The sequence below is a fragment of the Pseudomonas anatoliensis genome (assembly GCF_017976235.1).
Lineage (GTDB): Bacteria > Pseudomonadota > Gammaproteobacteria > Pseudomonadales > Pseudomonadaceae > Aquipseudomonas > Aquipseudomonas anatoliensis.
Window position 1 is genome coordinate 1 of sequence record NZ_JACVHC010000012.1, and the last position, 56,564, is coordinate 56,564.

The following is a 56,564-nucleotide window of genomic DNA, read 5'->3' on the forward strand; positions in this document are numbered from 1 at the left end:
GTGAAACGATGCATCGCCGATGGTAGTGTGGGGTTTCCCCATGTGAGAGTAGGTCATCGTCAAGATTAAATTCCGAAACCCCAATTGCGAAAGCAGTTGGGGTTTTGTTTTGTCCGCAGGAAAGTTTTTGTTTTGTGCCAGTGAACAAATTTGCACAGTTATTTTCGAAGCAGAACACTAGAATAGCCCCAACTTTTTCGGAGCCAGAGCCTTTATGTCAGATCCGGTTGACGCCTCAGGGCTGTCAGATTTACCGCTGGAAGACCTGGTGGCCTGTCACGAGTGCGACCTGCTGATGCGCAAGCCGAAACTTGCCCACGGCGAAAAAGCCCTGTGCCCGCGCTGCGGTTACGAGTTGTACGCCCACCGCCATAATGTGGTGCAGCGCAGCCTTGCCTTGGTCATCGCGGCACTCTTGCTCTACGTGCCAGCGAACTTTTTACCCATCATGCAGCTCAATCTACTCGGGCAGTCGTCGCACGACACTGTCTGGAGCGGCGTTGTGGGGTTGTTCAACACCGGCATGCAAGGTGTTTCGATCGTCGTATTCCTGTGCAGCATGGCCATTCCGTTAATCAAGTTGCTGTGTCAATTGGCGGTACTGCTGACGATCCGCTTGAACCTTGGGCGCAGCTACGGCCTGCTGCTCTACCGCATTTACCACCACCTCAAAGACTGGGGAATGCTCGAGGTCTACCTCATGGGCGTACTGGTGGCGATCGTTAAACTGGCGGACATGGCAGCCATCACCGTCGGCCTCGGGCTGGCGTGTTTCATCGGCTTGTTGTTGATTCAGGTCTGGCTGGAAGTGGTGATGTCGCCGCATCAGATCTGGCAGGCGTTATCTGGAGAGAATGCTCATGCGGGCGATTGATGCGGGCATTCTGACTTGTACCGAATGCCACGAGTTGAACAGGCAAGAAGCGGACACCGACGAGCAGACCTGCACGCGCTGCGGGGCTCTTGTTCACCCGCGCCGTCCGAACAGCCTGACCAGAACCTGGGCACTGCTGATCACCGCAGCGATTATCTATATTCCGGCCAACGTGCTGCCGATCATGACTGTCAGTTCTTTGGGGCAGGGTGATCCGAGCACCATCATGTCCGGGGTGATCCAGTTGGTGCAGCACGGCATGATCCCTATTGCTGCGGTCGTTTTCATTGCCAGTATTCTGGTGCCGACTTTCAAACTGGTGGGCATCGCGCTGTTGCTGTTTTCGGTACAGCGACGTCAGCCGTTGTCCGCGCGTCAGCGCATCTGGATGTACCGTTTCATCGAATTCATTGGCCGCTGGTCGATGCTTGATATTTTTGTGATCGCCATCCTGGTGGCGGTCGTCAACTTCGGCCGGCTTGCCAGTGTCGAAGCCAATCTTGGCGCCATCGCCTTCGCCACTGTGGTGATTCTGACGATGCTTGCCGCAGTAACTTTCGATCCCCGACTGATTTGGGATAACACGGAGTCGGATGACGACCATGACTGATTTGCCTGTAGCGAAAACCCGACCGGCCTCGAACTGGTCTGCCATTTGGGTACTGCCTTTGATCGCGCTGATCATCGGTGGCTGGCTCGGCTGGCGTGCTTACTCCGAAACCGGTATCGAGATCCAGATTCGTTTCGAGAGCGGCGAAGGCATCCAGGCCAACAAGACCGAGGTCATGTACAAAGGTATGTCGGTCGGCAAGGTCAAGACGCTCAAGCTCGACGATGAAGGCAACTCCAAAGGAGTGATCGCCACGGTCGAGATGAATAAAGACGTCGAGCCATACCTCAAGACCAGCACCCGCTTTTGGCTGATCAAGCCCAGTGTGACGCTGGCCGGTATTACAGGACTGGAAACACTGGTCTCCGGTAACTACGTCGCCATCAGTCCTGGCGAAGGCGAGCCTTTGCGCAAGTTCAAGGCGCTGGCTGAAGAGCCGCCGCTGTCTGATGCCAAGCCTGGTCTGCACCTGACCATCAAGGCTGATCGTCTCGGCTCGCTGAGCCGCGGCAGCCCGGTTTTTTACAAACAGATCAAGGTCGGTCAGGTCAAAAGCTATCTGCTTTCAGAAGACCAGAGTACCGTCGAGCTCAAAGTATTTATCGAGCCGACCTACGCCAAACTGGTGCGTAAACACACGCGTTTCTGGAACGCCAGCGGCATCAGCATCGACGCCAACCTGTCTGGGGTAAAAGTGCGCAGCGAATCGCTGGCGAGTATCGTCGCCGGCGGTATCGCCTTCGCCACGCCAGAGAATCGCAAGGACAGTCCTGCGACTGATCCAAGCCTGCCGTTCCGCCTCTATGAAGATTTCGACGCCGCCGCTGCCGGAATCCGCGTGAAGGTCAAACTCAGTGACTTCGAAGGTCTGCAGGCCGGTCGTACGCCGGTGATGTACAAAGGCATTCAGGTCGGCAATCTGAAAGCGCTGAAGGTCGATCCGGATCTCAACAGCGCCACTGCCGAACTCACCCTTGATCCATTGGCCGAAGACTATCTGGTCGATGGCACGCAATTCTGGGTGGTCAAACCGTCGATCTCTCTTGCCGGTATCACTGGGCTGGAAGCCCTGGTCAAAGGTAACTACATCGCCGTGCGACCGGGTGACAAAGGGGCTGCCCCGAAACGTGAATTCGAGGCCAGGCCAAAGGCGCCGCCTCTGGATCTGCGTTCGCCGGGCCTGCATCTGGTGTTGTTCACCGATGCCCTGGGTTCGATTGAAGTCGGCAGTCCGATTCTTTACAAACAGGTCAAGGTCGGTTCGGTACAGAGCTACCAGTTTTCCAGGACCAGAAAGCAAGTGGTCATCGGTGTTCACATCGAGAAGGAATACGAGAACCTGGTTAACGCCTCGACCCGTTTCTGGAATGTCAGCGGTATTACGCTGACCGGTGGCCTGACGGGCGGCATTCAGGTGAAGAGCGAATCACTGCAGACGCTGATGGCCGGTGGTATTGCTTTCGAAACGCCACAGGCCAAGGCGCCATTGCAGAAACGCATTCCGCGCTTCCGCCTGTTTGCCAGCCATGACGACGCCAATCAAAAGGGCGATGTCGTGACGATCAAGGTTGATCGCGCCGATGGTTTGCGCAGCGGTACGCCAGTTCGATTCAAGGGGCTGGATGTCGGCAAGATCGAAAGTGTCGATCTGACCGACGATCTGCAATCGGTCATCCTCACCGCACGCATCACCGAAGTACCGGAGAAAATTGCCCGGGTTGGCAGTCAGTTCTGGGTGGTCAAACCGGAGTTGGGGTTGATCAAGACTTCCAATCTGGAAACTCTCGTCACCGGGCAATATATCGAAGTGCAACCAGCGGCGAAGAACCTCGGCCCACAGAAGAACTTCGTCGCACTGGCCAATGCGCCGGAAGTCGCCAAGCAAGAGGCGGGTTTGAGCCTGGTGCTGAGCGCGGCGCGTCGTGGCTCGCTGAAACCGGGTGTGCCAGTGACCTACCGTGAAATTACCGTGGGCAAAGTCACCGGTTATGAACTGGGCCAGACCGCTGATCGCGTGTTGGTGCACATTCTGATCGAGCCGAAATATGCGCCGTTGGTGCGCAGTGGCAGCCGCTTCTGGAACACCAGTGGTGTGGGTTTCGATATCGGCTTGTTCAACGGCTTGACGGTACGCACGGAATCGCTCGAGACGGCGATTCAGGGCGGTATCGCGTTTGCCACGCCGGATGGCGAGCGCATGGGCAATCCCGCTCGGGCAGAGCAGACGTTCCCGCTGTTCGACAAGTTCGAGGATGAGTGGCTGACGTGGGCGCCGAAGATTTCAATCGGTAAGTAATTCTATGGCGTCTGTAAGGATGCCATCGCGAGCAGGCTCACTCCTACAGGGGAACGCATTCCAACTGTAGGAGTGAGCCTGCTCGCGATAGGGTCCTCCAACTCAGCACATATCCCAAGCCATAAAAAAGGGCCGCGATCCAATCAGATCGCGGCCCTTTTTATTGCCTTCAGTTAACGCCGATCAAACCGCATCCAGCTCCGGATCATCCGCTTCAACATTCACCGTGGCTTTGACCACATCATGGCGACGGATGTACTTCCAGTCCGCCTCGTCGATGTAGATCCCTGCCGGGCCGCTGCCGCCTTCCAGGTCGATGGCGACACTGGCGCAGACCTGCGGCTTCACGCTCGCCAGAATCGGTACGAAGCCCAGTTGCAGGCTGGTTTCCAGCAAGGCTGCCTGGTTCTTTTCGTCGATGTCCGCTGCCTCATCGAGGTAGTACGGCAGGCGTACGCGACCGGCCTGATCGCGGTCCATCAAGTGCAGCAACAAGTACATGTTGGTCAGCGCCTTGATGGTCATGGTGGTGCCGTTGGACGCCGCGCCGTCGATGTCGGTGTGGATAACCGGTTGGCCGTTGACCTTGGTGATCTCGAACGCCAGTTCGAACAAGTCCTTGAGGCCGAGCTGGTTGTGGTTTGCCGCCACCAACCGCGCCAGATATTCCTTGGCCTCTTCGTTCTTGTTGTCCTGCTCGGCGCTCTGGCTAAGGTCGAACACCGACAGGGTTTCGCCTTCTTCGTACTGACCGGCGCTGTGGATGATCTGATCGATGTGCTTGAGCGCTTCCTTGTTCGGCGCGAGGACGATACGGAAGCTCTGCAGGTTGGACACCTGACGCTTGTTGATCTCGCGGTTGAACAGCGCCAGTTGGTGCTCGAGGCTGTCGTAGTCGCTACGAATGTTGCGCAGGGTCCGGGCGATGTCGGTGACTGCCGCACGACGCGCCTTGCCGAGGGTCAGCGCCTCATCGGTACGGTGCGCGTAGGCGTTGATCAGCAGTGACAGGCGGCGCTCCATGTCGTCTTCGCTGTCGAACTTGGCCACGCCTTTGAGGCGCACTTGCGCGTACAGCGCTTCGATCTGGCCGTCGGCGCGCAGCAATCCTTGCCAGCTGTCTTGATAGTCGTTGAGCAGCGGCAGCAGGTTGTCCATCGAATCGTCGACCGGATCCATGAACGGCGTGCCGAACGGCAGGTCCGCCGGCAGCAACTGACGGCGGCGCAGGGCGTCGTCGAGGGTGCGTTGCTTGGCTTCCATGTCGGCGATCTGCCGGCCAACCAGTTGCAGCTTGGCCGACAGTTGCTGGACGCGTTCGGTGAACGCATCGCTGGAGCGTTTGAGTTCGTCTTGCGCGCCTTCCATCTGCGCCAGTTGCTCAAGCTTGTCGCCTTCTTCGGCGCTCAGGGTCTGGCTGCGGCGGAAGTCTTCCAGCGCCTTTTGCGCATCCAGCACCTGCTGATAAAGCGCTTCGGTCTGGGTCTTGCTCGCGGAGCGGTCGGCGGCTACAGCCTGTTGGGTTTTCAGTTGCTTGAGCTCTTTGTCCAGACGCTCTTTCTGATCACGCAGCGCGGCACGGTCGGCCAAGGCTTGCAGGGCCGGCGGCTCGATGTGCGAGAGGTCGATCGACAGGCCCGGCACCTCGAAGCGCTCGCCTTTGAATCCATCGAGAATCAGCTCAACCGATTTGACCCACTCGCCATTGTCGTCGAGGGTGATGCCGTGTTCGCCCAGCGGCAAGCTGAACAGCGCGCTGTTGAACAGACGCATCAAACGCTCGACGTCAGGCTGCGAGAATTCTTCACGCAGACGGGCGTAGCTGTTGTTGTCGGCGTGATCGAGTTGCTGTTTCACCGACTTCAGGCGTTTTTCCAGATCGCGCAGACGCTCTTCCAGATCTTCGGCGCTGAACTGACGCGATTGCGCCAAGGCTCCGGCCAACTCGTCGTGAGCGTCTTTGGCCGCGAGCAACTGTTGTTCCAGCACTTTGACGTCATCGACCAGCGCGAAACGATTCTTCAACACCGACAATTCGCCGAGCCAGCGCTGGATGCCGGAAATTTCCCGCTCCAGACGCATCAGCTCTTGCGTACCGCCACGCTGATTGTTTTGCAGTGCGTCTTGCTCGCCGCGGTAGTGATCGGCCTGAATCGTCAGCTCTTCCTTGCGCGCACCGGCGTAATCCGACCAGGTGCCGAGCAAGGAGTCGAGCAGCGGTGACAGGCGATGCAGTTTGCCGCGCAGCACGTCACGCTGTTTCACGCCGTTGGCCAAGGCTTCGACCAATGGACCAGCGGCGACCAGCGAGTTGTAGTCCTGTTCCATGCGGCGTACGTCGCGGAACGCTTCTTCGCACGCGGCGATGTAATCGACGCTACCCGAACGCAAGCTGTGCTCGAACGCATCGAGGAACAGTTGCTTGAGCTTGGCCGCGGTGATTTCGCGCATGTGCAGCAGGTTGATGAACAGTGCGCGGAACGTCTTCAGGCTCTGCTCGCTGGTGGAACGCAGCGGGATCAGGGTCAGGTCCAGCGGGATCGACGTGTGACCGCCCACCAGCAAGCGACGCAGTTCGTCAGGCTTGAGTTCGTAGGCTTTCAGGCCTTCTTTCTCAAGGTTGCTGAACAGCTCTTTCTGGCGCAGGCAAGTGTCGTTTTTCTGGTAATGGGCCAGGTCGAGTTTGCCGGCGTAGGCGAAAAACTGGTGACCGAAACCACCGCCCGGGCCGCGACCGACCACGCCGATGACGTGCGGGCCGTGGGGCAGGTTGACTTCGACAAGGATGTAACTGGTGTCGGTAGCGAAGTAGAAGCGCCGCGATTGTTCCAGACTGTACTTGCCGAAGCTCATGTCCGACATGCGCGCCAGAATCGGGAACTGCAAGGCGTTGATCGACGCCGATTTACCGAGGTTGTTCGCGCCATAAACCGACAGCGGTTCTTCCAGCGGGAACAGGCCGAGGCTGTAACCGGCGGTGTTCAAAAGGGCAAAGCGGCGGATGCCGTAGCGTTCCTGGCTCATGCGTCGGTCTCCTGTTCTTCGGCAATGGCGCGGGCCAGTGCGTCTTCTTCGCTCTCTTCTTCAAATTCCGAGAGATCGAGCGGATCGTCGGTTTCGAGGAATTTGGCTTCGGCGGCTTCGTCGATCAACACTGGCGCTGGCAGCGGCAGAACGCTGTGCACACTGGCGGCCAGGTCGCGGTCTTGCTGAACCGACAGGCACACATCGAGGAACCGGTGCATCGGCGGCAGGAAACGGTACACGCCGTTCTCTTCGCCAGCGAAGCCAAGCTGGGTCATGCGGCGCATGATCTTTTCTTCCAGCTCTTCAACGGTCTGTACTTCGGCCTGAATAAACAGATCGCGGTACTTCTCCAGCAACGACGGCAGCTCTTCGCGGCCGAGGCTGCCACCATCAAGCACAGCGATCGGGTCGCGGCCCTGATCGGCCAGATGCTCGACGAGGATGAAGGTAAACAGGGCCAGACGCTGGGCAGTCTTGTTCACCGCCGCAGCCGCCAGATCCGGCACGAAGTAGTAAAAACCACGGGTGTCGCAGACCAGTTCAAAGCCTAGGGCCTTGAACAGCGTGCGGTACTGATCCTGGAAGTTCGACAGTTGCGCGTACAGCTCCGGATCACGGCGGCTGACGTGGTAGCCCTTGAACAGTTCGCGGAAGATCGGCGCGAGTTGGGACAGTTCGGAGAGATCAAGATGCATTTGGGATGCTCGCAGAATCCTCGGCGGCGGGGTCGCGGGCCGAGAGCAGGGCGAAGGAGCGCAGGCTGACCTGGTGCTCGTGAGTGTGGTATTCGCGGCGTTCCAGACGCTCGCGCTTGAAGCGTTTTTCCCGCGACAGGCGCGAGAACCAGTAAAGCAATTCGTCGGTGGCGCCGTCCGGTTCCTGCTCCAGCAGCCAGACCATCAGGTCAGGCATCGGCAGGGCATCTTCGCAGCGCTCGAGCATTTCGCGCACGGTGCGCGGCGCACGTGGAGCTTCGCCACCTTTCTGGGTTTTGTGGGCCTTGGGGAAACGCGCCGGCTTCGGCTCGAAACGCGCCAATGCATACACATAGGCTTCGACCTGACTGGCGCTGCCGAGGAAGGTACTTTGCGGCCGGGTGAACAGCGGCATCGCGGCTTGCGGCACGGCATCGATCCCTTTGCGGCGGATCGCTGCCAGCGCCAATGCGGCGCCACGGGTCACGGCGTTATGGCGGCGCGCTTCTTCACGCAGCGGCAGCAGCAGTTCACGGGCATGACGCAGGGTCAGTTGGGCGCTGGTCTGCATTTCGAGGATGCGCGCGTGGGTGCGCAGCAGCATGTCGTCATCGACCAGATGGCCGAGGCGTTGCTGTTCGCTGAGCATCTTCAGCAGCACGGTTTCGACCTTGCGCACGCCTTGCTCGAAGGCGCCGTCGGCGTTGACCAGATCGATCATCGGCTCGACGTATTCGTCCCAGGTCGCCAGCACTTCGGCGTAACGCTGACGCAGCGGAATCTGCCGGTCGCTGGTCTTCGCGCGTTCAGCCACGGCCACCAGCGCCTGCTCGTCGTTGTCGAGCTTCTTCAACACGTCGCGTACGCGCATGTCGAGCAAGCGCAGTTGACGGGCCAGGTCGTGGCCATCGCGGATATCGAACGCGTCCTGAATGTAACCGGCCAGGCGCTCGAGATGCCGCAGATAGGCTTCGATTTCCAGGCACAGGCCCAAACGGTGCTCACGGCGCAGGTAGGCGAGGAAGTCGTGAATCTGCGCATTGAGCTCGAAACGGTTCGGGCTTTTCGCCACGGGCACCAGAATGTCGAGGCGAATCCACACGTCGAGCAGGCTGGTGATGTCCTGCGGCGTGCTGTCCAGTTGTTGGGCGGCCAGTTGCGTGCGCAGTTCGTTGAGGCTCAGTGTGCCTTGGTCGAAGTGCTCGCACAGTGGCTCCAGAAGTGCCCAGTGTTCAGCGAGGGCGCGCAAGACGCGCTTGGGTTCGATCATCGGAATGGCCGGCTGGTTGGCGATTAAAAGCCGCGATTGTACTGCATCACGAAGGATGCGATTCACTCTCGGGACGGGCTGTCGCTTTTTCTAAGGTAGAGCGTGGCTCAAGACTATCGATCAACAGCAAGCGATCTTGAGCGAAGGGCGGTAGAATCGGCGCACTTCAGTTATCCACAAGTGGCCGACCTTTGCTTATCGAGTCCCGCCGCCGCGCCTATTTGAACGCCATGCAGGTGGTCAATTGGCTACCGCGCACCGAATTGCCCTTCGCCGCCCCTTCGCGGCCCGAGCTGCTGGACATGCCCGAGCCCGAAATCGAGGCGCCGGTTGTGGCTGCGCCACAGGCCGAAACCCCGGTGCAGCCTGCCGTGCGCCCAGCCGAGCGGCAGAAGATCGAAGTGCCGCGACCTTCGTCGCCGAGTACTCGAGCCAGCACAAAACCGGTCGAGGAGGCGGACGACACGCCGGTGGTCGCCAAACCTGCGCCAGTGCCCCCCCCGCGTTTCGCCCTGCAACTGCTGCGCGCCGGGCGTTGCCTGCTGCTGGTGGAGTTACCTACAGGTGAATCCTTCCAGAGCCGCGATCCGGCGTATCTCTTGCTCAAGGACATGTTGCGTGCCGCCGGTCTGCCGGATGCGCCGCAGATCGTCGGTGAGCCGGTGCGCTGGCCGTGGTTGAACCGCGGCACGATGGATCAGGGCCCGGAAGCGGCGCGCGACTTCGTGCAAGGTTTTCTCTCGGTACAAATGGAAGCGGCGACCTGCGCCTGCCTGTGGCTGATCGGCCTGCCGGCGGTGCGTTTTGCCGGTGAGGCGGACGCCGAAGCGTTCAATCGTGAATTGCAGATCGAAGGACTGGGCGCTGCCTGGGCTGTTCCCGGTCTGGAATTGTTAATGGAAGAGCCACAGCGCAAAGCCGCTGTGTGGCAAGCCATGCGTCGGCTGATGGCGCGCTGGAAAGAATCGAATGAGTGACGCTGTAACGTTCCGCCCGATGACCGAGGCGGACCTGGACGCTGTGCTGAAGATTGAATTCGCCGCGTACAGTCACCCGTGGACCCGTGGGATTTTTCTCGACGGCCTGGGCAAATACCAGATCTGGTTGATGTTTGAAGGTCAGCAGCAGGTCGGTCACGGCGTGGTGCAAATCATTCTGGATGAGGCGCACCTGCTCAACATCACGGTCAAACCGGAGAATCAGGGGCGTGGGCTGGGGCTGACGTTGCTGGAGCATCTGATGTCGCGGGCGTATGCCGCCCAGGCGCGCGAGTGTTTTCTGGAGGTGCGTGACAGCAACCAGTCGGCGTTCCGTTTGTATGAGCGTTATGGCTTCAACGAGATTGGCCGGCGTCGGGATTATTATCCGGCGGTGGGTGGGCGTGAAGATGCGGTGGTCATGGCCTGCACCTTGGTTGACTGATTCCACTGATGTATAGCTGAGCCTCTGTAGGAGAGGCCGAAGGCTGCGATCTGTTGATCTTGCTTTGGATGTTGAACAACAAGATCAAAAGATCGCAGCCTTCGGCAGCTCCTACAGGGATTGCGTTAATGCAGGTAATCAGCAGGGATGGCGTTACTGCAGGTAATCATCGATTGCCATCCAACGGTTTGCGCCGTGCCAGCTCTGCTTCATCCAGGCCATTGCCGCCGCCGATGTCGTCTTCATCGACCACGCTCAAATCCCAGTCCGCCGGATTGTCTTCACCGGATTCGCTGGCATCTCTGGCGCCATCCTCACGAATCAGCGTTTCCGGGCTCATGTCATCGTCGGTCGGCTCATGGTCGGCAGTCGACGCGCCAGTGAGGCCCGCTTCACGCACGCGCTCCTCTGGCATCAGTTGCTCGCGCTCCTGTTCCGGCAGTTCATCGCCGATCTTCGCGCTGGGCTGTTCGTCGTCGAAGTCCAGCTCGTGCATCGAACCCATGCGATCTTCGTTATCATCGATGGGTTCCGGTTGCACCGCATCGTAAGGGCGTCGTGAATCAGTCATGGCAAATCCTCATAGTGTGGGCCTTACTAAGGTGGACTCACCGGGCACACGAGAATTCCAACAAAAACACTTGCGATCCTTTCGTGACCCCGACCGACGGTCGTCTGTCAAAGCAGCGCATCTTTCTTGAGGCCTTACAGCATGCATGACTTACAAGACCTGATTGATAACAACGAGCGTTGGGCTGACGCGATCACCAAGGAAGACCCGGATTTCTTCGCCAAGCTGGCGCGTCAGCAAACCCCTGAGTATCTGTGGATCGGCTGTTCCGACGCACGGGTGCCGGCCAACGAAATCGTCGGCATGTTGCCAGGCGATTTGTTCGTACACCGCAATGTCGCCAACGTGGTGCTGCACACCGACCTCAATTGCCTGTCGGTGATCCAGTACGCGGTCGATGTGCTCAAGGTCAAACACATTCTGGTCACTGGCCACTACGGCTGTGGCGGAGTGCGGGCGTCGATGCAGGATCGTCAGCTCGGTCTGATCGACGGTTGGCTGCGCTCGATCCGTGACCTCTATTACGACAAGCGTGACGAACTGGCCAAGCTGCCGACCGAAGAAGAGCGGGTCGATCGCATGTGCGAGCTCAACGTGATCCAGCAAGTGGCCAACGTCGGCCACACCAGCATTGTGCAAAACGCCTGGCATCGCGGGCAGAGCCTGTCGATCCACGGTTGCATCTACGGCATCAAGGATGGCCGCTGGAAAAGCCTGAACGCGACCATCAGCGGTTTCGAGCAACTGCCGCCGCAATATCGCTTGCGTCCTGTCGGGGCGCCGTAACCCCGAAAGTTGCCCGCGCGGATCAGCGTGAGCCTTGCCGTCGCCAGCGCTGTAAAAAGTGCTGGCCCTCGATGCTCGGTGGTTCGTTGTAACCGGTGATCCACCCGCGGCACCGTGCAGAACCGCAACCGCAGGCAAACTGATGCAGCAGTTTGTCCTCGGTGGCGGCGTAATCCATGGTCAGCCGCTCCCCCCTGTGGATATCTTTCAACGCCCACAGCCACAGTTCGCTCATGTCGAGAAACACGTTCGGGTCGCAGGCGTGTTCGAGCGCTCCGCAAAAGCGCGGATCGTAGACGTGAATACCGTTCAAAAGCTGCCGTGTCTGTCGACAGCGATAGGGCAATAACTGTCCAGACACCCTGCACATACGGCTGGTGCGCTGAAACTCCCGACGCGCTGCGACGCCTGTCGGGGTGCCGTGCTCATCGTGAAAGACTTCGAAGTCGGCGCTGGACGGAAACCCGAGGCGCACCGGCAGGCCGGCGAAGGGGTAGATGCCTTCGGTATCGCGTGGAACCGATCCAGCAATCGCATGGGTACTCATAACAGTCCTTGTCGCAAGGAGGGCACGACTTCCTTCAACTGACGTCCTGTCAGCACGGCGGAACCATTCTTTGGATCCAATCTAGTCGTAATAGGTATAGACGGTCTACTGTCAGATCTGACAGGCGAAATAGACGCTTTCCCGTGTCAGTCATGGCTGACACGGGAGATCTTCGGCACGGTTACAGGTGTGGGGCAGGGACGGCAGTGGCTGGCAAAGGCGCTTTGAGCTGTTGCAGTTGAGCCTTGACGGGTGGGGTGGCGCACTGGATGGCGGCTTGCTCCGGGGTCAGATCGCGAATCGAGGTGTAGAACAACTCGCAGGTTTTGACCTTTTGGGTGACTTGCCAGGTCTGCGTGCACTGACTGAGAGTGCTCTGCGCATCGCTGCCCGGTTTACTGCCCATATCGGCCTGCCAACAGGCGGCGCTCAAGTCCTGCCCCATTACCCTCAGGCCTGCCGCGTCAGCCTTGGCTTGCGCATCGTCGCCGGTATAGCTTTTGGCGTCGGCGGCGTACCAGATATAACTTGGATGGTTGGACCCTAACACCGGCACGTTCACGCCTGCGCTCGGGCTGATGGTCGCCAGGCCGAGGACGTTCACGGTCGGCCCGTATTGCTGCTTGATCCAGTTGCGTACCGGTGCACCGAAAGCCACCATCGGCAGTGTCGTGCCGCTGACGGTCTGGCTGAACTGCTTGACCAGCGTGGTCTGGTAGTCCTTGAAGTAGTCATACACACCTTCCAGATCACTGCCGGCGTTGGACGGCGCGGCGATCGGGGCGATGTCGATAATCGTCTGATAGGCCGGGGTCTGATCGGCGGGGATGCCATTGGCCGTCAGCAGCGTTGCCCAGCGGTCGGTGGTATTGGAGCGCAGATAATCCTGAGCCTGGGTCAGCGAGTAATCCGGCGGAAAGTGCAGCAATTCCACGCTTTTGCGATTTTCCAGGGCCATGCCCAACGGCAGGAACAGATACCAGCTATACGCCCATTTGCCATCGGCGTTGAGCTTGCTGGCGCCGGTGTAGGCCAGATCTCCCGCGTCCAGCAGCGCCGACAGCGGCTTGTCGTAGCCCTGCGGCACGCCGTTGATTTCGGCGTAGATCTGGTCGTTATCGGTTTTCACCAGAACCTTCGCATTGGCATAGCCGTCGCGTTGCACGCTCTGGGTCAGGTAATGCGCGACGGTCTGCTCCAGCGTCCAGTTGCGAAAGCAAATCACGCTGCAGTTGTTGGGGTAGGCGAACAGACGTGTGACACGCTCGGTGCTGCCCAGCTTCAGGTCGACATCGGCGTGGGCGGCGGCGCTCAGTGTCAGCGCGGCGAGGGTAAGTCCTGCGAGTTTGAACATGCTCAGATCCTTTTCAGCGTGGTTCCCCCGATTTTGGGGTGCTTCATATTGGATCAGCGCTGTTGTTCGGAGAAGTGTTAACTGGCAAATTCTACGGTGAACAAAGGCCAGGATCAGTTGTAGGTGCGGGCATTGGTCAATGCCTCCCATGGCGTTACCGGCTTCAAGTGATCGCTGCCATGTTTCCATGGCGGGCCCTCGCGTAGCACTTTCAGCTAGACTGCTGGCATATCGAATCTTGCGTTGGTGAAGAATGAAGCCTTCCACTGCACTTGAGCTGCAACGATCCGCCATCCGAGAAGTCGTTGGCCGATTCCGTGTGGCCAACCCCCGCGTATTTGGTTCGGCGGTATTGGGGACTGATATTGAAGGAAGTGATCTGGATCTGTTGGTCGACCCGCTGCCCGGCGCCACCTTGTTTGATCTCGGCGGGCTTCAGGTTGAACTGGAAGACTTGCTCGGCGTGACTGTTGATCTGCTCACGCCAGGAGACCTGCCACTGAAGTTTCGACAGCAGGTGCTTGATCAGGCACGTCCCGTATGACTGAGAATCGGCTCGGCGATTATCTTGAGCACATGCGCCTGGCCGCGAGTGATGCGCTGATCTTTGTCGAAGGCCTCAGCAAGGAAGAGTTCGTCGACGACAAGCGTACGTAACAAGCGGTCATCATGAGCTTGATCATCATTGGCGAGGCAGCTACCAAGGTGATGGATCGTTATCCTGAGTTCACCGCTCTGAATTCCCAGGTTCCATGGCGTGCGATGCGCGGAATGCGCAACCGGATTGCGCACGGGTACTTCGATATCAATCTGGACGTGGTGTGGGAAACCGTCATGGTTGCGTTGCCTGAACTCTTGAAAGTCCTCCCCACCATTCAAAACTGATTGCACCTGCCGCGAGGCAGGTGCAATTGCGTCAGGTTACGGCATCACCGGCGGCGTATACGCCAGTGTCGTCCCCAGCGCCCACAGCAACAGCAGCACCAGCGGTGTATGCACCAGCAATTGCACGAACGAGAAACCGATCAGGTCCCGCGCCTTCAAGCCGAGCACGCCCAATAGCGGCAGCATGTAGAACGGATTGATCAGGTTCGGTAGTGCCTCCGCCGCGTTGTAGATCTGCACCGCCCAGCCGAGGTGGTATTGCAGATCGTTGGCGACTTGCATCACATACGGCGCTTCGATGATCCACTTGCCGCCGCCGGACGGGATGAAGAAGCCGAGAATTGCCGAGTAAACGCCCATCAGCAGCGCATAGGTATCGTGCGAGGCGATGCTGACGAAGAACGTCGAGATGTGATGGGCCAGGGTTTGCGCATCAGCGCCTTTGACGGTGGTCATCAGCGCGGCGATCGAGCCGTACAGCGGAAACTGGATCAGCACGCCGGTGGTGGTCGGCACCGCGCGGGCGACGGCATCAAGGAAGCTGCGCGGGCGCCAGTGCAGCAGTGCGCCGAGCATGATGAACAGGAAGTTGTAGGTGTTGAGCCCGGAAATCGCGGTAATCGCCGGTTTCGTCGAGAATTCATGGAACAGCCATCCTGCCGCCAGCAGCACCAAAACGATGATCAGCAGCGGGCTGTGTTCCAGCCATTCGCCGGGGCGCGTGCGCGGTTGCAGCGGTGGCAGGTTGAAGGCCGGGTCAATCCCGCAGGCCTCGGCGCTGCGCGCAGAGTTCGGGCCGGGGGCGGTGGCGTAGGCAATGATGATCGAAACCACGATCAGCGCCAGCAACATCACGCCGGACTGCCAGAGGAATATGGTTTCGGTGAACGGGATAACGCCAGTGATCGACAGAATCGACGGCGGCAGGCTGCCGGGGTTGGCCTGCAACTGCGCCGCCGACGATGACAGACCCAGCGCCCACACCGCGCCAAGCCCCAGATACGCGGCGGCGCCAGCAGCACGGTAATCCATTTTCAGATCGGTGCGGCGGGCGAGGGCGCGGACCAGCAAACCGCCAAACACCAGCGACAGGCCCCAGTTCAGCAACGAGGCGACCATCGAGATCAACGCGACCCAGGCCACGGCAGAGCGGCCGTTTTTCGGGATGCGCGCCAATCGATCAATCAGTTTCACGGCGGGCGGGGAGCTGGCGACCACGTAGCCGCCGATCACCACAAAGGCCATTTGCATGGTGAACGGGATCAGGCTCCAGAACCCGTCGCCGAATGCCATGGCGGCGGCAGTGGGTTTGGCGCCCATGGCCAATGTGGCCAGTGCAACGATGATGACGGCTAACGCTGCGAATACCCACGAATCGGGAAACCAGCGTTCGGCAAAGCTTGAACAGCGCAGGGCGAAGCGCGCAGAGCGGCTATCTTCGATATCAACGGCCACGGGAATACCTCGGATTTTTTATGGTTATTTTTGGTCCAGGGGATGAATCGCACAGCCCCTGTAGGAGTGAGCCTGCTCGCGATGGCGTCTTTACATTCAACATGTGTATCGACTGAGACGACGCCATCGCGAGCAGGCTCACTCCTACAAGGTATCGGCTCGACTCGCCGACAGTGGAGTTCGCCCTGCAGGACGGGCATTTACAGTAAATCAACTGCCGTTTCTTTGTGAGCAGGTTTTGCAAAACCGGGACTATGGTCTAACGGGTTGTCCATTGGCGCATTTGCGTAGACCATGTGCGCCTTGGTTTTTTGCCTGCCAGAGTTCTTTGCCATGACTGCCCAAAACACGGCCAAACCGGTGCCGTTCAGCCGCTCCGACTACAAGACCCTCGGCCTTGCGGCCCTTGGCGGGGCGCTGGAAATCTACGATTTCATCATCTTCGTATTCTTCGCCCTGACCCTAAGCCAGTTGTTCTTCCCGCCGGAAATGCCCGAGTGGCTGCGACTGCTGCAAAGCTTCGGAATTTTCGTCACCGGTTATCTGGCGCGGCCGCTGGGCGGGATTCTGATGGCGCATTTCGCCGACCGGATGGGCCGCAAAAAAGTCTTCAGCCTGAGCATCCTGATGATGGCGCTGCCGTGCCTGCTGATCGGGATCATGCCGACTTACGCCCAGATCGGGTATTTTGCACCGCTGCTGTTGTTGGCGCTGCGCATCTTGCAAGGCGCGGCGGTTGGCGGTGAAGTGCCGAGTGCCTGGGTGTTCGTCGCCGAGCACGCTCCGACCGGGCATCGCGGTTATGCCTTGGGCTTCTTGCAGGCCGGTTTGACCTTCGGCTATCTGATCGGCGCGCTGACCGCGACGTTCCTGGCACAAGTCTTCACCCCGGCGGAAATTCTTGATTACGCCTGGCGCTATCCTTTCCTGCTGGGCGGCGTGTTCGGCGTGATCGGTGTCTACCTGCGCCGCTGGTTGAGCGAAACCCCGGTGTTCATGGCGATGCAAGCGCAGCGCGAAGCGCGGGTCGAACTGCCGCTGCGTACAGTGCTGCGTGAACATCGACTGGCGATGCTGCCAGCCATGTTGCTGACCTGCGTGCTGACGTCGGCGGTGGTGGTGTTCGTGGTCATCACCCCGACCATGATGCAGAAAACCTTCGGCATGACCGCCAGCCACACTTTTGCGCTCAGCGCCCTGGGCATCGTCTTCCTCAACATCGGTTGCGTGATCGCCGGGTTGCTGGTGGATCGCATCGGTGCCTGGCGCACGGTGATGCTGTATAGCGTGTTGCTGCCGCTTGGCATTGGCGTGCTTTACAGCTGCTTGATCATGGGCGGCAGTTGGCTTGGTCTGGCGTACGCCGTAGCCGGTCTTGCCTGCGGCGTTGTCGGTGCAGTGCCGTCGGTGATGGTCGGGTTGTTCCCGGCGCGTATTCGCGTGTCAGGCATTTCCTTCACCTACAACATTGCCTACGCCGCCTGGGCGAGTATCACGCCGTTGTTGCTGATCGGTCTGATGCCATGGAGCCCGTGGATCTGCGTAATCTTCTGCGCGGTGATGGGCACAGTGGGTGTGCTGAGTGCGGCGTATTTTGGCTCGCGGATGCCGCGTACGGGGCCATGTCAGGTTGCCGGAACTGCCTGACTCGCCGAGCCCGAACTATTTTTGACTGACGAGTCTCAATCGCTCTTCAGAAAAGCTCTCCAAAGCCGATGGTTAGGCTGTATCCCGCTTTCCACCCTGCCCATCGGTGCTCTCCCATGTTCAATAAACGCTTGAAGCAAGAGCTGGCTGCTCTTCGTGAAGAACTCTCCAGCCTTGTGCAAGTGAAGGAAAGCCTGGAAAGCGAGATGATGGTGTTGACCCTCGAGCCGGACGGACGGGTTCAGTCGGTCAACCAGAACTTCCTCAGCGAGATGTTTTACAAGAGCCAGGATCTGATTGGCCGGGCCATCGATGACATCGTCCCGGCCCATGTGAAATCCGACGAATTCCATCAGCGCTTCAAGAACGCCATGACTCGCGGCGAGCATTTCGCCGGTGCCGTGCGACTGCTGCGTGGCAACGGTGACGAGGCCTGGTTGCGCTCGATCGTGCAGCCGGTACGTTCTTCGGATGGGCGGATCAAGCACATCTCGATCTTCTCCAGCGACCTGACCCGCACGATCGAAGCCTCCCGCGAGCATGAAAACCTGATCGGTGCACTGGTGCGTTCCACCGCTGTGATCGAGTTCGATTTGAACGGTAACGTGCTGAACGCCAACGAGCGCTTTCTCAGCGGCATGGGTTACAGCCTGGCGCAGATAAAGGGCAAACATCACCGCATGTTCTGCACGCCCGAAGAGTACAACAGTGCCGAGTATCAGAATTTCTGGCGTCGCTTGAACAACGGCGAGTTTGTGGCTGACCGCTTCAAACGTGTCGACAGCCATGGTCGTACAGTCTGGCTGGAGGCGTCCTACAACCCGGTGGTCGATGCCAACAACAAACTGTACAAAGTGGTGAAGTTCGCCACGGTGATCACCGATCAGGTCAACCGCGAACAAGCTGTCGCCGATGCGGCCAGCATTGCCTACAGCACTTCGCAACAAACCGACAGCACTGCCCAGCGCGGCACGACCGTGGTGACCGAAGCGGTCAACGTGATGCGCGATTTGTCGCGGCACATGCAGGCCGCAGGTGAAGGCATAGAAGCGCTCAACGAGCAGTCGCTGGTGATTGGCACGATCGTCAAAACCATCAGCGGCATCGCTGAACAGACCAACCTGCTGGCGCTCAACGCCGCGATCGAAGCGGCCCGTGCCGGTGAGCAGGGCCGTGGTTTTGCCGTGGTCGCCGACGAAGTGCGGCAACTGGCGTCGCGCACCAGCCAGGCCACCGATGAAATTGTCTTGGTGGTAAGGCAAAACCAGGAAATGGCACGCAACGCCGTGGCACTGATGACCGACGGCAAGCTCCAGGCCGAACAAGGGCTGGCGTTGGCGGCGGAGGCGGGCACGGTGATCGTCGAGATTCAGGACGGCGCGCAGAAAGTCGTGAACGCGGTCGGCCAGTTCGCCAACCAACTGTCTAACTGATGCTCCCCGTAGGAGCTGCGGCACGCTGCGATCTTTTGATCTTTTGATTTCAAGTCTCAGAATCAGGATCAAAAGATCGCAGCGTGCCGCAGCTCCTACAGGGGTTTTCGTCAGCAGTTCTGGCGCTACAATCTGTTCCTTTTACCCGGAGCAGATCCCCATGAGCGATTCCCACCGCCGCCCGGTTGCCCTGAACAAAGCCTACCGTTTGCTCAATCACGGCCCGACCGTACTGGTCAGCGCCGCCCATGACGGACAGCGCAACATCATGGCCGCCGCGTGGGCGATGCCACTGGATTTCGAACCGCCGAAAGTCGCCGTCGTGCTGGATAAATCCACCTGGACGCGGCAATTGCTCGAGGCGTCCGGCACCTTCGTACTCAACGTTCCTTGCGTCAATCAGGCCGATGTCGTGCAAACCGTCGGTTCGACTTCAGGTCTGGAAATCACCCAAAACCAAGGGCAGGACAAGTTTCAGGCCTATGGCTTGCAGACCTTTAGCGGCGAGAAAGTTGAAGCGCCGCTGCTCGAAGGGTGCGTTGCCTGGCTCGAATGTCGATTGTTGCCCGAGCCGCGCAATCACGAACAGTACGATTTGTTCCTCGCCGAAGTCATCGCCGCCCACGCTGATGAACGTGTGTTCAGCGAAGGGCGCTGGCATTTCGAAGGGCATGATGGTTTGCGCACGCTGCACCACGTGGCGGGCGGGCATTTCCTGACGATTGGTGACGCGGTGGATGGCAAGACGCTAGCGATTTGAATTTCGTTGATGGCAAACGCCCAGCGCAAAGGCCTACCACCCGGTAGGCCTTTTCCGTTCGCTGCGTAATGCTCAGTCCCCCAACGCTTCCCCTTCACGCCGTGGATCCGCGCCACCTTCCAGCGATGCATTTCCCTGCGCATCCTTTACCCGCACGATGGCCTGGGTGCCACTGGTCATATCGATTTCGTTAACGTTGTGGCCCTTGTCTTTCAAAGCCTGAACCAGCGCCGGGCTGAACTGGCCTTGTTCCAGTTCGGTCGGGCCGTTGCGGCTGCCGAAGTTGGGGAGGCTGATGGCGCTTTGCGGGTCGAGGCTCCAGTCGAGCAGGCCGACGGTGGTTTTGGCCACGTATTCGATGATCTGCGAGCCGCCCGGCGAGCCGACGCTGGCGAGGAATTCGCCGCTGTTGCGGTCGAAGATCAGCGTGGGTGCCATGGATGAGCGCGGACGTTTGCCGGGTTCGACGCGGTTGGCGACTTTCTGGCCGTTCTCTTCAGGGATGAACGAGAAGTCAGTCATCTGGTTGTTCAGCAAAAAGCCCTGAACCATCAGGTGCGAGCCGAACGCGGCTTCGATGGTGGTGGTCATCGACACGGCGCCGCCGAGGTCATCCACCGCGACCACTTGCGAGGTGGAGATGCGCAGCGGTGAGCGATCCGGCGCGTAAGCCACTTGCACGCCCGGCGGTGTTCCCGGTTTGGCGCTGCCCATGCTGTGTTCGCCGATCAGGCTGGCGCGGCTGGCGAGATAGCCTGGGTCGACCAGGCCTTTGACCGGCACCGGCACGAAGTCAGTATCGGCGACGTATTGCGCGCGGTCGGCATAGGCCAGGCGTTCAGCCTCGGCGATCAGATGCACGGCTTGTGGATCGGGTTCGAGGCCGGCCGGTTTGTCAGTCTTGTGGGGTTTCAGCGGGGTCAGCGAAAGGCGCGGATCGCGGGTTTCCAGTGCCTGCAAGGTGCCGAGAATCTGCGCCACGGCGATCCCGCCCGACGACGGTGGCGGCATGCCGCAAACCTGCCAGCGTTTATAGTCAGTGCACAAAGGCGCGCGCTCTTTGGCTTTGTAACCTTGGAGATCATTCAACGACAGGCTGCCGGGATTGGCGTGGCCCTGCACCTTGGCGACGATCTCCTCGGCGATCGGGCCGGTGTACAGCGCGTCGGCACCTTCGCTGGCAATGCGTTTGAGTACCGCAGCCAGCGCCGGGTTTTGCAGGCGCGTGCCGACCGCTTTGACGCTACCGTCGTGGTTGAGGAAGTACGCCGCCATGTCCGGCGATTGGCGTATCACTGGATCGGACTCCAGCAACGAATACAGGCGCGGGGAAATCGCAAAGCCTTGCTCGGCCAGTTTGATTGCCGGTTCGAACAGCTTCGCCCACGGCAGACGGCCGTGCTGTTTATGCGCCATCTCAAGCGCACGCAACACGCCCGGCGTGCCGACCGACCGGCCGCCAATCTGCGCTTGCGGGAATGGCATCGGTTTACCGTCCGCTTGCAGGAACAGCTTCTCGGTGGCACCGGCCGGCGCGGTTTCGCGGCCGTCATAGGTGCGCACCTGTTTGCCATCCCACAACACAATCATCGCACCGCCACCGATGCCGGAAGACTGCGGCTCAACCAATGTCAGCACCGCTTGCATCGCAATCGCGGCATCAATCGCTGAGCCGCCTTGACGCAGGATCTCCCGACCCGCTTCAGCGGCGAGTGGATTGGCCGCAGCGGCCATGTGTTTGCTGGCGTGGCGGGTTTGCAGATCGGTGCGATAACCGGAGGCGGCTTCCGGTGCCAGTGGCAAAGTCGAGGAGGGCGGGGCGTTGCACGCGGCGAGGGTCAGGGCGCTGATGATCAGCGTCAGGGCAGGCAGGCGAAAGCGGCTCAAGGGCAAGGCTGAAAACACGCGGGCTCTCCGTCCGTGGGGGAAAAAGTCTGTGGGACTTTATCGGCCGCTCGGGCGCGACGCAAACCGGTGGGCATTTTTGTCTTTCTTTTCAGGGCGGATGTTCGCTAGGGTCAAGCTCAAATTTATGGAGCACCAACATCCCCCTGTAGGAGTGAGCCTGCTCGCGATAGCGTCATTACGGCCAACATCAGTGTTGACTGAACCACCGCTATCGCGAGCAGGCTCACTCCTACAGATAAAGGCAAAAAAATCACAAGAGGCCAATAATGCACAGCGAGTTTCCCACCGAGTCCTGTTACCGCCATCAGCGCGAACAGTTTCTTGCCGCCGCGACCGCTGCTGGCGCGACCCTGACCTCTTATGCGCATCCACGTAGCGGGCCGTTTGGCGAGCCATTGAGCACCGACGTTGCCGTGCTCGGCGATCCGCAGGCGAAGCGGCGTCTGGTGATATTGAGCGGTACGCACGGGGTGGAGGGTTATTACGGCTCTGACTGTCAGATCGACTGGCTGAAAACGTTCGTGCCGGGTTCGCTGCCCAAGGATGTTGCCGTGGTGATGGTTCACCTGATCAATCCCTGGGGCACGGCGTGGTTGCGGCGGGTCAACGAAGACAACATCGACCTCAATCGCAATCACCTGGATTTCACCGGGCCGCTACCGGATAACCGCGCATACGCCGCACTGCATGAAATCTACGCCTGCCGCGACCTGAACGGCCCCGAGCGACAACGTGCCGATGCCTTGCTGGCTGCGCAGATCGAAGAGCAGGGCTGGCCGGCAGTGATGTCGATCGTCGAGGGCGGCCAGCACAGTCATCCCGACGGCCTGTTTTACGGTGGCCGCGCGCCGAGCTGGTCGAATCGCACGTTGCATCAAATCATCGAAGCGCATCTGGCTGGCGCTGAAACGCTGATGTGCTTCGACCTGCACACCGGCGCCGGTGAGTACGGTCATCCGATGTTGCTGACCATCACCCAAGCGCCTTACCCGGCACTCGCGCAGGCACAGGCGATCTACGGCCCATGGCTCTACACCCTGCACACCGGCGCCGACACCTTGAGCGAAACAGGTGTTGCGGCGACGGCCACCGGTTACACCTCGCAGGCGCTGCTCAATGCATTGCCGGGGGTGCAATTGATGCCATTCGTTATTGAGTGCGGGACGTATCCGGGGGCGGATGTGCATCGGCATCTGCGCGATGATCATTGGCTGCATCTGCATGGTGATCCACTGGATGCGACGGGGAGGGTGATCAAGTTGAATTTGCTGGAGCAGTTTTATCCGGCTGATCCGGATTGGCGGGCGATGGTGGGGTTGCGGACTCGGCAGATTTGGGGGAGGGGGTTGGCAGCGTTGACTGCACAGACGTCGGAGTAGGTCGGCTAGAGTCTGAGCCAGGCCCCCATGTAGGGGCCTTACTGTTTAAAGCCTGAAAGTCCGTTGGCCGCGCGCCACTTTTTTACTGTTTCCGTGATGCCTTCTGCAGAGTCATCGGCGTCCTCTTGCGGATAGAAAATCAAATCGGATCCTTCAGGATGTTCACAAATAGAGTTGAAGTGAAATACGAGTCTGCTTTCGTCTTCCTCGCTCTCATCATTTCCTATGATGCGCTCAAGCAGGTCAATAAACTCTTGTTCTGTGTAATCCGAAAAGCTTTGTTTAGTAGCCATTTCAATCTTCCCTGTGAATCTCTATGTGCCGTTTCGGAGTCACTACAGCCAAGTTATCCACGTCATAAACTGCACCACCATTCTGGATGTGCTCGATGTGATGTATCTCATACTTGGCTTTTTCTCCGTGATGCTCTGACTTCGGAGCAAAAGGAGATCTTCCATCCATAAGTTTCCCTTGGTTTGTGCGTTTGAATTGACTGAGCAACTCAGCATCGTTCGCCACCTCCTCCCAAAACGCCTCCCTGAATTTATCAAAGCTTGAAAACTCCCGCCCCCTGAGCCTATCCGCAATCCGTGTCGGAATCGGCACGCCTATCCCCGTTCCCGCCCCAGCAAGCCATATCCCCGAGACATCCTCCCCAATCCCCGTCACCGTACCCGGCATCAATCTGGCGGGCCTGGAAAACACCACATACAGCGACTTCAGCCCAGTGTCCGCCGGGAACACCAGAATACAATCCTCGGCAGTCATGTCCTCGCCGGGCAGGCCTTCTATCTGGCTGTCGGTGTTCTCCGCGATTGGATGAACAAGGATCGTGTTCAGTTGCTCGCCGTGTTCCGGATAAACCAGCGGCGGCATTGAGCCGAGTGGTCCGCGCTGCGGGGTCCACAAAATCGTAATGCCGTTGAGCTTGGCCTCCATCGCAGTCTTGTCGCGGTTCCACTCGACTTTGACGGTACGCACCGAATCATCGCCCGAGGCGCCGGTGTGGATGCCGTAAATCTGCATGACCCCTTCGGCGTCACGGCGGAACTGGAAGCGCACACGAGTGGGCGCGCGGCTCATGCGGCGCAGTTGTTCGTCGCTGTGCAGCGTGCCGTCGCCCATTCGGGTCGGCAGCATCCCGAGGACGAACACGCTGGCCGGCCCACCGGCGCCGCGAATTGCCCAGTTGAGGCGTTGTTGCAAAATGCCGCCGCCCGCCATACGCCCCAACGCCAGATCGGCGCCTATCGCCGTTGCGACAGCGGTACTGGCGGACGGAAAAAGCATGGCGCCCGCGACCATGATCTTGCCGAAGTTCGAGGCGGGTTCCGGTGCAGTGCCCGCGTCCGTTCGACACCAGTTACCCGCCGTGCAGGACTTGGCGAACACCTGATCTTCGCGGGGTTTTGGTGTTGGCCATTCATCCTTTTCGATGTACACCGGTTCCGGTGCTTTGGGTGGGACCCAGCCGCCCCATGAAGCGCCGGCGTAGTCGCGCTCCCAAGGCCAATCTTCATCGAAGAGAGATTTGAATCGAGCCATGACAACTCCCTGTATGGCTTTGAATCGAGCCAAGGGAGCTTGTCGGTCAATGGGAAAGTCGGGCAAACCGATGGGTTGAGTTTCACGCGCCTGGATTTACGAAAAATCCAATTCGTACCTGGGTCGAACTCGTTTCCTACAGTGCTATCTCGGTCTGTTCATTGGCGATTGAATCAGGTGAATCAAGGGCATTTCGCGTTTGTAGTCTTTCTGTTTGGATGGGGTGTAAACCCACATTTCTCCTACAGCATATTCAGGTCGACAGCCTACGCGGTGCTGCATGAGGATGTTTTGACGGTTCCCGGGATGGGTTTTTATAAAAGGATAAGTCCGTTGAGCATCTCTAATGAAAAAGACCGAGATTTTCTAGTGGCGATGGGCAGTCGCATTGCTCACTTACGCACAGTGCACGAGATCACACAGACTCGGTTTGCACGGGCTTTAGGTCTTTCCCGGCAGACCTTTCAGGGTTACGAGGAGGGCACCCGCAGCATGCCGGTAACGACACTAGTGAAGATGGCATTTGCGCTTCGCGTTCCTGTTGAAGATCTGCTCGGGGTTCCCTCTTACACGGAGACGCCCAGACGCAGCTTGACCTCGACGTGGTATCGACGGCTGCAGTCCATCAATGAGCTTTCAAAGGTCCAACAGAAGGTCATTGCGCAGATGCTCGACGCCCTGATCGCACAGGCAGCGACCAAAACAAGCGACGAAGAAAAAGAAGTTTGAAGTAACCCAAAGAACGCGGAACCAAGGTGCACGAACACCCTGGCCCCGCTAACCACAAGCAGCTAAACAGGAGCTAATCATGGCTAAAACCAATCATACGTCATCAACCCCCATCACTGAACGCCGGTTGAAAATCGCCGCAGACTTTTACCCGGTCCACACAAAGGCCAAAACCTACAGCGCCGCCAAGCCCGTGCCCTGGATCAGACTACGTGGCCTGTGGTTACGGCAGGCAGGATTCGAGGTGAACGAGAACGTCAAAGTGCGCGTGATGAAAGGGTGTCTGGTGATTACGGCGGAGTAACAGATACCGAGACGTTTCTCGAGGCATAAAAAAACGGCCTACCTTTCGGTAAGCCGTTTTTAGTACTTGGTGGCTACACAGGGACTTGAACCCCGGACCCCAGCATTATGAATGCTATGCTCTAACCAACTGAGCTATGTAGCCAAGTGGCGCGCATTATTCCCCTGAAATGAAAAAGCGTCAAGCGTAAATTTAAAATATTTCTTCTTATTTTCAACCGCTTATCCTCCGGCCCCGAAAATCGTGCCGGGCAGGGCATCAACGCAGCTGAAATCTCGCGGTGTTGGCACTCAAGGCATGACTGCCCTGACTCAAGGTGTCCGCCGCCAGATTCACCGCGCGAGCGCCTTCGAGCAAACGCACGGCCGCCTGATCGACCTGCTGGATATTGCTGCTGACCTCGTCGGCGGTAGTCGCTTGCTCTTCAACCGCTGTGGCGATCTGCGCCAGCGTATCGGTGACGCTTTGCACGGCGCTGGCAATTTCGCCCAGGCGTTCGCCCAGCCCGGTCACTGCTTCGGCGTCCGTTTGTGCCTGGCCGCAGGCGGCTTCCATCAGGCTCACTGCTTCGTTGACCGTGGCGCGCAGGCTGTCGACCGTGCCGGCGATCTGCGCGGTGGACGATTGCGTACGTTGCGACAGGCTGCGCACCTCATCGGCGACCACCGCGAAACCGCGACCCTGTTCCCCGGCGCGCGCGGCTTCGATGGCTGCGTTGAGCGCGAGCAGGTTGGTCTGCTCGGCCACGCCGCGAATGGTGTCGACCACCAATTGAATCTGCTGCCCTTGCTCGCTGACCCGACCCAGCGCCGCAGCGGTGTCGTTCAAGCGTTGGTTGAGCTGTTGAATGCTCGCTGTGGTGCGCTGGCTGTCGCGGCTGCTGTCGGCGGCGATGCGCCGGGTGTGCTGGGCGCTGCCAGAGGCCTGTTCGCAGCTCTGTGCCACGCCTTGGGAGGTCGCCGCCAGTTGCGTGGCCGCAGCGGCGATCTGGCTGATCTGCAACTGCTGTGCTTCGACTTCGCTGAGGGCGCCGCTGGAATGATCGTTGAGGCTGCGAACCGCGTTGCTCAGTTGTGAAGTCTCGTGATCGACGCCGATCATGCTGGTGCGCAATTGCACCACGGCGACGTTGAGGGCAGTGCTGATCGCCGCGAGTTCGTCGTGTCCCACGACCGGTACTTGCAGACTCAGATTGCCGTCGCGCAGGGCTTCGGCAAGTACGGTGATGCCGCTGGCGCTGCGGCGGATCGAGGCTTGCAGGCAGATGAACAGATACAGCGCCGCCAGCAGCAGACAGCCGAACACCGCCGCGACGATGATCAACTGGCGGACCGCCGAGCCGTGATGGTCTTCGAGGCGCTGATCCAGCGACATCAGTGATTGCTGGCGCAGAGAGGCGAGGTCGGTCAGCAACGCGTCAAGGCTGCGCTCGAAGTCTTCCGGTTTGAGATTGATGCTGCCACCGAACACGCCGTCATCCAGCACTTTGAGGCCGCTGTCCAGGTGTTTGAGGCTGTCGTGGTATTGGCTGGCCCAGGATTGCAGGCCTGTGGGCAGGCGCGCTTCGAGCAAGCCTGCGGTTTTGACCAACTGCTCACGGGCATCGCCGATACGGCTGCGCAGATCGCGCAACTGCAAGCGACTTTGCAAAGTGAACTGACCGGACACCACCGAAGCCTGACCGACCGCCGCGAGGCGCCCGACCCGCTCGATCAGGTCCGGTGCGTGCTGCGTGGAAATCTGCGTCAGCAGATAGGTTTCCAGCCATGGCGCGAGGGTCAGGCGGTTGTCCATGACGATTTGCTCGCGCAGCGCTTGCAGGGCGCTGAGGGCGTTGGTGAAACGGTCGTAACCGTCCGGCCACCAGCCGACGCCGCTGAGGCTTTTCGAGTCGAGGCCAGCGAGCGCGGTTTGCAGCGCCTGATAGCGGGTGAGGGTTTCGCCTTCGGCGCCCTCGTTATTCAGGGCATTGCCCAAGTCAGTGGTGGCTTGCTGGACAGCCGGCTGCACAGCATCGAACGCAGCCATGGCGGCGAGCGTAGCGGGCGTCGGCTGACGATTGGTTTCCGTTGCTCGCCAACGGGCGGCGCGGTCGCGCTGGGCGGCGAGCAAGTTGTCGAGCGCATCCAGCGCGAGCAACTGACGTACGCCGGCGCGTTCACCGGAAATCAGATTGAGCTTGTCGCGATAGTCCTGGCCGATCATCAACAGGCTGCCGGCCAACGGCAGAATGAACAGCAGAAACAACAACTGGAATTTACGTGCGAAGCCAAAACGCCCCAGCAATTTGATCCCCGGTGATAGGAAAGCCTGCATGCCCCATGACTCCTCTGGACACCACGCACCAATGGCGTGCATCGCGGTCGCTCGACGTTGATGTTGTGCCCTGCTAAAAGGCCTCGAAAGTTCACCCTCGTTCGCTCTGTGGGCAAACTTTGTAGCGAAACTTCCCATTGTCGATCACCTTTGTAAGGCGACCGCGTTCAAGCGGAGAAGCAAGGCAAGATTCAGACCATGGCGTTGCGCTATCACCCGATCAATCACCCGTCCCCGTGTAGGAGCTGCCGAAGGCTGCGATCTTTTGATCCTGTCTTCTCAAATACAAGATCAAAAGATCGCAGCCTTCGGCAGCTCCTACAGATTTGATCAGGCGATCAGTTGGTAAGTTGGTCAGTTAGTTAGCTGGCTAAGGGGATGGCGCTCGCGCACTGAAAAATGGCACATTGACGCACCTGCCTGCGTGCACCCATCTGCTGTCCGGAAATTTCCATGGCTATCAGCAACGCTCCGACCGCCGCTGTTTCGGCGTCCGCTCCACCCCAAAGCAGCCCACTGGTGATGCGCATCATCGGCGCGGTGGCGCTGGCGCATCTGATCAATGACCTGATCCAGTCGGTTTTGCCGTCGATCTACCCCATGCTGAAGGCCAGCTACGGCCTGACCTTTACCCAGATCGGGTTGATCACTTTGACCTTCCAGCTAACTGCTTCGTTGTTGCAGCCGTGGGTCGGGTATCACACTGATCGCCATCCGAAGCCATGGTTGTTGCCGGCGGGTTCAATTTGTACGCTGATCGGCATCGTGATGATGTCAGTAGTCGGAAGTTTTCCAATGATTCTGCTGGCGGCGGCGCTGATCGGCATCGGCTCCTCGACCTTTCACCCCGAGGCATCACGGATCGCGCGACTGGCCTCGGGTGGGCGCTTTGGTCTGGCGCAGTCGACCTTCCAGGTTGGCGGTAACGCCGGTTCCGCGTTCGGGCCATTGCTGGCGGCAGCGATCATCATTCCGTTCGGTCAGGGCAATGTGGCGTGGTTCGGTTTGTTCGCGGTATTTGCGCTGTTCGTGCTGTACCGCATCAGTCGCTGGTACGCCCATCACTTGAACCTGTTCAAGCTCAAGGCGGGCCAGGCGGCGACTCACGGGCTATCAAAGGGCAGGGTGACCAGTGCGTTGGTGGTGCTCGGATTGCTGGTGTTCTCGAAGTATTTCTACATGGCCAGCCTCACCAGCTATTTCACCTTTTACCTGATCGAGAAGTTCGACCTGTCGGTGGCCAGCTCGCAGTTGCACCTGTTCCTGTTTCTTGGTGCAGTGGCGGCGGGCACGTTCTTCGGCGGGCCGATTGGCGACAAGATCGGACGTAAGGCTGTGATCTGGTTTTCGATTCTTGGAGTGGCGCCTTTTACGCTGCTGATGCCTCACGTCGATCTGTTCTGGACCAGTGTGCTCAGCGTGATAATCGGCTTCATCCTCGCCTCGGCGTTCTCGGCGATTGTGGTGTACGCGCAGGAGCTGGTGCCGGGGAATGTCGGGATGATTGCCGGGATCTTTTTCGGTCTGATGTTCGGTTTTGGCGGGATAGGTGCGGCGCTGCTTGGGCATCTGGCGGATGTGCACGGGATTGAGTACGTGTATTTCCTGTGTTCGTTCTTACCGTTGTTTGGGGTGTTGGCGATTTTCTTGCCGAGTACCAAAAAGGCCTGAAGATCAAAAGATCGCAGCCTGCGGCAGCTCCTACATGGGATGGATGTAAACCTGCAGGAGCTGCCGAAGGCTCGGGCCGCGATCGGACGATCTTTTAACAATCTGTCAGGCACAAAAAAGCCGCGTATCAAACGCGGCTTTTTCGTGGGTGCAGATTTTATACGTTGAAACGGAAGTGCATCACGTCGCCGTCCTTGACGATGTAGTCCTTGCCTTCCAGACGCCATTTACCGGCCTCTTTGGTGCCGGCTTCGCCCTTGTACTGGATGAAGTCGTTGTAGGCGATCACTTCGGCGCGGATGAAGCCTTTTTCGAAGTCGGTGTGGATCACGCCAGCAGCCTGAGGTGCGGTGGCGCCGACTTTGACGGTCCAGGCGCGGACTTCTTCGACGCCAGCAGTGAAGTAGGTCTGCAAGTGCAGCATTTCGTAGCCGGCGCGGATTACGCGGTTCAGGCCCGGCTCTTCCAGGCCCAGGGCCTCGAGGAACATATCCTTCTCTTCACCGTCGTCGAGCTCGGCAATTTCTGCTTCGATCTTGTTGCAGACCGGAACGACGATGGCGCCTTCTTCTTCAGCGATGGCGCGAACCACGTCCAGGTGCGGGTTGTTCTCGAAACCGTCTTCAGCGACGTTGGCGATGTACATGACCGGCTTGGTGGTCAGCAGGTGGAAGCCTTTGATCACTGCTTTTTCGTCAGCGCTCATGGACTTCATCAGGCTGCGTGCAGGCTTGGCTTCGGTGAAGTGAGCGATCAGTTGCTCCAGCAGAGCCTTCTGAACGACCGCGTCCTTGTCACCGCCCTTGGCATTGCGCGCGACTTTCTGCAGTTGCTTCTCGCAGCTGTCGAGGTCGGCGAAGATCAGTTCCAGGTCGATGATTTCGATGTCGCGTTTCGGGTCGACGCTGTTGGAAACGTGGATCACGTTTTCGTCTTCGAAGCAGCGCACCACGTGAGCGATGGCGTCGGTTTCGCGAATGTTGGCGAGGAACTTGTTGCCCAGGCCTTCACCTTTCGAGGCGCCGGCAACCAGGCCTGCGATGTCGACGAATTCCATGGTGGTCGGCAGGATGCGCTTGGGATTGACGATGGCCGCCAGTGCGTCCAGACGTGCATCGGGCATCGGCACGATGCCGCTGTTCGGCTCGATCGTGCAGAAGGGGAAGTTCTCGGCCGCGATACCGGATTTGGTCAGCGCGTTGAACAGGGTGGACTTGCCGACGTTAGGCAGGCCGACGATGCCGCAATTGAATCCCATGGTGTTTCCCCTCGGATAAGAGTCAGGCCTTCTGGCTGTGCAGGTTTTTCATCGCACGGTTCCATTCTCCGGCGAGGATATCCGGCAGCACGCCGAGGGCAAAGTCGATGCTGGCATCGAGTTTTTCCTGTTCGGCGCGTGGCGCACGACCCAGGACGAAATTTGAAACCATACTGGCGACGCCCGGGTGGCCGATGCCAAGCCGCAGACGGTAGAACGTATTCTGATTGCCCAGTTGCGCGATGATGTCGCGCAACCCGTTGTGACCGCCATGGCCGCCGCCCTGCTTGAGCTTGGCGACGCCCGGAGGCAGGTCGAGTTCGTCGTGCGCCACCAGGATTTCTTCAGGCTTGATGCGAAAGAAACCGGCGAGTGCCGCCACGGCCTGGCCGCTGCGGTTCATGTAGGTGGTGGGAATCAGCAGACGAACATCCTGACCCTGATGCGAGTAGCGCCCGGTCAGGCCGAAATATTTGCGATCGGCGACAAGGTTCACACCTTGTGCGGCTGCGATGCGCTCAACAAAAAGGGCCCCTGCGTTATGCCGGGTCTGTTCGTATTCAGCGCCTGGATTTCCCAGGCCAACGATCAGTTTGATGGCAGTCACGATAGGGGCCCTTCCTTGGAGTGGTGGATAACATCGCCGCAATCAGGGAGAGCGGCGAAAGTGGACGAAAAAAGCTCATTTACCATAGATGTAAACTCCGCGTTCTCGCCCGCTTTCTCGCTACGTTCCAGTCCGCGATGTTACTTGATCACTCCGGCGTCACAGAGTGAATTACTCTGCAGCGCCTTCTTCAGCTTCTGGAGCAACGCGTGGAGCGTGTACGTTTGCAACAGCTTTGTCGTCACCGTGAGCCAGTGCAACGAACTCAACGCCTTTAGGGGCTTTGAGGTCGGACAGGTGAACGATTGCGCCGATTTCCAGAGCCGACAGGTCGACTTCGATGAACTCAGGCAGATCTTTCGGCAGGCAAGTCACTTCGATTTCCGAAACAACGTGCGAAACTTCGCCGCCTTTCTTGATCGGAGCTTCTTCACCAACAAAGTGCACAGGCACGATAGCGGTCAGTTTCTGACCTGCTACAACGCGTACGAAGTCAGCGTGCAGAACGTGGCCTTTCGACGGGTGACGTTGCAGAGCTTTGATGATGACGTTCTGCTTGGTGCCACCAACGTTCAGCTCGATGATGTGGCTGTAAGCCGCTTCGTTTTCGAGCAGTTTGGCAACTTCTTTGGCCAGCATGCTGATGGATTCAGGGGCTTTTTCGCCACCGTAAACAACAGCTGGAACCAGAGCGGCGAGACGACGCAGGCGGCGGCTCGCACCTTTCCCCAGGTCGGAACGCACTTCAGCATTCAGAGTAAAATCGTTCATTTTGTATCTCCAAAATAGCCATGACCGAGCGGCGTTTGCGACCAGCGCCTGACTCGGTATGGGCAAAAAAGCCCCGCCCCGACAGGAATGCCGGGGCGGGGCGCTTTTCGTCAACGAGACATTTCGAGAAGGGCAGGGCCCTTAGCGGAACATCGCGCTGATCGATTCTTCATTGCTGATGCGGCGAACCGCTTCGGCAACTACCGGTGCAATATCCAGTTGACGGATACGTGCACAGGCTTGTGCTGCAGCGGACAGCGGGATGGTGTTAGTCACCACCAGCTCGTCCAGCACGGAATTTTCGATATTCTCGATGGCCCGACCCGACAGCACAGGGTGTGTGCAGTAGGCAAAGACCTTGGCTGCGCCATGCTCTTTCAGGGCCTTGGCCGCGTGGCACAGAGTGCCGGCGGTATCGACCATGTCATCGACCAGAATACAGGTACGCCCTTCGACATCACCGATGATATGCATCACTTCAGAGTGATTGGCTTTCTCACGGCGTTTGTCGATGATCCCGAGATCCACACCCAGCGACTTGGCAACAGCACGTGCACGCACGACGCCACCAATGTCCGGGGAAACAATCATCAGGTTTTCGAAGCGCTGATCTTCAATGTCATCCACCAGAACCGGGGAGCCGTAGATGTTATCTACCGGAATATCGAAGAAACCCTGAATCTGGTCAGCATGCAGATCAACCGTGAGAACACGGTCGATGCCGACTACGGTAAGCATGTCAGCGACGACTTTCGCGCTGATAGCCACACGTGCGGAACGCGGACGGCGATCCTGACGGGCATAACCAAAATAAGGAATAACAGCAGTGATACGAGTAGCCGAGGAGCGGCGGAAGGCGTCAGCCATCACTACCAGTTCCATCAGGTTATCGTTGGTCGGAGCGCAAGTCGGCTGAATAATGAAAACGTCTTTACCGCGAACATTTTCATTGATCTCGGCAGTAATTTCGCCGTCGGAAAATTTGCCGACAGAGATGTCACCGAGAGGGATATGCAGCTGACGTACAACACGCCGAGCCAGATCGGGGTTAGCGTTCCCCGTAAAGACCATCATCTTGGACACGCGCAGTACCTAGAGGCTGAGGGTAACCTGGATGAGTATGGAAAATGGCAGGGGCGGCTGGATTCGAACCAACGCATGGCAGGATCAAAACCTGCTGCCTTACCGCTTGGCGACGCCCCTGTATCTGTTGCATCAAGTGCCGAGCACCTGGTTCCTTTAGAGCAGACTTTGCAGCTTGCGATGCAACATCGAAATGTTGCTTCCTTTCGCTACAAACCCTGTAAGGGTCTCTGTCAGAAGGGCCGAGACTTTATCAGCTTCAGCTTTGCTTGGGAAGCCCCCAAACACACAACTTCCAGTTCCGGTGAGCTTTGCTTCGGTAAATTTACCTAACAAATCCAATGCGTTACGTACTTCTGGATAACGCCTTGCAACCACCGGCAAGCAGTCATTTCGACTGTTTCCCTCGGGAACGGGGCGCACTTTAATGGGCGGCGTGTTACGTGTCAACAAAGGATCGGAAAAAATTTCTGCCGTACTTACAGAGACTTGCGGCACGAGCACCAGATACCACGGTTCTTCAGGGTCGACGGGGGTCAGTTTCTCGCCCACACCCTCGGCAAACGCCGCGTGACCACGGACGAAAACCGGAACATCGGCGCCAAGCGACAAGCCTAGTGTCGCGAGCCGATTTTCATCCCAGCCCAGTTGCCACAGATGATTGAGACCCAACAAAGTGGTTGCCGCATTTGAGCTGCCGCCACCAATGCCGCCGCCCATGGGCAGAACCTTGTCGATCCAGATGTCGATGCCCAGCGCACAGCCGGACTGTTGCTGAAGCATTTTCGCCGCACGCACGATCAGATTGCTGTCATGCGGCACGCCGGCAAATTCGGTATGCAGTTGAATCACGCCGTCATCGCGCACGGCAAAAGTGATTTCATCGCCGTAATCGACAAACTGAAACAATGTCTGCAACTCGTGATAGCCGTCTTCACGGCGACCCAGAATGTGCAGCATCAGATTGAGTTTGGCCGGCGAGGGCAGGGTCAGGCGTGCAGCGGTCATGCGTTATTGCCCCAACTTGCGCGGTTGCCAGGTCTTGATCACCAGCGTCACATCGAGGTCGGTGCCGTGCAGTTTGATGCGCTCGGGCAGCCAGTAACCGTTTTGTTCGGTGTAAGCGGTGTATTCGACTTTCCAGCCATCCTGTTCAAGGTTGGCCAGACGGCTGTTGGCATCCAGATTCAGGCGGCTTTTGCTGTTCGGCGCAGGCAGACCACGGACCCACCAGGCCAGGTTCGACACCGGCAATTTCCAGCCCAACTGCTCTTCGAGCAAGGTTTCCGGCGATTGCGATTCGTATCGGCCCTGATTGGCGACTTCCAGCGAAACTTTGCCCGGACGCCCGGTCAGGCGTGCCGCGCCACGACCCAGCGGGCCGGACAGGCGAATGTCGTAGTAATCCTGACGCTGCAGCCAGAACAGCGTGCCGCTACCGGAATCTTTTGGTGCGCGGATGCCGATCTTGCCGTCGATCTGCCAGCCGTCGAGGCCGGTCAGCTGCTGTTTGTTCGCCGCCCATTGGGCCGGGCTACCGTGGCCCTCGACCGATTCGCGAGCGCCGAAACCCGCGCAACCGGCGAGCAGGGCGATGAAGCTGAAAACAATAACGTGGCGCAAAAACATGAGTTAAAGAGTCTCGGATCCGGTCAGGCGCTTGATGGTGCTGCGCAGAATGGTGCTGTCGGGCTGATCCTTGAGGAATTTGCCCCAGACTTGTTTGGCTTCACGCTGGTTGCCCTTGACCCACAATACTTCGCCCAGGTGTGCGGCGACTTCGTGGTCAGGGAAACGCTCCAGCGCCTGACGCAGATATTTCTCGGCGTCGTCCAGATTGCCCAAGCGGAAATTCACCCAGCCGAGGCTGTCGAGTACCGCCGGGTCTTCCGGGTTGATCTGGTGTGCCTGCTCGATCAGCGTCTTGGCTTCAGCGTAGCGGGTCGTGCGATCGGACAGGGTGTAGCCCAAAGCGTTCAGCGCCATGGCGTTGTCCGGGTCGCGCTTGATGATCAGGCGCAGGTCTTTTTCCATCTGCGCCAGGTCGTTGCGTTTTTCCGCGAGCATGGCGCGGGTGTACAGCAGATTCAGATCGTCTGGATATTGCAGCAAGGCGTTTTGCAATACCTTCCAGGCCTTGTCGTCCTGTTTGTTGGCCGACAGGGTTTCCGACTCGATCAGATACAGCTGAATCGCGTAATCCGGTTGTTCATCGCGTTCGGCCGCCAGTTTGCTTTGGGCTTCGGCGGTCTTGCCGTTGTTCATCAGGATATCGGCCTGGCGCAGCTGTGCCGGCAGATAGTCGTTGCCCGGGCCGACCTGGGCGTACTCGATCAATGCGCCCTGCGGGTCGTTGCGTTCTTCGGCGATGCGCCCCAGGTTCAGGTGCGCCGAATCGACATGGCTTTCCCGAGCGATCAGGTCTTCCAGATAACCTTTGGCCTCATCCCAGGCTTTGGCTTCAAGGCAGACCAGCGCCAGCGAATAACGCAGTTCGTCGTCTTCCGGGTATTGCTGAACGAGGCTGGAGAACTCGGCCTTGGCGTCGTCCATCCGGTCCTGCTCGACCAGCATCCGCGCGTACGTCAGGCGCAGACGTTTGTCGTCCGGATATTTCTTGATGCTTTTTTGCAGCAGTGGCAGGGCTTCGTCGCCACGGTTCAATAGCTGGAGCAGACGGGCGCGCAGCAGAATCGGGGCGATTTCGCCGTCTTCCGGCGGATTGTCTTCGAGCAGTGCCAGTGCCGCTTTGTTGTCGCCATCCTGTTGCAGGAGCAGGGCCTTGCCGAAAATCAGCTGACTGTTGTTCGGGTGACGCTGTAACAAGCGGTCAAAACTTTTCATCAGACCGTTGCGGGTTTCCTGATCGGTATCCGCCGCCGACAGCGCGAGGAAGTCGAAATGGGTGTCGCCCTTGCCTTGCAGGACTTTCTCCATATAGACCATCGAGTCGTCATAACGCCCGGCACGCGCCAGTTGCACGGCGGCGGCGCGTTGCGCTTCGAGATCGTCCGGCGCGTTTTTCGCCCAGATCAACGCGGTATCCAGCGCAGGCTGATCCGCACCGAGGTATTCGGCGATGCGGAACGCGCGCTCGGAGACGCCCGGATCCTGGGTGTTGATGGCCTGAGTCACGTAGTTATCGAGGGCAATGTCGAAACGATTGCGCTGGCCGGCGAGCTCGGCGCTCAGCAGGCTGAACACGGTTTCTTCACTGAACGAGCTGTAAACCTTGGGTTTTTCAGGCGCAGGGGTGGTGTCTTCAACCGGCGGCGTACCGTCCGGCGAAACGGGGGCCAAGGCCTGGCAGCCGCTGAGGAAGACAAAAGCGAGGAGCAACGCGGAGGATCTATTCATATAGGAAGAGGACGACTAACCTGCGGTCGGATCATCATGACACAAGCCTTCAGCCAAACATAACCGGTGAGGCAATTTACGCTGATCCCCATACCCCAATGTGTCTACGTACCAATGTAGGAGCTGCCGAAGGCTGCGATCTTTGGATTGTAAAAAACAGGATCAAAAGATCGCAGCCTTCGGCAGATCCTACAAGGGTGCGGTGTTGTGTGAACGAGAACGGCTCGCAGTTGTTGACTCACTGATCAGGTCAATAGATATCCAATAGTTGTTCTGAATCTGACGAAGGTGGACAATTGCCGGCTTCACGTCACTATCAGCGACCTTGAATGGCCTTCCTTGCACTCGGTATCAACCACAAGACTGCTTCAGTAGACGTCCGCGAGCGCGTGGCCTTTACCCCTGAGCAGCTGGTTGAGGCGTTGCAGCAGCTCTGCCGACTTACCGACAGCCGCGAAGCTGCGATCCTCTCCACCTGCAATCGGAGTGAGCTCTATATAGAACAGGATCAGCTGTCGGCGGATATCGTGCTGCGCTGGCTGGCCGACTATCACCATTTAAGCCTCGAAGAGCTGCGTGCGAGTGCTTATGTGCATGAAGATGATGCGGCAGTTCGTCACATGATGCGCGTCGCCTCCGGGCTCGATTCGCTGGTGCTGGGCGAGCCGCAGATTCTTGGCCAGATGAAATCGGCCTACGCCGTGGCCCGCGAGGCCGGTACCATCGGGCCGCTGCTCGGGCGTCTGTTCCAGGCAACCTTCAATGCCGCCAAACAGGTGCGTACCGACACCGCCATCGGGGAAAACCCGGTGTCTGTGGCGTTTGCCGCGGTCAGTCTGGCGAAACAGATTTTCAGTGACCTGCAACGCAGCCAGGCTTTGCTGATCGGCGCCGGCGAGACCATCACCCTGGTCGCCCGCCATTTGCATGAGCTGGGGGTCAAGCGCATCGTTGTCGCCAACCGCACGCTGGAGCGCGCTAGCCTTCTGGCTGAGCAGTTCGGCGCCCACGCGGTGTTGCTGTCGGACATCCCGGCGGAGCTGGTGCGCAGCGATATCGTGATCAGTTCGACCGCCAGTCAGTTGCCGATTCTCGGTAAAGGCGCGGTCGAGAGCGCATTGAAGCTGCGCAAGCACAAACCGATCTTCATGGTCGACATTGCCGTTCCCCGGGACATCGAACCGGAAGTCGGCGAACTGGACGACGTTTACCTCTATAGCGTCGACGATCTGCACGAAGTGGTCGCCGAAAACCTCAAGAGCCGCCAAGGTGCAGCACAAGCGGCCGAAGAGATGGTCTCGGTCGGTGCCGACGATTTCATGGTGCGCCTGCGTGAGCTGGCGGCGGTTGACGTGCTCAAGGCCTATCGTCAACAGAGCGAACGTCTGCGCGACGAGGAGCTGCAAAAAGCCCTGCGTCTGCTGGCCAACGGCGGCAACGCCGAAGATGTGCTGGGGCAACTGGCCCGTGGCCTGACCAATAAACTGTTGCACGCGCCCAGCGTGCAACTGAAAAAGCTTTCTGCCGAAGGCCGCCTCGATGCGCTGGCCATGGCTCAGGAACTCTTTGCCCTCGAGGGCTCACCGGATAGCTTTTCGGATAAAAAACCGCAATGAAAGCGTCACTGCTCAATAAGCTGGACATCCTCCAGGACCGTTTCGAGGAACTGACCGCGCTGCTCGGCGACGGCGAAGTCATTTCCGATCAGACCAAATTCCGCGCCTATTCCAAGGAATATGCCGAGCTCGAGCCGGTCGTACACGCCTATGAAAAGCTGCTCGGCGTACAAGGCGATCTTGAAGGCGCGCAGGCGCTGCTCAAGGACAGCGACCCGGACATGCGTGAAATGGCTGTGGAAGAAGTCCGTGAAGCCAAAGAAATGCTGATCACGCTGGAAGGCGATCTGCAACGCATGTTGCTGCCCAAGGATCCCAACGACGGGCGTAACGTGTTCCTCGAAATTCGCGCCGGCACCGGCGGCGACGAGGCGGCGATCTTCTCCGGCGATTTGTTCCGCATGTACTCGCGTTACGCCGAGCGACGTGGCTGGCGTGTCGAGATCCTGTCGGAAAACGAAGGCGAACACGGTGGCTATAAAGAGGTCATCGCACGCATTGAAGGCGACAACGTTTACGGCAAGCTGAAATTCGAGTCCGGCGCGCACCGCGTACAGCGTGTACCCGCCACCGAATCTCAGGGTCGTATCCACACCTCGGCCTGCACCGTGGCGGTGTTGCCCGAGCCGGACGAGCGCGAAGCCATCGAGATCAACCCGGCGGATTTGCGCGTCGACACGTTCCGTTCTTCCGGGGCCGGTGGTCAGCACGTCAACACGACCGACTCGGCGATCCGCATCACGCACATTCCGACCGGCACCGTCGTCGAGTGTCAGGAAGAGCGTTCCCAGCACAAGAACCGTGCACGGGCGATGGCGTGGTTGTCGGCCAAACTCAACGATCAGCAAACCGCCGCGGCGGCCAATGCAATCGCCAGCGAGCGTAAATTGCTCGTCGGTTCCGGTGATCGTTCCGAGCGCATTCGCACCTACAACTTTGCTCAGGGCCGGGTGACCGACCATCGCGTCAACCTGACTCTATATTCGCTTGATGAAATTCTCGCCGGTGGCGTGGAGGCGGTAATCGAGCCGCTGCTGGCCGAATACCAGGCCGACCAACTCGCGGCGATAGGTGAATAAATGACCATCATTGCCAGCCTGTTGCGCGCCGCCGACCTGCCGGATTCACCGACCGCACGTCTGGACGCCGAATTGCTTCTGGCCGCGGCGCTGGGCAAATCGCGCAGCTTTCTGCACACCTGGCCCGAACGCATCGTGCCGACTGAAGCCGCGCTGAAGTTCGCCGAGTACCTGCAACGCCGCCGCGGGGGCGAGCCGGTGGCCTACATTCTCGGCCAGCAGGGTTTCTGGAAACTTGATCTGGAAGTCGCACCGCACACGCTGATTCCGCGCCCGGACACTGAGTTGTTGGTGGAGGCAGCGCTGGAATTGCTGCCGGCGACTCCGGCCAAAGTACTCGACCTCGGCACTGGCAGCGGCGCGATTGCCTTGGCCCTGGCCAGCGAGCGTCCGGCGTGGCAGGTCACGGCTGTGGATCGTGTGCTCGAAGCCGTGGCGCTGGCCGAGCGTAATCGCCAACGCCTGCATTTGAACAACGCCAAGGTGCTGAGCAGTCATTGGTTCAGTGCTCTTGAAGGTCAGCGTTTTCAGCTGATCATCAGCAACCCGCCGTACATTGCCGCGACCGATCCGCATCTGATCGAAGGCGATGTGCGTTTCGAACCCGCCAGTGCCTTGGTGGCCGGTGAGGACGGGCTCGACGATCTGCGTCTGATCGTCGCCCAGGCCCCGGCGCATCTGGAGGCCGGTGGCTGGCTGATGCTCGAACACGGCTATGATCAAGCCGAAGCCGTGCGCGATCTGCTGCTCGGTCGCGGTTTCGAAGAAGTCCACAGCCGCACCGATCTGGGCGGCCATCAACGCATCAGCCTGGGGCGCCTGCCGTGCTGAACGATCAGGAATTGCTGCGCTACAGCCGGCAGATTCTGCTGCAACACATCGACATCGACGGCCAGTTGAAGCTCAAGGACAGTCGCGTCCTGATTGTCGGCCTCGGTGGTCTCGGCGCACCGGTTGCCTTGTATCTGGCAGCGGCGGGTGTCGGTGAACTGCATCTGGCGGACTTCGACACGGTCGATCTGACCAACCTGCAGCGCCAGATCATCCACGACACCGACAGCGTCGGCATGAGCAAAGTCGACTCGGCGCTCAAGCGTCTGGGCGCGATCAATCCTGAGATTCAACTGATCGCCCATCGTCAGGCGCTGGACGAGGATTCCCTCGCCGCAGCCGTTTCTGCGGTGGACCTGGTGCTCGACTGTTCGGATAATTTTTCTACTCGTGAAGCCGTCAACGCCGCGTGTGTGGCGGCGCGCAAACCGTTGGTCAGCGGCGCGGCGATTCGCCTCGAAGGGCAACTTTCCGTGTTCGACCCGCGTCGCGCCGAGAGCCCGTGCTACCACTGTTTATACGGGCACGGCAGCGAAGCCGAACTGACCTGCAGCGAGGCTGGCGTGGTCGGGCCGCTGGTGGGCTTGGTCGGCAGTCTTCAGGCGCTTGAGGCGTTGAAGGTGCTGGTCGGTTTTGGTGAACCGCTGGTGGGCCGCTTGCTGTTGATCGATGCGCTAGGTTCGCGCTTTCGTGAATTGCGCGTCAAACGCGATCCGGGTTGCAGCGTCTGTGGGTCACAGCATGCGTGAGGCGCCGATCGGCGTGTTCGATTCCGGTGTCGGCGGTTTGTCGGTACTGGCTGAAATTCAGCGCTTGTTGCCCAATGAGTCGTTGCTGTACTTCGCCGATTGCGGGCACATTCCGTATGGCGAGAAAACCCCGGAATTCATCCGTCAGCGTTGCAATGTGATGGCCGGTTTTTTCCGCGAACAGGGCGCCAAGGCGTTGGTGGTCGCTTGTAATACCGCGACGGTGGCGGCTGTTGCCGATCTGCGCCGCGACTTTCCCGACTGGCCGATTGTCGGCATGGAGCCTGCCGTCAAACCGGCCGCTGCCGCTACCCGCAGCGGTGTGGTCGGTGTGCTTGCCACTACGGGCACCTTGCAGAGTGCCAAGTTCGCAGCCTTGCTCGACCGCTTCGCCACCGATGTGCGCGTGATCACCCAACCGTGCCCCGGTCTGGTTGACTTGATTGAAAGCGGCGATCTGCACAGTGCCGAGTTGCGCACCTTGCTGCAAAGTTATGTCGATCCACTGCTGGCCAACGGTTGCGACACGATCATCCTCGGCTGCACCCACTATCCCTTCCTCAAGCCAATGCTCAGCTCGATGATCCCCCAGAACATCAGCCTGATCGATACCGGCGCCGCCGTGGCGCGGCAACTTCAGCGCCTTCTCGCAGAGCGCGATCTGCTCGCTGCGGGACCGGACCGTTCGGTCAGATTCTGGACGACCGCCGAGCCGCAGCACTTGCGCAACATTCTGCCCCTGTTGGGGCAAACGCCGGGCGAAGTGCAAAAATTCAGTTTGTAAAAAAAATGTGAAATAACTGAAAAATCAGCTGAACTTCTGATCAAGCGCTGACTTCTATAGCGATGAGTTATCCAGAAAACCGAACGATCGTTCCGTAAAAGGAAGTTTCAAAGTGAAGCGACTATTCTGCTTGGCCGCGATTGCGGCCGCATTGATGGGGCAAAGTATTACCGCACAAGCTGCCGGCGTTGAATTCGCCGTTGGCGCTACCAGCGATTCGACCATGACGTATCGCCTGGGGATGAATTTCGACTGGGACAAGAGCTGGCTGCAGAGCGACGTCGGTCGCCTGACCGGTTACTGGAGCGGTGCTTACACCTATTGGGACGGTGACAAGACCTCCAGCAACAACAGCCTGTCGTTCTCGCCAGTGTTCGTTTACGAATTTGCCGGTGAGTCGGTGAAGCCGTACGTTGAAGCGGGGATTGGTGTGGCGGCGTTCTCTAATACCAAGTACGAATCCAACAACCTCGGCGGTTCCTTCCAGTTCGAAGACCGTTTGGGTTTTGGCCTGCGTTTCAATGGCGGGCATGAAGTCGGGATTCGTGCGACGCACTATTCCAACGCGGGCCTTTCCAGCGACAACGACGGTGTAGAAAGCTACGCACTGCATTACACGATGCCGTTGTAAGAACTACGTTTCAACAGCCTGCATGAAACCCTGTGGGAGCGAGCTTGCTCGCGAAAGCGGATGATCAGTCAATATTGTTGTTGGCTGACACACCGCATTCGCGAGCAAGCCCGCATACAGTTAGCCGTCTGTGCTTTAAACCTGGCAGATGATTCGATTTGCCATCCGTTTCGGCACCCTGGCAGACCAGGGCTTCCCTATTCAGACCTTGTAACCATTCACTCGACTAGTCAAAACCCCGCGGTTTGGGTAAGTGATGCGGGGGCTGGTTTTGCCAAGTAGGGTCAAATTTCTTCATTACCTCTTCCAGCCTGTCGAGCATTTGTCCGGGACTGCGCTCATTTTCCAGAATCGATATCAGTTGGCTTCGCTCGATGGGATCTGCGTTCTCGTAGGTTTTAAGAAACGCCCACAAGCGGTGCTGCAACTGCTGACGCTCGAATCGGAACTCCGGCGTCATACTCAGTCGACGAATCGCCATGGACACGTTAGAGCTTTGACGTTCTTTTGATCTGTCCCAAAGCTCCCGTTTTTCGCGAGCGTCTGCCTCTGGCACATTGTGCAACCATAGATTCGCTGACGTGTCAGGATCCAGTTGTCCCAGCCAGATATCGGTGCCTGTCTGTCGACGCGCGGCAATTAACCGTCGTAGGGAAGCCGGATTGGAAATCGGGTTTCCAGTCAGATCAAAACCAGTTCTGAGCTCGAGCGATTCAGGAATGACCGAAATATTGTTGTCGGCAAGATTCAATGATGTTTTGGGGTTTTCGAGCGTGACTCCTTCCGGAAAATTTCTGATAAGCGTTGAGCTAAGATCGACTTCCCGTAAGGCTGTCATCCCCCTGAGCGACGGCGCGTTCTCGAGCGGATTTCTTGCGAGTTTCAGTATCTCCAGACGCAGCGGCTCGTTCTGCATACCTATTGAGGGAGGCAACTGGGTTATTCCGGTACCTGCCAGATTCAACTCACGCAAGACTGTCATTCCTCTGAGCGAGATCCCATCCGGCACCGAAGTATTTTCGAGGTTTAATACCTCAAGCCGCGCCCCCCAGGGAGCTACATCCAATCCGGCAAGTTGTTCTCCAATTCTGGTAGATGACAGATTCAACTCCCGCAAAAACGGCAGGTTGGCAAGGTCAGGCAGAGTTGCCAAATCTTTATTGTTGCTCAGATCAAGCACCTGTAAGCGAGAAGGTCCCCGTGTCTCGGTAAGTCCCGAAGGTGGCCACTGCAAGTAGCTCTGCCGGACCCTCAATACCTGTAATTCGGTCAAGCCCGTCACTGACATATGCTGGTAAAAAATACAGTTTTTCAGAATCAACTCTCGCAAGCGGGGCAATCCGGAGAAGCTCGTATAGCCCAAAGGCTCCGGCGCGATGCTGGTGTTGTGAATCTCCAGTACCCGCAACTTTGTGAGTTTTTTCATTGCGCCTAGAAGCTCTTTGCCGGTCCCACCCAGGTTCCGCACTTCGAGTGTTTCAATATGAGAAAAAGTCGAAAACAGATCATCCAATTTCTGGACAGCATATCCGCTCAAACTCATAGAAACGATGGAGTCGATTCGAGTCGAAAGGGTCGGCGGCTTTAGATTTACGCGATTGCCCAAGTCCAGTTCCAGCCTGAAGCCCACCAGATGACCGTCGCGATAGACCCGTTCCGATGGGTCACCCTGCCATTTGTACAGTCGCTGTAGCGTGTCACAAATCGCCAGCCGTCGAGCGCGTTCGTCGATATCATCGCCTCTGTAAAAACCTTCCCAGACGCTGAGCTCTTGATTCAATTTAGGCAGTCCAAGGCGAAGCCGATCAAGCTCCACCTCTGCAGCCGCGGCATCGCCAAATCGGGCGATGAAATCATCCGCATGTTGATCAGTCGCTTCCGGAAAATAGCGTTTGACCTGCGCTCGAGTGGCGACGGCCGGCGGCGGCCGTCCTGACGGGCCGGCTGTATTGCTGAGCCAAGGACGGAAAAGGCCGGCCGGCGCGGGCTCATTGCGGTTCATGCCGCCCCTCAACCCCACGAAGATGGAAATCCAGGCGTTCTCCTCGTTGCGAGTGATGGCCAGGCTTTCGCCGCTACGACTGGCGCGATAGACGTTGGCAATGTCGCTGGCCACGGGATCCTTGGGGTTAACAATGCGCCACACCTTGTGGGTGGGGGTGGACGCATCAAGATCATGCAGGGCCTGATACGCGTGGTTGAAGATCACGGCGTAAAGCTTGCCGTTGTGGCGATACAAACCGTCGCTACCGGGTTCGACAGCGCTGAAATCCAGCTCGGTGCGAAATGCCTGCAGGCGTGTTTCGGTCAATGGCGCGGTGGCTGGGGCGAGGTCATTGTGCGGATGCCAAAGACCGGTATCGGGACTGCGCAGCAATACCGGGCCGGAGGGATTCAACTCGCTTGAACGTCGGGCTCTATACAGGCCTGTATTCTGGTCGACGGCGACAAGAGCGATGCCGCCACCGGTCAAGTCGACATACCGGCGTTGGTTGTGCACCCTGAAGCCTTCGCTGTCGGCAGCCGGTAACGGTGGCGCCACAGTGATGCGGTAATTCTCGAGCGTCGGCGGCATGACGGCGCGGACTTCAGTGGCGTCGGGAACCTGGCTCACAGTGATAGTCTGGGCCGGCAGGATTGCATCAAGGTCTGGATTGCCAGGCGGCTTGACTCGCGTGGTCGCATTTGCGCCGGGAATCCTGGACTCGAGGCTCTTGTGGCCGACAGTTTCTGGCCGCGATGAGTCCACTTCCGGTTGGCGGTTCGCAGTGACGTGGACATCTACTTGGGTGCTGCCACCGCGAGGTGGTTTTGCTGCCATATTTCTTCATCCTTGAACGTTTCCCCTCGGCATTCACCCGAGGGTCGGTGGGTCGGCATCCTGCCGATTTACAAGTTGCGCGAGCTATTCCACTGTCGATCATTTCGCCCCGCAAAGGCACACGCATTCGACCGGCCAGTGCATCCCGAGGCCGGGATGAATCCATCGAATATTGGCGTCGCCTGTTGGATAGTTCATGGGGTCAACCCCGTCGAACCAAGAGCTGAACGATATCGTCTGGCGAAGCTGAATGAGATCAGAAAGGCAGACTGCCGCAGCAGGAAATGACGTCAAGGCGCGTAGGAGCGCATACACCACGGAGGGTTTGTTTGTGCTCGGGCCGTTTGCAAACGGATCTCCAGCCACCAGCGGTCATCGGCCGAAGCAGCTGCTGGCGCGATGCTAACCGCGCATGTTCGAACGATCAGCGATACACCGTGGCGATGCCCTGTCGTTCTTCAATGCACTCCGGCGCGCCCATTTCGAACTCGCGGCAGATCAACGGACGCTTCTCATAGATCGTGCACATCATCGTGTCGCGATCCAGCGCCGCACACCAGCCGTCGTCCAGACGCAGCATCACTTCGCCGCCCCATTCATCGGTATCGATAAAACGATCAGGCACGCCGGTGTCGGTGATCAGCATCACTTCGAGCTGACAGCAGCAGGCTGCGCAGGTCGAGCAGGTGACCGCCGGTTCAGCGATTTGTTGGTGGGGGATGGTCTTCATGGGCGGCAGTGTAAGGCAGTGGATGCCGCGTGTGTGAACGCTCTGACAGACGCTCAATGAGCCAGGCGTCGAGCCATCAGATGCAGCAGCGGAAACAGCAACGCCCAGAGCAGGCCGATGCCGATCAGGCTGGGTAATTCGCCGTAGGGAAATTGCACGCCGGCCAAGCGTCCGCCGCCGTAATACGACAGCGCACCACCGACGGCCCCCAGCACGCTGGCCAGCCACCATGGCCGGGCGGTCCATTGCAGGCAGTGCCGCAACGTGGTCGCCAGTAATGCCCACAGCAACATCAGCCACAGCGGAATCAGCGGCGACGAATCCTCAAACGCGAACACACCGAGGCCGCGCAAAATGCTGTCCACCGCTGTGCCGACAATCACCACGCTGAGGATCAAACGTCCCTCCGCCGCCCAACTGCTGACCCAGCGCAGATGAATCACCAGCACCGCCAACGCCAGCAACAGCCACAAACTGTTGCCGCCGAGCACACAGGCCAGCCAGCCGATCTGGAACAGCACGGCATTGGCGATCCGCTCAAGCATCGAAGCGTCCGAGCAGCGGCGCGGGCATGGCGGCCGGTTTGGCCAGCAACAATTGCGCGGTGCCGATGGTGCGCTCCAGGAAGCCACCCTCGCAGTAGCACAGGTAAAACTCCCACAGCCTGAGGAAATAATCGTCGTAGCCCAGTTCGCTCAAGCGGCCGTGGGCGCGGCGAAAATTCTCGTGCCACAGGCGCAGGGTTTTGGCGTAGTGCAAGCCGAAATCTTCCATGTGCAGCAGGTTCATGTCGGTGTCGCGGCTGACGATTTCGAGCATCTTCTGCACGCAGGGCAGGGCGCCGCCGGGGAAGATGTAGCGCTGGATAAAGTCCACGCCGCGCTTGGCTTGCTCATAACGCTGCTCGCGGATGGTGATCGCCTGTAGCAGCATCAGGCCGTTGCTCTTGAGCAACTGCGCGCATTGTTTGAAGTAGGTCGGCAGGAAGCGGTGGCCGACCGCTTCGATCATTTCGATCGACACCAGTTTGTCGTACTCGCCGGTGAGGTCGCGGTAATCCTTGAGCAACAACGTCACTTGATCCTGCAGGCCCAGTTGTTCGATGCGTTTTGCGGTAAACGCATACTGCTCTTTCGACAGCGTGGTGGTGGTCACGCGACAGCCGTAATTTTGCGCCGCGTAAAGCGCCATGCTGCCCCAGCCGGTGCCGATTTCCAGCAGGTGATCGCTGGGTTTGAGCGCGAGTTTCTGGCAGATGCGCTCCAGTTTGTTCAGTTGCGCCTGTTCCAGGTTGTCTTCGGGGGTCAGAAACTGCGCCGCCGAGTACATCATGGTCGGGTCGAGAAACTGTTCGAACAGGTCGTTGCCGAGGTCGTAATGCGCGGCGATGTTTTTCTGCGAGCCTTTGCGCGTGTTGCGATTGAGCCAGTGCAGGCCTTGCACCATGGGTCGGCCGAGGCGCGCCAAACCACCTTCCATCGCATCGAGCACTTCGAGGTTGCTGACGAACACTCGCACCACGGCGGTCAAGTCCGGCGAGCTCCAGTAACCGTGGATAAACGCCTCGCCTGCGCCGATCGAGCCGTTGCTGGCGACCAGGCCCCAGACTGCGGCGTCGAGTATGTGGATTTCGCCCACCAAGGCACTGCCGGGTGTACCGAACAGCATCCGTTCGCCATCCTCGATCACCACAAGCTGGCCGTGTTTGAGCCGGGCCATTTGCCGCAATACGCCACGACGCAGCAGCGAACCGGTCAAGCCATTGGTGCTGAGCCGACTGACCGACAGACTAGAGGATTTCATGGCGGTGTTCCTTGGGAGGCACGGTAGCGGTTTGAAAGCTGCCATCGGCAGCCTGATGAGCAAAGATCGGTGCGCGCTTGAACAGCAGTCGTACGGCTTGCCAATAAATCGCCAGCGCGGTTTTCGCGGTCATCCACGGGAAGCGACGCAAGTAGCGGTGCAGGCTGCGGCGGTCGAGCGTTTCGCGTTGCAGGTTGAGCGTGGCGTCGAACAGTTTGTGCTCGCCCTGCCAGTCGGCCATGTGTACGCCGAGGGTTTGCGCGGCGGGGCTGAAGCTCATGCGGTATTCGAGATCACGCGGCAGAAACGGCGAAACATGAAAGGCCTTGGCCACCGCAAAATGCTGATGAGCGCTCTGCGGATTGATTGGCGCGCGCGCTGGCAACACATAGTGAAAGCGCTCGCGCCACGGGGTGTTGGTGACTTCGCAGACAATCGCCGCCAGTTGCCCGTCGGCCTCATGGCAATAAAAGAAACTCACCGGATTGAACGCCAGCCCCCAGCTGCGCGGTTGCGTGAGCAGGCACACCGAGCCTTGCGGTTCATGGCCGATGGCGATGCCGACCTGCTGGCGCACGGCGTCAATCAAGCGCATGCCGGTGCCGGTGAAGGCCTTGAGGTAGTCGCTCTCGCGAAATGAAAACGGCGCAAAGCGACTGCGGCTGGCCAGCGCCGACAGACCGAACAACGCGTCCTGTTCGGTCAGATCGAGGTACAGCAAACCGATCCGGTAACGAAATTCATGCCGACGCGGGGAGAAGCGTCGATGGCCGATCCAGCCGCTGTAGAGGGCGCTGTTCACAGGGTTTCCCCAAACGCGGCCGCCACGCGCAATGCGCTGACCACCCCGTCTTCATGAAAACCGTTGGCCCAATAAGCGCCGCAATAATGTGTGTGTTGCGCACCGTCCAGTTCGGCCCAGCGGTTCTGCGCCGCCACCGCCGCGAGGCTGAACTGCGGATGGGCATAAGTGAAGCGGGCCAGTACTTTGTCGGGGTTGATACCGGCGCTCTGGTTGAGGCTGACGCAGAACGTGGTGTCGCTTTCGATGCCCTGGAGAATGTTCATGTCGTAGGTGACGGCCGCGTGAGTGTGACCGGTACCGCTCAGGCGATAGTTCCAACTGGCCCACGCCAGTTTGCGCGTGGGCAACAGTTGCGTGTCGGTGTGCAGCACCACTTCGTTGTCGGCATAGGGCAGGGCACCGAGGATCGCGCGTTCGGCTTCGCTCGGGCTGGCCAGAATTTGCAGGGCCTGATCGCTGTGACAGGCGAACACCACTTTGTCGAAGTGCTCGATCCCCGCCGGGCTGTGGATAACCACGCCGTGTTCGTCGCGATCCACTCGCTTCACCGGACAATTGAGGCGAATCCTGTCCTTGAACGCGGCGGTCAGTGGCGCGATGTAAGCGCTGGAACCGCCCTCGACCACTTGCCATTGCGGCCGATCACTGACTGACAACAAGCCATGATTCTTGAAGAAGCGCACAAAGAACTGCAGCGGAAAATTGAGCATCTCGGCCATCGGCATCGACCAGATCGCCGCACCCATCGGCACGATGTAATGCAGGATGAACCGCTCGCCGTAGCCGCCGGCCTTGAGGTAGTCATCCAGGGTCATATCGGCATCGATGCGCAGCTCGATGAGGTCGCGCTGGGCTTCTTTATTGAAGCGCAGAATATCGCGCAGCATGCCCCAGAATCCCGGCGACAGCAGATTGCGCCGCTGGGCAAACAGGCTGTTGAGGTTGTTGCCGTTGTATTCCAGGCCGCTGTCAGGATCGTTGACCGAGAAACTCATTTCGGTCGGCTTGAACCCCACGCCGAGCTGGCCGAGCAGGCGAATGAAATTCGGGTAGGTCCAGTCGTTGAACACAATGAAACCGGTGTCCACGGCATATTGGCGACCTTCGACGTCGACCTGCACCGTGTGCGTGTGGCCACCGACCCAGTCACCGGCCTCGAACACCGTGACGTCATGTCGGCGATTGAGCAGGTGCGCGCAGGTGAGTCCTGCGATGCCGCTGCCGATAATGGCGATTTTCATGCTGGGTCTCGCAGCGGCGGCGGTTTGCGCACCATGCGTTTGCCGATGGCCAATTGCAGGCCCGTCGGCAGTTTCGACAAGGGCCACAGCGCGGCCATGAACAGCGCCGGGAAGGCGATTTCCAGTGGCCGATCATTGAGTTTGGCGAAGATATGCCGCGCAGCTTTATCCACAGGCCAACTGAGCGGCATCGGGAAATCGTTCTTGGCGGTCAGCGGAGTTTCGACAAAGCCTGGGCTGATTACCGTGACTTCGATGCCCTCATCCGCCAGGTCGATGCGCAACGACTCGAACAGATAGCGCAGCCCGGCCTTCGATGCGCCATAGGCTTCTGCCCGAGGCAGCGGCAAGTAAGTGACCGAGCTGGCCATCCCGACCAGATGCGGCGCGGTGCCTTTGCGCAGTAGCGGCAGGGCGGCTTCGATGCAGTAGGCGCTGGCGAGCAGATTGGTACGCACCACGTGCTCGACGATCGAGGAGTCGAATTGCCGGGCATCGACATATTCACAGGTGCCGGCATTGAGGATCACTGTGTCCAGCGACCCCCAGTCCTCAGCGATCTGCTCACCGATTTCACGCACGGTCTGGCTGTTGGTCAGATCGCCCGGCACCACCAGCACTTGTCCCGGATAGCGTTGCGACAGCACTTTGAGTGGGGCGACCTGGCGCGAGCTGACAGCCAGGTGCGCGCCGGTGGCGAGGATGCTTTCCGCCAATGCGGCGCCAATGCCACTGCTGGCACCCGTCAACCAGTAACGCCGTGGAGGTGTACGACTCATCCCATTCTCCTTTTCAGCCAGGCGATCACCCGGCCCAATATTGGCAAGTGTTCATACAGCAGCGCCCCGGCATCGAAATAATCCCGGTGGCGATAAACCTTGTCGCGCCACAGCAAGTGCGAGCAGCCGCCGACGCGGATCTCCCGACCATTGGCCAGACGCGGGTGGCGATAACTCATGACCCAGCGCAGGTAGCCTTCACCCTCGCCAATCTGGTCGTAGCCGTGAAAATCGAAACGCAGTTCGCTGACGTTGGCGTACAGCTCACCGAAGTAATCGCGCAACTGCGCCAGCCCCTGAACTTCGTGCAACGGGTCGGTGAAGTGAATGTCATCGCTGTACAGCTCGCCAAGGCGTTGCAGGTTGTCTTTGTTCAACGCTGAAAATTGCCGGGCGAAGCTGCGCAGGAATTCACTCATGATCGACCCCGACTGGTTGGCGGGAAGGCAGGTTCTTGAACGCCGTCAGCGCGCGTTCGCGCGATGCACTCAGGTTGACGATCGGCGTTGGGTAATCCGCAACGCCGAACAAGCCGCCGGCACTGGCCGGGTTATGCACCTGTTTTTTGTCGAGGTCGGCCAGTTCCGGTAGCCAGTGCTTGATGAACAGGCCCTCGCTGTCGAATTTTTCCGACTGGCTCAACGGGTTGAAAATGCGGAAGTACGGTGCCGAATCGGTACCGGTGGAGGAGCTCCATTGCCAGCCGCCGTTGTTCGCCGCCAGATCACCATCGATCAAATGGCGCATGAAAAACCGCTCGCCTTCGCGCCAGTCGATCAGCAGGTTTTTGGTCAGGAACATCGCCACGACCATGCGCAGGCGATTGTGCATCCAGCCGGTTTCGAGCAGTTGGCGCATCGCCGCATCGATGATCGGCAGCCCGGTGCGCGCCTCTTGCCACGCCGCGAGTTCGTCCGGGGCGTCGCGCCAGGCCAGCGCTTCGGTCTCCGGACGGAACGCGCGGTGGCGCGAAACCCGTGGATAACCGACCAGAATGTGTTTGTAGAACTCGCGCCACAGCAGCTCATTGATCCAGGTGACAGCGCCGACCTTGCCGCTTTCGAATTCACCCTGATTGCTTTGCAGAGCGGCGTGCAGGCATTGCCGTGGCGAAACGACGCCAGCGGCCAGATACGCTGAAAGCTGACTGGTGCCGGGCTTGGCCGGGAAGTCGCGTTCGCTTTTGTAGTAATCGATTTGGGCGTCGGCGAAGGTATCGAGACGACGCCGGGCTTCTTTCTCACCGGCAGGCCACAGATCGCGCAGGGTTTCGGTCGGTGTGGCGAACCCGCTGACGGATGCCGGAACCGGATCGCTGTCGATGTCCTGCGGCGACTGTTTGCCGGGTGCAGGCACCAGCGCCGGCATCGAGCGATGCAGGCGTTCGTAGCAGACCTTGCGAAACTGGCTGAACACTTGGAAGTACGTCCCGGTTTTGGTCAGCACGGTGCCGGGCTTGAACAGCAATTGATCGAGATAACTGTGAAATTCGATGCCCTCGGCCTGCAATGCCTCGGCCACCGCCGCATCACGACGGCTTTCGTTCACGCCATATTCTTCGTTGACGTGCACCGCTTCTATGTTCAGTTGGCGACAGAGTTTGCCCAGTTCCGCCGGCGCCTGGTCCCAATGCGCCGCCGTGCGAATCAGCAACGGAATGTTCAGTTGACCCAGGCTTTTGCTCAGCCCTTGCAGATTGCGCAGCCAGAAGTCGACCTTGCAGGGCGCATCATCATGTTCTTGCCATTGCTGTGGGCTCAACAGGTACACGGCGACCGTCGGGCCGCGGGCTGCGGCAGCCGCGAGGGCGGTGTTGTCATGTTGGCGCAGGTCGCTGCGCAGCCAGATCAATTGCATATCGGTAGTCGCGTTCATTAAATCAGCCCACGCTGAACGAGTGCCTGGTGTGCTGAAAGCGGATCTTCGGCCAGGTACAAATCAGCAATCTCGGAAGTTCTTACGGACAACTCGGCGTGGTGGATGCACACCGTTGGTCCGACGATCATTTTCGGGCAAGCGACGCCAGCCAAAAGTTTCGGCAACTGCGCATGCTGCATGGCTTTGCTGGAATACAGCAGCACACCACGGGCTTGCAGATGTTCGACGGCCAATGCCAGCTCCCCGGCCGGCAGTGGCCAGTCAAACACTTGCACCGGGCAATCAGCGCTGCTGATCAGCCACGCGCACAGCCACAGATGAGGTTCCAGTGACAGGTCGGAATGATTGATCAGCAACAGTGGCGCGGCGTGCAATTGACGATTGTTATGGTAGATGCGCGCGCCAAATTTGCTGCGTAACCACGAATAAAAAAATACCCGCTCCATCTGCGCGCCGAACTGGCCCTGCCAGCGTTGTTCAAGTTCGGCCAGCAGCGGCAGCAGCAATTGCTCACACAGGGTGCGCGGCGGATACAGCGCCATGACTTGATTGATGCTGTCGTCGATGCTGCGTTCATTGAGTTGCGTAACGGCCATGAGCAGGGTCTGGCGCAACCGTTGCCAATCGTTTTCCACCGACTCGCTGAGGTCCTGCGCAGTGTCGAGCAGCGGCTTGACCTGGCTGACCGCGACGCCACGGTTGAGCCAGGTGAGGATGGTCAAAATGCGTTGCACATGCTCGGCCGAATACAGCCGATGACCCTTGGGCGTGCGTTGCGGGACGATCAGACCATAGCGTCGTTCCCACGCACGCAGCGTGATCGCATTGACACCGGTCTGCCGCGCCACTTCGCGGATCGGCAACCAGCCTTCATCGAGGGCTTTCTTGAAGTCGGCGCCAAGGTCTTCCTGAGCGCTGGAATCGGGTTTGTCATTCATTAGATAGCGTTTCGCAGGCTGAGATTTTCCGGATGCGGTTGCAGGTAAACCTGTTGCGCAATGTACGGATCCGGATGAAGGCGAAAGTGATGTTTGAGCAGCGTCAGCGGTACCACGAGCGGAACGATGCCCAAACGATATTGGCCAATCACATGCACCATCTCCTGCTTGTCTTCGGCGCTGATTGCCTGTTTCAAGTAACCGCTGATGTGCTGCAGAACATTGCTATGGGTGCCGCGGGTCGCACATTTTTTTAGCGCTGCCATCAATTCGCTGAAGTAACGCGGGCCAAGTTCGGCAGGGTCGCTCTGCGCCATGTTGCCCAACAACTTGCCTAGCGCCTTGTATTGCAGCGGGTTGTGCGCCATCAGCTGGTATTTGTAGCGTGAGTGGAATTCGGTGAGCGCACGGCGGCTCAGGCCTTGGGCAAGCACTTGCTGCCAGGCGCTGTAGGCGAGTACCCGGGTGATGAAGTTTTCACGCAGCACCGGATCGTTCAGGCGTCCGGCTTCTTCCACCGGCAAGTCCGGGTGCCGCGCGCAGAAAGCCTGGGCGTAGATGCCCCGGCCACCGCCGTTCACCGGCGCGCCGTTATCGTGATAGACCTTGACCCGTTCCAGCCCGCAGGAAGGTGATTGCTGCATGAAGATGTAGCCGCAGATGTCATTGAGCTCGCCGGCCATTTTCTCGCCGTACTCGGCCAGAGGCGCGGTGACGTTGATCGAGGGATGGACGGTGCCGACGGCTTGCGGACTTTGCGGATCGCCGACCAGACGGATCGGTTCGCGGGGGATGCCCATGCCGATGGCGACTTCCGGGCACAGCGGGACGAATTCGAAATATTCAGCGAGGGTGCGGCTGCACAGGCGTGATTCCTTGTGACCGCCGTTAAAGCGAACCTCGGCGCCCATCAGGCAGGCGCTGATGGCGATTCTCGGCCGGGACATGGAAAGGTCTGACATGGATACCTCTCGAATCTATACCTGTACAGAGATCGATCTCTGTACAACATTTCTTCAGCATAGATTCATGGGTGTACAAGTCAAATCATTTGTATAAGTTTTTCTGTAGGAGCTGCCGCAGGCTGCGATCTCTTGATCCTGTTTTTGATTTGGGAGTTTTGAGAAACAAAGATCAAAAGATCGCAGCCTTCGGCAGCTCCTACATGAGCCAGCCGATTTTCCATTGGGCGTTGTTTTGTAACGCATGCCAATCGAATCGTTCGACACGTTTGGTCAGCACCGCCTGCAACTCGACTTCGAGCACAGTGCCGTCCTCATCGCGAATCAGCTCGGTCACCAGAAAATGTTTTTCACGATTTTGCGGGTGGGCTGCTGTCCATTTCGACAGCAGCAATTTGCGCGGGTTGATCTGATTCACTGGAGATGCTCATGCAAACGGCGCGCAGCTTCCTGGCCGCTGAGCCAGGCACCCTCGACGCGTCCGGACAGGCACCAGTCGCCGCAGGCGTACAAACCCAGATCGGCATCCGCCAGCGCGCCCCATTCGTGGCCCGTCGCCGGGCGTGCGTAGAGCCAGCGATGGGCAAGGCTGAAGGTCGGCGCGGGCATTGCACTGTGCAGCAATTCGGCGAATGCGCCGTGCAGTTGCTCGATCACCGCTTCCTTGGGCAGGTCGATGTGCTGTCGGCTCCAGGCACTGGTGGCGTGCAACACCCAAGTATCGAGCGTGTTGTCGCGCCCCGGTTTACTGCGATTGCGCGCCAGCCAGTCGAGGGGGCTGTCCTGCACGAAGCAACCCTCAATCGGAGTATCCAGCGGCGTATCGAAGGCGAGGGCGACGGCCCAGGTCGGGTCCATTTTTACCCCGGCGGCGGCACCGGCGAGTTTCGGCGCGGCGGCCAGCAACGCGGTAGCTTGCGGTGCCGGCGTGGCGATCACGACATGACTGAAAGGACCGTGGGTGAAGCCTTCGGCGTCTTGCAGATGCCAATGTTCTTCGCCGCGATAGACCTCGGTAATCCGACAGGCAAATTGCACCTCCAGACCCTCGAGCAAGCCGCGGGTGATGGCGCTCATCCGTGGCGCACCGACCCAGCGGGTCTGCTCGTCCGGCGACAGATTCAGTTGCCCGCCCTGGAAGGTGTAGAGCTGCGGTGTCCACTCGGCGACCCAGCCCTGACTTTGCCAGCGCTGTACCTCGGTGACGAAACGTCGATCGCGGGCGGTGAAATATTGCGCGCCCAGATCCAGCGAACCGGCGTCGCTGCGTTTGCTCGACATACGTCCGCCGCTGCCGCGACTTTTATCGAACAATTGGACGGTGTGCCCAGTCTCCGTAAGAGCCTGAGCTGCCGAGAGTCCGGCGATGCCGGTGCCGATGATTGCGATAGGTACAGTCATAGGGGCCTCGTTTACCTTTCTGTACAGACTACGCCGTCGTTGAAACCTGTACAATTTTGTTTTTTGGTATAACTTCTAGCGTTCTCGTTCTGGCAGCTTGGCCTATGGTTAAACAATAGAACCTGCCCGATAGAAAAGATCCCTGTTTATAAAAATAGACTAGTGATCCGGGTAAAACGCCACGCGAGGAAGATGTCATGCATATATTGCTGACCGGCGGTACTGGTTTGATCGGACGTCAGCTCTGCCGACACTGGTCGGGGCAGGGCCATCGTCTGACGGTTTGGAGTCGACGCCCGCAAGCGGTCGCAAAAATCTGCGGGACGCAGGTGCGCGCCATCGCACGGCTGGAAGAGCTTGGCGAAGAACCCGTCGACGCAATCATCAATCTTGCTGGAGCGCCAATTGCCGACCGACTGTGGACCCATCGACGCAAAGCGTTGTTGTGGAGCAGCCGCATCAAACTCACGGAAACCCTGTTGGCGTGGCTTGAAACCCGCGCGCAGAAACCGGCGCTGCTGATTTCCGGTTCGGCTATTGGCTGGTACGGCGACGGTGGTGAGCGCGAGTTGAGCGAAGACTCACCGCCAGTGATCGACGATTTCGCCAGTCAGTTGTGCATTGCCTGGGAAGAGACTGCCCAGCGCGCAGAAGCGTTGGGCATCCGCGTGATACTGGTGCGCACCGGTCTGGTGCTGTCGGCCGAGGGCGGCTTTTTGTCGCGGCTGTTGCTGCCGTTCAAACTTGGGTTGGGCGGGCCTCTGGGCAATGGCCGGCAGTGGATGCCGTGGATTCATATCGATGACCAAATCGCCCTGATTGATTTTCTTCTGCATCGTGATCAGGCCAGTGGTCCTTATAATGCGTGCGCGCCAAAACCTGTGCGCAATCGCGAATTTGCCAAGACGCTGGGCAGTGTTTTACATCGTCCGGCGTTCATGCCAATGCCGACCCTG

The 56,564-nt window shown here is 59.1% G+C and carries 52 protein-coding genes, 2 tRNA genes and 2 pseudogenes (1 of these 56 running past the window's edge); 23 read left to right on the forward strand and 33 right to left on the reverse strand.

Annotated features, from left to right (window positions below):
* The first annotated feature begins 214 nt into the window (after positions 1–214).
* Genes ICA16_RS27465 through ICA16_RS27475 form a run of 3 tightly spaced genes read left to right on the forward strand, consistent with a single transcriptional unit; the run spans position 215 to position 3,780 of the window.
* The gene (locus tag ICA16_RS27465) at positions 215–874 is read left to right on the forward strand and encodes a paraquat-inducible protein A (RefSeq protein WP_210555671.1); all 660 of its coding nucleotides are present in this window, start codon (positions 215–217) and stop codon (positions 872–874) included.
* On the forward strand, positions 861–1,484 hold the full coding sequence (locus ICA16_RS27470) for a paraquat-inducible protein A (protein ID WP_150616395.1): 624 nt from the start codon (positions 861–863) through the stop codon (positions 1,482–1,484). Before ICA16_RS27465 ends, ICA16_RS27470 begins: the two co-directional genes overlap by 14 nt.
* Positions 1,477–3,780: a PqiB family protein gene (locus ICA16_RS27475; protein WP_150616394.1), complete on the forward strand. Its 2,304-nt coding sequence runs from the start codon at positions 1,477–1,479 to the stop codon at positions 3,778–3,780. The genes ICA16_RS27470 and ICA16_RS27475 overlap by 8 nt, the downstream gene beginning before the upstream one ends.
* A gap of 183 nt (positions 3,781–3,963) precedes the next feature.
* On the opposite strand, the gene mksF is transcribed toward ICA16_RS27475, so the two are convergent.
* From mksF to mksB, 3 genes are read right to left on the reverse strand one after another with little or no spacing between them, the layout of a single operon-like run.
* The gene (gene mksF / locus ICA16_RS27480; protein WP_210702108.1) at positions 3,964–6,804 is read right to left on the reverse strand and encodes an Mks condensin complex protein MksF; all 2,841 of its coding nucleotides are present in this window, start codon (positions 6,802–6,804) and stop codon (positions 3,964–3,966) included.
* Positions 6,801–7,502 carry an Mks condensin complex protein MksE gene (gene mksE / locus ICA16_RS27485; protein ID WP_150605257.1) on the reverse strand — a complete coding sequence of 234 codons (702 nt, stop codon included), beginning with the start codon at positions 7,500–7,502 and terminating at the stop codon, positions 6,801–6,803. Before mksE ends, mksF begins: the two co-directional genes overlap by 4 nt.
* Entirely contained in the window at positions 7,492–8,772 is a 1,281-nt protein-coding gene (gene mksB / locus ICA16_RS27490) for an Mks condensin complex protein MksB (protein WP_191626511.1), read from the reverse strand. The genes mksE and mksB overlap by 11 nt, the downstream gene beginning before the upstream one ends.
* Positions 8,773–9,002: 230 nt before the next feature.
* Between mksB and ICA16_RS27495 the strand changes: the two genes are divergently transcribed.
* Both ICA16_RS27495 and rimI read left to right on the forward strand, forming a co-directional pair.
* Positions 9,003–9,749, forward strand: coding sequence for an energy transducer TonB (locus ICA16_RS27495; protein WP_210702127.1), 747 nt, complete (start codon positions 9,003–9,005; stop codon positions 9,747–9,749).
* Positions 9,742–10,194 carry a ribosomal protein S18-alanine N-acetyltransferase gene (rimI, locus tag ICA16_RS27500; protein ID WP_042561071.1) on the forward strand — a complete coding sequence of 151 codons (453 nt, stop codon included), beginning with the start codon at positions 9,742–9,744 and terminating at the stop codon, positions 10,192–10,194. Before ICA16_RS27495 ends, rimI begins: the two co-directional genes overlap by 8 nt.
* 166 nt (positions 10,195–10,360) lie before the next feature.
* Here rimI and ICA16_RS27505 read toward each other — a convergent pair whose 3' ends face one another.
* Positions 10,361–10,765, reverse strand: coding sequence for a serine kinase/phosphatase (locus ICA16_RS27505; protein ID WP_150605259.1), 405 nt, complete (start codon positions 10,763–10,765; stop codon positions 10,361–10,363).
* Between the two features lie 141 nt (positions 10,766–10,906).
* Here ICA16_RS27505 and can point away from each other — a divergent pair, with 141 nt between their 5' ends.
* Entirely contained in the window at positions 10,907–11,551 is a 645-nt protein-coding gene (can, locus tag ICA16_RS27510) for a carbonate dehydratase (protein WP_042561069.1), read from the forward strand.
* 22 nt (positions 11,552–11,573) lie between these two features.
* On the opposite strand, the gene ICA16_RS27515 is transcribed toward can, so the two are convergent.
* Together ICA16_RS27515 and ICA16_RS27520 are read right to left on the reverse strand one after the other, a co-directional pair.
* The gene (locus ICA16_RS27515) at positions 11,574–12,098 is read right to left on the reverse strand and encodes an SET domain-containing protein-lysine N-methyltransferase (RefSeq protein ID WP_150616392.1); all 525 of its coding nucleotides are present in this window, start codon (positions 12,096–12,098) and stop codon (positions 11,574–11,576) included.
* A 181-nt stretch (positions 12,099–12,279) separates the two neighbouring features.
* The gene (locus ICA16_RS27520; RefSeq protein ID WP_210702109.1) at positions 12,280–13,452 is read right to left on the reverse strand and encodes a hypothetical protein; all 1,173 of its coding nucleotides are present in this window, start codon (positions 13,450–13,452) and stop codon (positions 12,280–12,282) included.
* Between the two features lie 253 nt (positions 13,453–13,705).
* Here ICA16_RS27520 and ICA16_RS27525 point away from each other — a divergent pair, with 253 nt between their 5' ends.
* On the forward strand, positions 13,706–13,996 hold the full coding sequence (locus ICA16_RS27525; protein ID WP_150616390.1) for a nucleotidyltransferase family protein: 291 nt from the start codon (positions 13,706–13,708) through the stop codon (positions 13,994–13,996).
* A 125-nt stretch (positions 13,997–14,121) separates the two neighbouring features.
* Complete coding sequence (locus tag ICA16_RS28600; RefSeq protein ID WP_479687569.1) at positions 14,122–14,337, forward strand: HepT-like ribonuclease domain-containing protein; 216 nt, start codon at positions 14,122–14,124, stop codon at positions 14,335–14,337.
* A gap of 36 nt (positions 14,338–14,373) precedes the next feature.
* Here ICA16_RS28600 and ICA16_RS27535 read toward each other — a convergent pair whose 3' ends face one another.
* A complete protein-coding gene (locus ICA16_RS27535) occupies positions 14,374–15,792 on the reverse strand; it encodes a short-chain fatty acid transporter (RefSeq protein WP_150605262.1) in 1,419 nt (472 codons plus the stop codon).
* A 333-nt stretch (positions 15,793–16,125) separates the two neighbouring features.
* Between ICA16_RS27535 and ICA16_RS27540 the strand changes: the two genes are divergently transcribed.
* The 4 genes and pseudogenes from ICA16_RS27540 to ICA16_RS27550 all read left to right on the forward strand — a co-directional run bounded on the left by ICA16_RS27540 (position 16,126) and on the right by ICA16_RS27550 (position 19,632).
* Positions 16,126–17,439: an MFS transporter gene (locus ICA16_RS27540; RefSeq protein ID WP_150616388.1), complete on the forward strand. Its 1,314-nt coding sequence runs from the start codon at positions 16,126–16,128 to the stop codon at positions 17,437–17,439.
* 209 nt (positions 17,440–17,648) lie between these two features.
* Positions 17,649–18,332: pseudogene (locus ICA16_RS28545) on the forward strand (PAS domain-containing protein); the annotation flags it as partial.
* Positions 18,333–18,434: 102 nt separating this feature from the next.
* Positions 18,435–18,872: pseudogene (locus tag ICA16_RS28550) on the forward strand (methyl-accepting chemotaxis protein); the annotation flags it as partial.
* Positions 18,873–19,032: 160 nt separating this feature from the next.
* Entirely contained in the window at positions 19,033–19,632 is a 600-nt protein-coding gene (locus ICA16_RS27550) for a flavin reductase family protein (RefSeq protein ID WP_210702110.1), read from the forward strand.
* 72 nt (positions 19,633–19,704) lie between these two features.
* Here the strand turns inward: ICA16_RS27550 and ggt are convergent, their stop codons facing one another.
* Complete coding sequence (gene ggt, locus ICA16_RS27555) at positions 19,705–21,537, reverse strand: gamma-glutamyltransferase (protein ID WP_210555678.1); 1,833 nt, start codon at positions 21,535–21,537, stop codon at positions 19,705–19,707.
* A 269-nt stretch (positions 21,538–21,806) separates the two neighbouring features.
* Here ggt and ICA16_RS27560 point away from each other — a divergent pair, with 269 nt between their 5' ends.
* Positions 21,807–22,919: a DUF2817 domain-containing protein gene (locus ICA16_RS27560; RefSeq protein WP_210702111.1), complete on the forward strand. Its 1,113-nt coding sequence runs from the start codon at positions 21,807–21,809 to the stop codon at positions 22,917–22,919.
* 38 nt (positions 22,920–22,957) lie between these two features.
* Here the strand turns inward: ICA16_RS27560 and ICA16_RS27565 are convergent, their stop codons facing one another.
* Positions 22,958–23,212 (reverse strand): bacteriocin immunity protein, encoded by a 255-nt coding sequence (locus ICA16_RS27565; protein WP_210555680.1) that lies wholly within the window; start codon positions 23,210–23,212, stop codon positions 22,958–22,960.
* 1 nt (position 23,213) lies between these two features.
* Positions 23,214–24,464: an S-type pyocin domain-containing protein gene (locus tag ICA16_RS27570; protein ID WP_210702112.1), complete on the reverse strand. Its 1,251-nt coding sequence runs from the start codon at positions 24,462–24,464 to the stop codon at positions 23,214–23,216.
* Between the two features lie 333 nt (positions 24,465–24,797).
* Between ICA16_RS27570 and ICA16_RS27575 the strand changes: the two genes are divergently transcribed.
* Together ICA16_RS27575 and ICA16_RS27580 are read left to right on the forward strand one after the other, a co-directional pair.
* A complete protein-coding gene (locus tag ICA16_RS27575; RefSeq protein WP_224450928.1) occupies positions 24,798–25,193 on the forward strand; it encodes a helix-turn-helix domain-containing protein in 396 nt (131 codons plus the stop codon).
* A 79-nt stretch (positions 25,194–25,272) separates the two neighbouring features.
* Positions 25,273–25,497, forward strand: a complete 225-nt coding sequence (locus tag ICA16_RS27580) for a SymE family type I addiction module toxin (protein ID WP_210555682.1) — start codon at positions 25,273–25,275, stop codon at positions 25,495–25,497.
* 67 nt (positions 25,498–25,564) lie between these two features.
* Here ICA16_RS27580 and ICA16_RS27585 read toward each other — a convergent pair.
* Positions 25,565–25,641, reverse strand: a tRNA-Met gene (locus tag ICA16_RS27585).
* A 114-nt stretch (positions 25,642–25,755) separates the two neighbouring features.
* Positions 25,756–27,813, reverse strand: coding sequence for a methyl-accepting chemotaxis protein (locus tag ICA16_RS27590; RefSeq protein WP_150605269.1), 2,058 nt, complete (start codon positions 27,811–27,813; stop codon positions 25,756–25,758).
* A gap of 453 nt (positions 27,814–28,266) precedes the next feature.
* On the opposite strand from ICA16_RS27590, the gene ICA16_RS27595 reads away from it, so the two are divergent.
* Positions 28,267–29,484, forward strand: coding sequence for an MFS transporter (locus ICA16_RS27595; RefSeq protein WP_210555684.1), 1,218 nt, complete (start codon positions 28,267–28,269; stop codon positions 29,482–29,484).
* 157 nt (positions 29,485–29,641) lie between these two features.
* Here the strand turns inward: ICA16_RS27595 and ychF are convergent, their stop codons facing one another.
* From ychF to ICA16_RS27635, 8 genes are all read right to left on the reverse strand, one after another.
* Entirely contained in the window at positions 29,642–30,742 is a 1,101-nt protein-coding gene (gene ychF / locus ICA16_RS27600) for a redox-regulated ATPase YchF (protein ID WP_150605271.1), read from the reverse strand.
* A gap of 22 nt (positions 30,743–30,764) precedes the next feature.
* A complete protein-coding gene (gene pth, locus ICA16_RS27605; protein ID WP_003228164.1) occupies positions 30,765–31,349 on the reverse strand; it encodes an aminoacyl-tRNA hydrolase in 585 nt (194 codons plus the stop codon).
* A 171-nt stretch (positions 31,350–31,520) separates the two neighbouring features.
* A complete protein-coding gene (locus tag ICA16_RS27610) occupies positions 31,521–32,120 on the reverse strand; it encodes a 50S ribosomal protein L25/general stress protein Ctc (protein ID WP_150605272.1) in 600 nt (199 codons plus the stop codon).
* Positions 32,121–32,261: 141 nt separating this feature from the next.
* Positions 32,262–33,203, reverse strand: a complete 942-nt coding sequence (locus ICA16_RS27615) for a ribose-phosphate pyrophosphokinase (protein ID WP_003171603.1) — start codon at positions 33,201–33,203, stop codon at positions 32,262–32,264.
* A gap of 45 nt (positions 33,204–33,248) precedes the next feature.
* A tRNA-Gln gene (locus ICA16_RS27620) sits at positions 33,249–33,323 on the reverse strand.
* Between the two features lie 36 nt (positions 33,324–33,359).
* Positions 33,360–34,211, reverse strand: a complete 852-nt coding sequence (ispE, locus tag ICA16_RS27625) for a 4-(cytidine 5'-diphospho)-2-C-methyl-D-erythritol kinase (protein ID WP_210702113.1) — start codon at positions 34,209–34,211, stop codon at positions 33,360–33,362.
* Positions 34,212–34,214: 3 nt separating this feature from the next.
* Positions 34,215–34,832, reverse strand: coding sequence for a lipoprotein insertase outer membrane protein LolB (gene lolB / locus ICA16_RS27630; RefSeq protein WP_042561055.1), 618 nt, complete (start codon positions 34,830–34,832; stop codon positions 34,215–34,217).
* Positions 34,833–34,835: 3 nt separating this feature from the next.
* Positions 34,836–36,560, reverse strand: a complete 1,725-nt coding sequence (locus ICA16_RS27635; RefSeq protein WP_150616380.1) for a tetratricopeptide repeat protein — start codon at positions 36,558–36,560, stop codon at positions 34,836–34,838.
* Between the two features lie 329 nt (positions 36,561–36,889).
* On the opposite strand from ICA16_RS27635, the gene hemA reads away from it, so the two are divergent.
* The 6 genes from hemA (at position 36,890) to ICA16_RS27665 (ending at position 42,250) form a co-directional block, all read left to right on the forward strand.
* Positions 36,890–38,176: a glutamyl-tRNA reductase gene (gene hemA, locus ICA16_RS27640; RefSeq protein ID WP_150605275.1), complete on the forward strand. Its 1,287-nt coding sequence runs from the start codon at positions 36,890–36,892 to the stop codon at positions 38,174–38,176.
* The gene (gene prfA / locus ICA16_RS27645) at positions 38,173–39,255 is read left to right on the forward strand and encodes a peptide chain release factor 1 (protein WP_150605276.1); all 1,083 of its coding nucleotides are present in this window, start codon (positions 38,173–38,175) and stop codon (positions 39,253–39,255) included. Before hemA ends, prfA begins: the two co-directional genes overlap by 4 nt.
* The gene (gene prmC, locus ICA16_RS27650) at positions 39,256–40,086 is read left to right on the forward strand and encodes a peptide chain release factor N(5)-glutamine methyltransferase (RefSeq protein WP_150616378.1); all 831 of its coding nucleotides are present in this window, start codon (positions 39,256–39,258) and stop codon (positions 40,084–40,086) included.
* On the forward strand, positions 40,080–40,835 hold the full coding sequence (locus ICA16_RS27655; protein ID WP_150605278.1) for a molybdopterin-synthase adenylyltransferase MoeB: 756 nt from the start codon (positions 40,080–40,082) through the stop codon (positions 40,833–40,835). Before prmC ends, ICA16_RS27655 begins: the two co-directional genes overlap by 7 nt.
* On the forward strand, positions 40,828–41,619 hold the full coding sequence (gene murI, locus ICA16_RS27660) for a glutamate racemase (protein WP_150605279.1): 792 nt from the start codon (positions 40,828–40,830) through the stop codon (positions 41,617–41,619). The genes ICA16_RS27655 and murI overlap by 8 nt, the downstream gene beginning before the upstream one ends.
* A 112-nt stretch (positions 41,620–41,731) precedes the next feature.
* On the forward strand, positions 41,732–42,250 hold the full coding sequence (locus tag ICA16_RS27665; RefSeq protein WP_150605280.1) for an acyloxyacyl hydrolase: 519 nt from the start codon (positions 41,732–41,734) through the stop codon (positions 42,248–42,250).
* A gap of 226 nt (positions 42,251–42,476) precedes the next feature.
* Here ICA16_RS27665 and ICA16_RS27670 read toward each other — a convergent pair whose 3' ends face one another.
* The 13 genes from ICA16_RS27670 to ICA16_RS27730 form a co-directional block, all read right to left on the reverse strand.
* A complete protein-coding gene (locus ICA16_RS27670; RefSeq protein ID WP_210702114.1) occupies positions 42,477–45,071 on the reverse strand; it encodes a leucine-rich repeat domain-containing protein in 2,595 nt (864 codons plus the stop codon).
* A gap of 424 nt (positions 45,072–45,495) precedes the next feature.
* Positions 45,496–45,801 carry a YkgJ family cysteine cluster protein gene (locus tag ICA16_RS27675; RefSeq protein WP_150605282.1) on the reverse strand — a complete coding sequence of 102 codons (306 nt, stop codon included), beginning with the start codon at positions 45,799–45,801 and terminating at the stop codon, positions 45,496–45,498.
* 53 nt (positions 45,802–45,854) lie between these two features.
* Positions 45,855–46,346, reverse strand: a complete 492-nt coding sequence (locus ICA16_RS27680) for a DUF2878 domain-containing protein (RefSeq protein WP_210702115.1) — start codon at positions 46,344–46,346, stop codon at positions 45,855–45,857.
* Positions 46,339–47,604, reverse strand: coding sequence for an SAM-dependent methyltransferase (locus tag ICA16_RS27685; RefSeq protein ID WP_210702116.1), 1,266 nt, complete (start codon positions 47,602–47,604; stop codon positions 46,339–46,341). The genes ICA16_RS27680 and ICA16_RS27685 overlap by 8 nt, the downstream gene beginning before the upstream one ends.
* A complete protein-coding gene (locus ICA16_RS27690; RefSeq protein ID WP_210702117.1) occupies positions 47,591–48,406 on the reverse strand; it encodes a DUF1365 domain-containing protein in 816 nt (271 codons plus the stop codon). Before ICA16_RS27690 ends, ICA16_RS27685 begins: the two co-directional genes overlap by 14 nt.
* A complete protein-coding gene (locus ICA16_RS27695; protein ID WP_210702118.1) occupies positions 48,403–49,650 on the reverse strand; it encodes an NAD(P)/FAD-dependent oxidoreductase in 1,248 nt (415 codons plus the stop codon). Before ICA16_RS27695 ends, ICA16_RS27690 begins: the two co-directional genes overlap by 4 nt.
* Entirely contained in the window at positions 49,647–50,429 is a 783-nt protein-coding gene (locus tag ICA16_RS27700; RefSeq protein WP_210702119.1) for an SDR family NAD(P)-dependent oxidoreductase, read from the reverse strand. Before ICA16_RS27700 ends, ICA16_RS27695 begins: the two co-directional genes overlap by 4 nt.
* Entirely contained in the window at positions 50,426–50,848 is a 423-nt protein-coding gene (locus tag ICA16_RS27705; RefSeq protein WP_150605288.1) for a nuclear transport factor 2 family protein, read from the reverse strand. Before ICA16_RS27705 ends, ICA16_RS27700 begins: the two co-directional genes overlap by 4 nt.
* Entirely contained in the window at positions 50,841–52,286 is a 1,446-nt protein-coding gene (phrB, locus tag ICA16_RS27710; protein WP_210702128.1) for a deoxyribodipyrimidine photo-lyase, read from the reverse strand. Before phrB ends, ICA16_RS27705 begins: the two co-directional genes overlap by 8 nt.
* A gap of 17 nt (positions 52,287–52,303) precedes the next feature.
* Complete coding sequence (locus ICA16_RS27715) at positions 52,304–53,245, reverse strand: MerR family transcriptional regulator (protein WP_210555691.1); 942 nt, start codon at positions 53,243–53,245, stop codon at positions 52,304–52,306.
* Positions 53,245–54,207, reverse strand: a complete 963-nt coding sequence (locus ICA16_RS27720; RefSeq protein ID WP_210702120.1) for a YbgA family protein — start codon at positions 54,205–54,207, stop codon at positions 53,245–53,247. The genes ICA16_RS27715 and ICA16_RS27720 overlap by 1 nt, the downstream gene beginning before the upstream one ends.
* A 199-nt stretch (positions 54,208–54,406) precedes the next feature.
* Positions 54,407–54,625 (reverse strand): TIGR02450 family Trp-rich protein, encoded by a 219-nt coding sequence (locus ICA16_RS27725; protein WP_150605293.1) that lies wholly within the window; start codon positions 54,623–54,625, stop codon positions 54,407–54,409.
* Positions 54,622–55,608 (reverse strand): NAD(P)/FAD-dependent oxidoreductase, encoded by a 987-nt coding sequence (locus tag ICA16_RS27730; RefSeq protein WP_150605294.1) that lies wholly within the window; start codon positions 55,606–55,608, stop codon positions 54,622–54,624. The genes ICA16_RS27725 and ICA16_RS27730 overlap by 4 nt, the downstream gene beginning before the upstream one ends.
* Positions 55,609–55,805: 197 nt before the next feature.
* Here ICA16_RS27730 and ICA16_RS27735 point away from each other — a divergent pair, with 197 nt between their 5' ends.
* Positions 55,806–56,564: the 5' portion of a TIGR01777 family oxidoreductase gene (locus ICA16_RS27735; protein WP_150605295.1), read on the forward strand. 144 nt of this gene lie beyond the right edge of the window; only the first 759 of its 903 coding nucleotides appear in the window; its start codon is at positions 55,806–55,808; its stop codon lies off the right edge, out of view.

Excerpts from the sequence above, each read along its gene's own strand:
- mksB (WP_191626511.1), bottom strand. The coding sequence starts at position 8,772 with ATGATCGAACCCAAGCGCGTCTTGCGCGCCCTCGCTGAACACTGGGCA.
- ICA16_RS27695 (WP_210702118.1), bottom strand. The coding sequence starts at position 49,650 with ATGAAAATCGCCATTATCGGCAGCGGCATCGCAGGACTCACCTGCGCG.
- ICA16_RS27505 (WP_150605259.1), bottom strand. The coding sequence starts at position 10,765 with ATGACTGATTCACGACGCCCTTACGATGCGGTGCAACCGGAACCCATC.
- ICA16_RS27590 (WP_150605269.1), bottom strand. The coding sequence starts at position 27,813 with ATGCAGGCTTTCCTATCACCGGGGATCAAATTGCTGGGGCGTTTTGGC.
- ICA16_RS27520 (WP_210702109.1), bottom strand. The coding sequence starts at position 13,452 with ATGTTCAAACTCGCAGGACTTACCCTCGCCGCGCTGACACTGAGCGCC.
- ICA16_RS27525 (WP_150616390.1), top strand. The coding sequence starts at position 13,706 with ATGAAGCCTTCCACTGCACTTGAGCTGCAACGATCCGCCATCCGAGAA.
- ICA16_RS27675 (WP_150605282.1), bottom strand. The coding sequence starts at position 45,801 with ATGAAGACCATCCCCCACCAACAAATCGCTGAACCGGCGGTCACCTGC.
- rimI (WP_042561071.1), top strand. The coding sequence starts at position 9,742 with ATGAGTGACGCTGTAACGTTCCGCCCGATGACCGAGGCGGACCTGGAC.
- murI (WP_150605279.1), top strand. The coding sequence starts at position 40,828 with ATGCGTGAGGCGCCGATCGGCGTGTTCGATTCCGGTGTCGGCGGTTTG.
- ICA16_RS27700 (WP_210702119.1), bottom strand. The coding sequence starts at position 50,429 with ATGAGTCGTACACCTCCACGGCGTTACTGGTTGACGGGTGCCAGCAGT.
- ICA16_RS27475 (WP_150616394.1), top strand. The coding sequence starts at position 1,477 with ATGACTGATTTGCCTGTAGCGAAAACCCGACCGGCCTCGAACTGGTCT.
- can (WP_042561069.1), top strand. The coding sequence starts at position 10,907 with ATGCATGACTTACAAGACCTGATTGATAACAACGAGCGTTGGGCTGAC.
- lolB (WP_042561055.1), bottom strand. The coding sequence starts at position 34,832 with ATGTTTTTGCGCCACGTTATTGTTTTCAGCTTCATCGCCCTGCTCGCC.
- ICA16_RS28600 (WP_479687569.1), top strand. The coding sequence starts at position 14,122 with ATGAGCTTGATCATCATTGGCGAGGCAGCTACCAAGGTGATGGATCGT.
- mksE (WP_150605257.1), bottom strand. The coding sequence starts at position 7,502 with ATGCATCTTGATCTCTCCGAACTGTCCCAACTCGCGCCGATCTTCCGC.
- ICA16_RS27495 (WP_210702127.1), top strand. The coding sequence starts at position 9,003 with ATGCAGGTGGTCAATTGGCTACCGCGCACCGAATTGCCCTTCGCCGCC.
- ICA16_RS27635 (WP_150616380.1), bottom strand. The coding sequence starts at position 36,560 with ATGAATAGATCCTCCGCGTTGCTCCTCGCTTTTGTCTTCCTCAGCGGC.
- ICA16_RS27730 (WP_150605294.1), bottom strand. The coding sequence starts at position 55,608 with ATGACTGTACCTATCGCAATCATCGGCACCGGCATCGCCGGACTCTCG.
- ychF (WP_150605271.1), bottom strand. The coding sequence starts at position 30,742 with ATGGGATTCAATTGCGGCATCGTCGGCCTGCCTAACGTCGGCAAGTCC.
- ICA16_RS27470 (WP_150616395.1), top strand. The coding sequence starts at position 861 with ATGCGGGCGATTGATGCGGGCATTCTGACTTGTACCGAATGCCACGAG.
- ICA16_RS27680 (WP_210702115.1), bottom strand. The coding sequence starts at position 46,346 with ATGCTTGAGCGGATCGCCAATGCCGTGCTGTTCCAGATCGGCTGGCTG.
- ICA16_RS27550 (WP_210702110.1), top strand. The coding sequence starts at position 19,033 with ATGAGCGATTCCCACCGCCGCCCGGTTGCCCTGAACAAAGCCTACCGT.
- prfA (WP_150605276.1), top strand. The coding sequence starts at position 38,173 with ATGAAAGCGTCACTGCTCAATAAGCTGGACATCCTCCAGGACCGTTTC.
- ICA16_RS27580 (WP_210555682.1), top strand. The coding sequence starts at position 25,273 with ATGGCTAAAACCAATCATACGTCATCAACCCCCATCACTGAACGCCGG.
- ICA16_RS27465 (WP_210555671.1), top strand. The coding sequence starts at position 215 with ATGTCAGATCCGGTTGACGCCTCAGGGCTGTCAGATTTACCGCTGGAA.
- ICA16_RS27670 (WP_210702114.1), bottom strand. The coding sequence starts at position 45,071 with ATGGCAGCAAAACCACCTCGCGGTGGCAGCACCCAAGTAGATGTCCAC.
- ICA16_RS27560 (WP_210702111.1), top strand. The coding sequence starts at position 21,807 with ATGCACAGCGAGTTTCCCACCGAGTCCTGTTACCGCCATCAGCGCGAA.
- ICA16_RS27705 (WP_150605288.1), bottom strand. The coding sequence starts at position 50,848 with ATGAGTGAATTCCTGCGCAGCTTCGCCCGGCAATTTTCAGCGTTGAAC.
- ICA16_RS27565 (WP_210555680.1), bottom strand. The coding sequence starts at position 23,212 with ATGGCTACTAAACAAAGCTTTTCGGATTACACAGAACAAGAGTTTATT.
- ICA16_RS27610 (WP_150605272.1), bottom strand. The coding sequence starts at position 32,120 with ATGAACGATTTTACTCTGAATGCTGAAGTGCGTTCCGACCTGGGGAAA.
- ICA16_RS27570 (WP_210702112.1), bottom strand. The coding sequence starts at position 24,464 with ATGGCTCGATTCAAATCTCTCTTCGATGAAGATTGGCCTTGGGAGCGC.
- ICA16_RS27720 (WP_210702120.1), bottom strand. The coding sequence starts at position 54,207 with ATGTCAGACCTTTCCATGTCCCGGCCGAGAATCGCCATCAGCGCCTGC.
- ICA16_RS27595 (WP_210555684.1), top strand. The coding sequence starts at position 28,267 with ATGGCTATCAGCAACGCTCCGACCGCCGCTGTTTCGGCGTCCGCTCCA.
- ICA16_RS27715 (WP_210555691.1), bottom strand. The coding sequence starts at position 53,245 with ATGAATGACAAACCCGATTCCAGCGCTCAGGAAGACCTTGGCGCCGAC.
- mksF (WP_210702108.1), bottom strand. The coding sequence starts at position 6,804 with ATGAGCCAGGAACGCTACGGCATCCGCCGCTTTGCCCTTTTGAACACC.
- phrB (WP_210702128.1), bottom strand. The coding sequence starts at position 52,286 with ATGCAATTGATCTGGCTGCGCAGCGACCTGCGCCAACATGACAACACC.
- hemA (WP_150605275.1), top strand. The coding sequence starts at position 36,890 with ATGGCCTTCCTTGCACTCGGTATCAACCACAAGACTGCTTCAGTAGAC.
- ispE (WP_210702113.1), bottom strand. The coding sequence starts at position 34,211 with ATGACCGCTGCACGCCTGACCCTGCCCTCGCCGGCCAAACTCAATCTG.
- ICA16_RS27540 (WP_150616388.1), top strand. The coding sequence starts at position 16,126 with ATGACTGCCCAAAACACGGCCAAACCGGTGCCGTTCAGCCGCTCCGAC.
- prmC (WP_150616378.1), top strand. The coding sequence starts at position 39,256 with ATGACCATCATTGCCAGCCTGTTGCGCGCCGCCGACCTGCCGGATTCA.
- ICA16_RS27515 (WP_150616392.1), bottom strand. The coding sequence starts at position 12,098 with ATGAGTACCCATGCGATTGCTGGATCGGTTCCACGCGATACCGAAGGC.
- ICA16_RS27685 (WP_210702116.1), bottom strand. The coding sequence starts at position 47,604 with ATGAAATCCTCTAGTCTGTCGGTCAGTCGGCTCAGCACCAATGGCTTG.